We start from the raw sequence: 55,234 nt of genomic DNA on the forward strand, positions 1-55,234 counted from the left end.
GTCCACGTACCAGATGGCGGGCCTCGGCGTCTGGGACCGCACGGCCAACGAGACCGGCTGGACGGCACTGCTGGGCGAGGAGCGCGGCGGCGCGGACGTGCCCTCGTACGCCGCGCCCGCCCGCGCCGAGGACCTGTCCGGTCTGCCCCCGGCCTTCCTGGACGTCGGTTCCGCGGAGACCTTCCGCGACGAAACCGTGGCCTACGCCTCGCGGATCTGGCAGGCCGGCGGGTCGGCCGAGCTGCATGTGTGGCCGGGCGGCTTCCACGGCTTCGACGGCTTCGCCCCGCAGGCGACCCTGTCCCAGGCGGCCCGCGCGGCACAGCTGGACTGGCTGCGGCGACTGCTGGCTCGGTAACGGGCCGGGCGGCGGTCAGGAGAGCGATGCTGTGACTTGCCGTCCCGGCCGCTGCTGACGAGGCCGGCCTCGCGCACCACCGCGACCGTGCCGGCGAGTGCGGTGCTGGAGGCAAGACCTCGCGTGGCGGTCTCGTACGGCAGAGCCGCCCAGGTGGCTCCGAGGAGCCGGGCGAGTTGGCCGGGGGCGACGGGCACGTCCGGGACGACGGTCGTGTCGACCGGGCGGACCAGGACCGGCCACCGGAGTCTCCTCGAACGATGCACGGGCCATCGCCGACGGAGGTACGAGGGCACAGCGGCGCAGTCGGCGCTCCTCATCGCGTGCGCCATGGCGCATGATGGCCCGTATGAAAGAGCTGGCCGGGCGCCTGACCGCGCTGGATCCCGATGCCGGTGCCGCCGTCCGGGTCATCGCCTACTTCGACCGGCTGGCCGAGACCAGGGCCGGTCTGGAGGGGCTGGTGCGCGGGGCGGCCGTGCTGGCCGGATGTCCGGCGCGGCTCGTCGATGCCGGCCGGCACGTGCGGGTGCGGGTCGAGCCCGACGGCACCCGCAGGGACACCGAAGCGCCGCCGGAGCCGGACTGGCCGTGCGCGGCACTGGAGCCCGGCGGCGCCCCGGCCCTGTGGCTGGAGCGGGCGGGAACCGGACCGAGCGTGGTCGACGCGGTGATCCTGGAGCGTGCCGCCGGTGCGATACGGCTGGTGCTGGAGCGCACCCGGGGCCGCGCCCCGGCCTCCCCCGCCGACGACCCGGCTCTGATCGAGACACTGCTCGACGTCACGGTGCCCGAACCGGCCCGGCTGCACGCGGCCCGCCGTCTCGGCATCGACCCCGCCGACCCGGCCGTACGGATCCGCGCCCTCGCCCCCGGCGACGGCCCGCCCCGCATCCTGGCGGTCCGGGCGGGTGCCCGACCCGGCGACGCCGACTTGCCCGCCGGTCGCCTGGGTGTGGGGCCCGCCGTCCCGGTGCTCGATCTGCCGGGCTCATGGGTGGCGGCCCGCACGGCCCTGCGGTTCACGGCCGACGGCACGGCACGGGATCCCGGCCCGCGAGTGGTGTACGCCGACGAGCTGGGCGGCATCGCGCTGCTCGCGGATCTCGTCGTGCCGGGCGCCGAGCCGCCGCCCGATGTGCGGGCCCTGGATGCGGCGGCGCGCGCACTGCCCGGGCTGCTGGCCACGCTGCACGCGGTGGCCGCCACGGCGAGCCAGCGCGCGGCGGCCGCCGAGATCAACGTGCACCACTCCACGCTCCAGGACCGCCTGACCCAGGCCGAGCACCTGCTCGGCTGGCCGCTGCGCACCCCGCAGGGCCGGCTCAGGCTGCAACTGGCGCTGACGATGCGGCACTTGGCGCGGCGGCCTTAGCCCTTCGGCGCGTGCGGTTCACCGGAACTCGTGGACCACCTGGATCTCGCCGTGGATGTGGGCGTTGAACTCGTCGAGCTCCTCGGCGGGCACCCACAGCTCGAGGATGGTCTCGCCTCCGGCCTGCCGCACGGGGTACCGGCTCAGGAACTCCGTGTCGACCTCGAAGCGGGTGACGAAGCCGGCACCGTCGTGCTTGACGTTCCAGTCCCGCGCGATCTTGACGGCGTAGTCCTCGTTCAGCACCGGGTAGAAGATCGGCTGCTCGGGCAGCCGCGGCGGCCAGGCGCGCCACTCCAGCTCACGGACCAGGTCCAGCTCCTTGGGGCCGGTCGGTCGCCACAGGGTCGTCGTCGGTCGTGGGCTGGTCATGGCGTTCGCTTTCCGGAGGGATCGGCCGCCGGTGCGGCGGGCGGAAGTCCGGACGATACCGGCGGGGCCGTTGCGGCGGCCAAGCGGTTTCGGGCGACGACGGCGGGGGTCCGGACGGCTACCGGAGGGCGAAGGACGCCCGGTGCAGCCAGTCGGTGCCGTCGTAGGCCACGAGGTCGACCGTGGGGACGCGGGCCGTGAAGGGGAGGGCGGCGCGCAGACCGGCCTCGATCTCGTCCAACACGGCCTCGTCCTGGCCCTGGGCGACCGTCAGATGCGGGTGGGGCTCGCACTTCCCGCCGTACGGCGGGGCTTCCGGCCAGCGCTCGACAACCGCCTCCGTGAGCCTGCGGAACGGAGCGGCGGGGGTGGGCTCGAGGTGGACCAACCCGGGAAAACGCCCGGATTTCTCGAACCGCACCTCGAAGGAGCGGTGGCGCCCGACGATCTCGTCGAGGGTGGCGCAGGTCCCGGCGCCGACGAGGGAGGCGGGCAGGAAGGGGAAGACCACGGTGACATGGGCCGGGACACCGGCTCGGGCCGCCGGGTCGAAGCGGTCCCGCCAGAGCCGGACCACCGCTTCCGCCTCGGGTACGGGCACGACGAGCGCCGTCTGCCCCGCGGTGAAACGACCGGATTGCTCGTCTGCCATGCCATGGGTGTACCAGGCTGATGCCCGCGGCCGCGACCCGACACCACTTGCATACGCGCCATACCATCCCTCGCCGACAATTTCACAGATGTCCTATCCTGGACCGCAGGCACTCGGGACGGAGGACCCAGCCCATGACCGCGACGGATCCGGCGCTCACCGCGCTCGCCTCGAGCTGGTCCGCCCTGTCGCTGCTGCACGGCAGGATCGAGGCCCACATCGAGCGCGCGCTGCAGGCCGGACACGATCTGAGCGTGCGCGAGTACTCCCTGCTGGACGTGCTGAGCCGCCAGCACGACGGGGAGGGCGGGCACCTGCAGATGAAGCAGGTGGCCGACGCGGTTGTCCTCAGCCAGAGCGCCACGACCCGGCTGGTCACACGCCTGGAGGACCGCGGGCTGCTGACCCGGTACCTGTGCCCCACCGACCGGCGCGGTATCTACACCAACGTCACCGAGGCCGGCCTCGCCCTCCTGGAGGAGGCCCGTCCGACCAACGAGGCGGCCCTGCGCGAGGCCCTGGACGAGGCCGCCCGGAGCCCGGAGCTCGCCCCGCTGGTCGAAGCCGTCGAGACGCTTCGCGTCCCTGCCTGACGCACCGAGACCCCCGCAGTCGTCGCTCCGGGGGTTTTCACTTGCCCGAATACTTGCATACACCCGCTACCCGCCCCAGCCATTCGATGCGGTTGCATTTATAGCGCGTCTGCAACTATTGTCGACGCTCGTAAGCGTTACACGCAATCGCCTGGAAGGTACTTCCCATGCCTCTCGCCCTCCTGGCCCTGGCCATCGGGGCCTTCGGGATCGGCACCACGGAATTCGTGATCATGGGCGTGCTGCCCGAGGTCGCGGGTGACTTCGGCGTCTCCATCCCCACCGCGGGCTGGCTCGTCTCCGGCTACGCCCTGGGCGTGGTCTTCGGCGCACCCCTGCTGACGGTGCTGGGCACCAAGGTCTCCCGCAAGAAGATGCTGATGTTCCTCATGGGTCTGTTCGTGGTGGGCAACACCCTGTCCGCGTTCGCCCCCACCTTCGGCGTCATGCTCGCGGGCCGGGTGATCGCCTCTCTCGCGCACGGCGCGTTCTTCGGCATCGGCTCCGTGGTCGCGGCCGGTCTGGTCGCGCCGGAGAAGAAGGCGTCCGCGATCTCCCTGATGTTCACGGGCCTGACCGTCGCCAACGTGGTGGGGGTCCCGCTGGGCACGTACATCGGCCAGGCCGCCGGATGGCGGGTCACCTTCACCGCTGTCGCCGCGCTCGGCATCGCGGGCCTCGTCGGAGTGGCGAAGCTGGTGCCCGAGCAGGGCCGCCCGCAGTCCGGCACCATTCGTACCGAGTTCGCCGCCTTCCGCAACGTGCAGGTGTGGATCGCGATGGCGATGACGGTCCTCGGCTTCGGCGGGGTGTTCGCCGCGATCACCTACATCACACCGATGATGACCGAGGTCGCCGGTTACTCGGCCGGTGCGGTGACCTGGCTGCTGGTGCTGTTCGGGGCCGGGATGTTCCTGGGGAACCTGGTGGGCGGCCGGTTCGCCGACCGTGCCCTCATGCCCATGCTGTTCACCGCGCTCGGTGCACTGTCCCTGGCGCTGCTGCTGTTCACGGCGACCGCCCACAACAAGGTCCTCGCCGCGCTCACCCTGACGCTGATCGGTGCGCTGGGCTTCGCCTCCGTGCCCCCGCTGCAGAAGTGGGTGCTCGACCAGGCCTCGGCCGCCCCGACGCTGGCCTCCGCCGCCAACATCGGTGCCTTCAACCTCGGCAACGCGCTGTCCGCCTGGCTCGGCGGTCTCGTCATCTCGGCCGGGCTCGGCTACACGGCGCCGAACTGGGTCGGCGCCCTGCTGGCCGGCAGCGCACTGCTCCTGTCCTTCCTGGCGGCCTTCCTCGACCGCCGCACCCGTCCGGCCGGCCGTGTCGTGGCCGCGTCCGCACCCGCGGAGCACGTCCCGGCCGCACGGCACTGATCCCCGCCGGGGTGAGCGCCGCCAACCAGCCCGTCCATCTGCGCCGGCTGTCGGAGGGCAGCGCCCTGGCGCAGACCGTCAACCAGAGCGGACTGCACCCAACGCGCTGATCCCGAAGCCCGTCACGCCTGATCGCCGCCCGGACCCCGGTCTGCGCACCGGTCCCGACGCGGACACCCTCAACCGGCCGCCGGACGCGGCCGGTTCGGGTCGTCACTGGGCCCATTTCGGGGTCCAGGTGCCCGCGTCCCGCCGGGCCGTGCCGAGGTGGGCGCGGAGTGAAGCCAGCGCGGGATGCGGGTTGTCGGCGCGCCAGACCAGCGAGTGCGGGTAGACGGGCGTGGGGTCGCGGACCGGGATGCGGCGCAGGTCGTGGTCGGCCGGCCAGACCATCCGGGTCTGTACGCCGACGAAGGTCGCGAGCAGCGGGGAGTCGGCGATGGTGTCGAGGAGCGGTTCGGTGCCGAAGTCCGGACCGGTGACCTCGATGGTGAAGCCGAAGGCCGCGGCCAGGTCGTCGTAGAAGGCGGCCCATTCGGTGCCGGCGACGTTGCCCGGCATCCAGATCCGGTGCCCGGCCAGCTGCGCCGGGGTGACGGAACGTGCCGAGGCGAGCGCGTGCCGGGGGCCGGTGAGGAGTTCGAGGGGCTCGTCGTGGACGCGCGCTGCCTCGATGCCCTCGGGCAGCTGCCGCGCCGGGAGGGTGAGGGCGCGGAAGGACGCGTCGATGGTGCCGGAGCGCACCGCGGAGATCGCCGCGTCGGCGTCGAAGAGCGTCACGACGTCGAGGGCCGTGTCCGGGTGGGCGCGGTGGAAGTCCCGGACCAGGTCTGCCGGGGCGAGCCTGCGGCCGATCACGTCGACGCGCAGGGCCCGGCGGCCGGGCCGCACGGAGGCAGCGGCGCGCTCCTCGGCCCGCAGGAGTTCACGGGCGTGGGGCAGGAAGACCTGGCCGTCGACGGTGAGCTGGGCGCCGCGCGCAGTGCGGGTGAACAGCCGCGCACCGAGGTCCTTCTCCAGCGCGGCGACCCGCTTGGAGACGGCCTGCTGGGTGACGTCCAGGCCGAGGGCGGCTTCCCGGAACTGTCCGGCGTCCGCGACGGCCACGAAGGTGCGCACTGCGTCGATGTCCACGCGCCCTTTTCTACAACGTCCGGATGACGGCCGGGCCACAACTCCCGGTTGTCGGGCGACCGGCGCGTCGGTTGTTTGCCCCGCGCCGTGCGACCGGCTTTGATGTCGCCGGTCGGGATTCGGGCGAGACGGGGAGGCCGGCATGCGGGGCGGGCAGGCGTTGGGGCGGCAGTTCGGATGGCTGTGGGGGGCGTACACCGTCAGCGCGATCGGGACATGGCTCGCCTTCGACGCGTTCTCGCTGATAGCGGTGATCGTGCTGCATGCCGGGGCGACCGAGGTGGCGGTGCTGTCGGCCGCCGGGCTCGCGGTGGGGGCGGCGGTGGCGGTACCGCTCGGACCCTGGATGGAGTTCCGATGCAAGCGGCCCGTGATGATGTCCATGGACCTGGTCCGGTGTGGGGTGTTGCTGACCGTTCCGGTCGCGTTCGCGCTCGACGCGCTCAGCTTCGTACAACTTCTGGTTGTGTCGGTCGTCGTCGGAGCGGCCGACATCAGCTTCACCGCGGCAAGCGGGGCCTTCGTCAAATCGCTGTTGCCGCCGGAGGACCTGCTCGCCGCGAACGCGCGGTTCGAGGCGACCCAGTGGACCGCGACCATCCTGGGGCCACCCCTGGGCGGGGCCGCGATGGGCGTCTTCGGACCGGTGATGACCGTGGTGGCCAATGCGGTGAGCTTCCTGCTGTCGGCCGTCGGGATCCGCGCGATCGGCGGGACCGAGACGCATCCCGTACGGCCGGAGCCGGGCCCCGGGCAGGCGCCGGGCGGAAGCCTTCTCGAAGGATGGCGCTACATCCTCGCCCATCCGACGCTGCGACCGCTGTTCTTCAACACGGTGCTGTACAACGCCCTGATCATGGTGTCGCTTCCGCTGCTCGCCGTGCTGATGGTCGGCGATCTCGGCTTCGCGGCCTGGCAGTACGGCCTGGCCTTCTCCGTACCCAGCGTCGGCGGCCTGATCGGCTCACGGCTGGCCCGCCGGCTCGTGCCGCGGTTCGGAGAGCGCCGGGTGCTGCTCGTCGCGGGGACGCTGCGCGCGTGCTGGCCGATCGGCCTCGCCTTCGTCGGGCCCGGCACGGCGGGGCTGGTGCTGGTGATGGTCGTGGAGCTGGGGGTGATCGTGTCCTGTGCCGTCTTCAACCCGGTGTACTCCACCATTCGGCTACGGCAGACGGACCCGGGCCGGGTGGCGCGCACGCTCTCCGCCTGGTCGGTCACCAACAAGGCGACGACCGCCGCGATGACCGCGCTGTGGGGCCTGCTGGCCGGCCTGACCGGCCCCCGCGCGGCGATCGCCGTCGCCGGTGTCCTTGTCCTGGCCACCCCGCTGCTGCTGCCCCGCCGTATCGCGGGCCCCTCGGAGACGGCACAGCCGAGCGTCGAGGAAGCAGCCTGACCCGCACGGAGGGCACCCGTTCAAGGTGCCCCGATCCGTCGGGCCCCGTGAGGAGTTGCCGCTCATCGCCGCGGGCAAGGTGATGAAGGACCAACTGCGATGAGGACGGACGGGAGCCGCGATCCGGCTTCCGCCGGCGAAACGGAGACCCCTTCTGATGACGAACCACGCGGCCGGCCTTACGACGGACCCGTCACTCGACCAGCTCGAGCGCCTCGACGACGAGATCATCGCGCTCCTCGCACGCCGCCGCGCGATGGCCCAGGAACTCCCGCCCCCGGCCCGCGCCCGCGCCGCCGACCCGGTCTTCGCCGAGACGGTACGAGGGATAACGGGCCGCTACCGGAAGGAACTCGGCGGCGCGGGCGAACTGGTCGCCCGCGCGGTCATGGTGCTGTGCGATCCGAGCCGGGACATCTGAGTCACGGATCCCGCCGCGCCCTTCCTGAGCTGCACGCATGCACGTGTCGGGAGGGCGCGCCGGCACCCTGCGCGCCGCCTGCCCGCGCTACGGGAGGCGGCCGCCACGCTCGCTGCCCAGGATGTCTGCCATGGGACGCCTCCGGGGGACGGGGGACCCGAGTGGGCCGGGTCGGGCGAGCGGCTGGGCGCCCCTGACGCGGGGAGGCGGAACGGGGCGCACCGATGACGCCATGCCTGTCCGCCCCGGCGATCCGCATTGCTGTGTACAAAGTCCCGCCATGGGACGGATTTCTGCCCCGCCCCGTCAAGAGAGTGCACTGAGACACAGGTCATGGCGTCGAAGGCGGCGTTGACAGGGTCTCGGATTTGGCCGTACAAATCCGAGGAGAGGCAGGTACCCAATCCCCGGGGGGTCCGTTGACCGTCGCCCGCGCCCTTGCCCGGTGGGCCCACGCGTACCGCGCGACGCCGGACGACCTGGCGCTCGCCGAGCGGGCTTTGGCCGACACCGTGGCCGTCGCGCTGGCCGCCCGTGCGCATCCCCTGCGCGGCGTCACCGCTCCGCTGCCGGACGCGGCGCGCTGGGCGGCCATGGCGCACGTGCTCGACTTCGACGATCTGCACACCGACACCACCACCCACATCTCCGTGGTCACCGTCCCGGCGGTGCTCGCAGCCGGCGGTGACGCGCGCGCGTATCTCGCCGGTGCGGGAGTCATGGCGCGGCTCGGGGCGATGCTCGGCTGGGGCCACTACGCGGCGGGCTGGCACGCGACCTGCACCGCGGGGGCCCCGGCCGCCGCGGTCGCGGCCGGGCTCGCCCTCGGCCTGGACGTGAGGGGGCTCGCCACCGCGATGGCGCTCGCGGTGCCCGCCGCCGGCGGCGGGCAGGAGGCCTTCGGGACGCACGGCAAGGCGCTGCAGGTCGGGTTCGCGGCCGAGGCGGGCGTACGGGCGGCACGGCTGGCGCGGGCGGGCGCCACCGCCGATCCACGGGTCCTGGAGGCCTGGCTGGAGCGGGTCGGCGGCAAGCCTGCCGCGGACTTCCCCACGGCCCCGGCCGTCCCCGGAGGCCTGGCCGTCAAGCTCTTCCCCTGCTGCTATGCCATGCAGCGGCCCATCGCCGCCCTGCGCGAGGTGCGCAAGCGGGTGCGCGGTGAGGTCACCGCCGTCACCGTGACCACCCCGGCGGGAACCGTCCACCCGCTCATCCACGACCGCCCGCGGACCGGCCTGGAAGGCAAGTTCTCCCTGCCGTACGCGGTGGCCGCGGCCCTCCTCGACGACTATCCGGGCTTCGACAGCTTCACGGACGACGCGGTGCGGCGTCCGGCGGCGGAGACACTCGTCGACCGCGTCCACGCCGACCTGCGGCCGGGCGGGACCGGCTCCCTCCTCGACGGCCGGGTCTCCCTGCGCATCGGCCTCGCCGACGGCAGCGAGGTGCACACCGAGCTGGCGCTGCCGCCCGGTGCCCCCGGGCTTCCGCCGTCCGAGGCCGACCTGCGGGCCAAGGCCGCCGCGTGCGGTCCGGACGTACCGGCGCTGCTGGACGGGCTGACGTGGACGGGCGCGGCCGACCTGCTGCGCAAGCACTTCCCCTACAACCCCTACGAGGGCCAGGAGACATGACGGTGCACCAGCTTCCCCTGTCGGGCATCACGGTGGTCAGCCTGGAGCAGGCCGTGGCCGCTCCCTATGCCACCCGGCAGCTCGCCGATCTCGGCGCCCGGGTCATCAAGGTGGAGCGACCGGGCGAGGGCGACTTCGCGCGCCGTTACGACACGACGGTGCACGGCCACTCCAGCTATTTCGTCTGGCTCAACCGCTCCAAGGAGTCCCTCACGCTGGACCTGAAGGACCCGCGGGGCATGGAGATCCTGCACCAACTCCTCGACGACGCCGACGTGTTCGTACAGAATCTCGCGCCGGGCGCCGCGGACAGGCTGGGCCTCGGCGTGGATGTGCTCGCGGACCGCTACCCGCGGCTGATCCCGTGCACGATCTCCGGCTACGGCACCAGCGGGCCATGGGCCGACCGCAAGTCGTACGACCTGCTGGTGCAGTGCCAGACCGGCCTGGTCTCACTCACCGGAACCGCGGACGAGACCGCGCGTGTCGGGATCTCCGTCGCCGACATCGCCGCCGGGATGTACGCCTACACGGGCGTCCTCACCGCCCTGTACACCCGGGCCACCACCGGCCGGACGCACCCGGTGGAGGTGTCCCTGTTCGAGGCGCTGGCGGAGTGGATGGGCCAGCCCGCGAACTACACGCGCTACGGCGGCAGTCAGCCCGCCCGGCTCGGCACCCAGCACGCCACCATCGCACCGTACGGCGCCTTCACGACGGCCGACGGCAAGCAGGTGCTGTTCTCCATCCAGAACGAGCGCGAGTGGGTCGCCCTGTGCGCGGACTTCCTCGGACAGCCCGCCTTGACGGATGATCCCCGCTTCGCGACGGGCTCCGACCGCGTCGCGCACCGCGACCAGGTCAACGCGATCGTCGCCGAGCGCTGCGCCCGCTCCGACGCCGAGGAGATCCTCAAGGACCTGGAGGAGATCGGCATCGCCTGCGCCGGGGTCAACGACGTCGCCGCGTTCCTGGACCATCCGGTGCTGGCCGCCCGCGGGCGCTGGCGCGAGGTGGCCGTGCCCGGCGCGACGGTGCAGGCGCTGCTCCCGCCGGCCGACCTCGCGGGCATCCCGGCACGTATGGATCCCGTGCCGGCCGTGGGCGAGCACACGGACACGATCCTCACCGGCCTCGGCCTCACCCCCGACGACATCCGGGCGCTGCGCGCCGACGCCGTCATCTGACCCCCGACGATGTGGAGTTGCGCCCCATGAGCGTCCTGGACATCCTCTCCGACGACGAACGCCTCGTCGTCCGGACCGTGCGGGAGTTCGTCGACAAGGACGTCAGGCCCGTCGTCCAGCAGCTGGAGCACGCCGACACCTATCCCGAGCACCTGATCGAGCGGATGAAGGAACTCGGCATCTACGGCCTGGCCGTCCCGGAGGAGTACGGCGGCAACCCGGTCTCCACACCGTGCTTCGTACTCGTCACCGAGGAACTCGCGCGCGGCTGGATGAGCCTGGCCGGAGCGATGGGCGGGCACACCGTCGTCTCCAGACTCCTGGTGCTGTACGGCACGCAGGAGCAGAAGCAGCGGTATCTGCCGAGGCTGGCGACCGGGGCGGTGCGCGCCACGATGGCGCTCACCGAGCCGGGCGGCGGCTCGGACCTCCAGGCGATGACGACCGTCGCCCGACGCGAGGGCGGGGAGTACGTCGTCAACGGGGCGAAGACCTGGATCACCAACTCCCGCCGCGCCGGCCTGATCGCGCTGCTGTGCAAGACCGACCCGGCCGCCGCCCCCCGCCATACGGGCATCTCGGTCCTGCTCGCCGAGCACGGACCGGGCCTCGTCGTCTCCCGCGATCTGCCCAAGCTGGGCTACAAGGGCGTAGAGAGCTGCGAGTTGTCCTTCGAGGACTACCGCGTTCCGGCCGACGCCCTGCTGGGCGGCGAGGAGGGCCACGGCTTCGCCCAGATGATGAAGGGGCTGGAGACCGGGCGGCTCCAGGTCGCCGCCCGTGCCCTCGGCGTGGGGCGGGCGGCCCTGGAGGACTCGCTGCGCTACGCCCAGGAACGGGAGTCGTTCGGCAAACCCATCTGGCGCCACCAGTCCATCGGCAACTACCTCGCCGACATGGCGACCAAGCTCACGGCAGCCCGCCAACTGACGCTGCATGCGGCCCGGGAGGCCGACGCCGGGCGCCGGGTCGACATGGAGGCGGGCATGGCCAAGCTGTTCGCGTCGGAGACCGCGATGGAGATCGCGCTCAACGCCGTGCGGATCCACGGCGGTTACGGCTACTCGACGGAGTTCGACGTGGAGCGGTACTTCCGCGACGCACCCCTGATGATCGTCGGCGAGGGCACGAACGAGATCCAACGGAACGTGATCGCCGCGCAGCTGGTGGCGAGGGGCGGTCTCGATGGCTGAGCAAGCGCAGAGGGAGAGCACGTACTCGCGGCTCGGGAAAGAGTTGCGGGCGGCGATCCTGCGGCACGACTACCCGGACGGTGTCCGGCTGCCCACCGAGGCGGAGCTGGCCGAGACCTACGGTGTGAGCCGGCAGACCGTACGCCGGGCGTTCCAGGACCTCGTGGCCGAGGGACTGGTCTACCGGGTGCCGGGGCGCGGCACGTTCGCCACTCCCCGCGAGGAGCAGTATCTGCGGCAGTTCGGCTCGGTGGACGACCTGATGGGCCTGTCCCTCGACACCCGTATGGACGTCGTCACGCCCCTGCACCGACGCGTCGACGTCGACGCGGCCGGGCGACTGGGCCTGAACACGGACCGGGTGCACAAGCTGGCTTTTCTACGGCTGCACGAGGACGTCGCGTTCTGCCACACGTCGGTCTGGCTGCCGCCCGCCGTCGGCCGACTGCTGGAGACCGTCGACGAGTTGACGCTGCCGGGCACACCGAACGCCTTCACCGTCATCGGCCTGCTCGACCAGCGGCTGCCCGAACCGATCGCCGAGGCCGAGCAGAGCATCACCGTCGCCGAGGCCTCCCCGGAGATCGCCGAGCATTTGGGCTGCGAGCCCGGCCGCGCCCTGCTGCGCGTCGACCGCGTCTACCAGACGGTCGCCGGTCGGCTCGTCGAACTGGCCATCAGCCACTTCCTGCCGGAGCACTACTCGTACCGCGTGCGGCTGCGACGCAGCGGTCAGTGAGGGGCCGGCATACAGACCTCGAGGACGACCGTGGCGGTCGACTCACCCAGGTGCCGGGGCGGTCGCCCCGGCACCCTCCTACGACGGTTCAGACCGCCGCCGGCACGGTGGGCTCCTCCGCGTCCTCCAGCAGGTCCATCAGGCTCGCCCGGGCGCGGGCCACGCGGGAGCGGACCGTGCCGATCGGGCAGTCGCTGACCTCGGCGGCCTCCGCGTACGGGAGACCGACCAGCTGGGTGAGGACGAACGCCTCCCGGCGCTCGTCGGGCAGGGCCGCCAGCAGGTCCAGCAGGGCGATGCCGTCGTCGAAGCCGGGCAGGTCGCGCGGCTGGGACAGTTCGACGGCCAGTTGCCAGTCCGCCACGTCGGACAGGCGGGGACGGACGGCGGCGTGGCGGTAGCTGTCCATGACCGCTCGGCGGGCGATGGACAGCAGCCACGCCCGCGCCGAGGAGCGGCCCTCGAAACGGTGCAGGCTGCCGAGTGCGCGCAGGAACGTGTCCTGCGCGAGGTCGTCGACCGCCTGCGGGTCGGCGCACAAGTGGGCGACGTAGCGCTGGACGTCGCGCTGCAGGGCGCGTACGAACTGCTCGACGGCGTCCGTATCGCCGCTCCGGGCAGCGAGAGCACAGGCCGTGATCGACTCGTCGAGCGCCGCTGCTTTGTCCGTGGCGCGCGAGGTCGGCAGGGCAGAGGTAATCACCTGGTGTCCTTCTCAGGTCGACCTTGATCCGGACCGGGGCGCACGAGGGCGCGGGCGGTCCGGTGAGTGGGGGACGGCCTACGGCACAAGGGCGCTACGGCGCCGGTGCGGTCGTACGGCCGTGGCCCGAGGCGCGCACGGGCAGCCTCGGGAAGCCGGCTGTCGTCAGGCGACAGCCGTCCCCACGGGAGGCCCCCGAGAGGCGATCGCGTGGACGAGAAGGAGAAGACGGGGCTCGCGGTCCGAGCGGCGACGCCGCAGGTGCGGGCGAGGGCGCTCCGGGGTGTCCGGCAGGGCGAGCAGCAGCCGTAGCGGCGCGGCAAGCCGTCCGGCGACGGCCCGGAGAATACGGAAGGCGGCCTTCTCTCCGTACGCCAGCCACAGCCCGCACAGCAGCGCGGCCGAAAGGTGGGCGAGGAGCATGCCCGCAGACGCCGAAGCGCCGCCCGCCGTATGACCCATGTGATCCATGTGGGCCATGTCCATGGTGTCCATGTGCATCGCGCCCATGCCACTCATGTCCATGGCGGCCGCCGAGCCGGACGCCTCGGTCACCGACTGGGCGAGCGAGAACGCCTCATGCAGCACCGTCTGGACGGCGACCACGACCGCCACGATCAACGGCAGCCCGCGCTCCCGCCCCGCCAGGCACCAGCCGACGCCCCCGGTGGCGCCCGCTCCGGCGCCCAACGCCCAGGCGGGCACCTCGCTGCCGGACATCAGGATGTGGCCCAGGGCGGCGAGCAGCACGCAGACGGCCGCGAACACCGCGGCCCGTATCGTGCGAGAACACCACCCTGCTGTCATGGCGCCTCATCCTTGCATCCGGGCGTCGCTCGTCATGCAGGGGTACGGAAACCCACAGGTGCCCCCACTCACTTCACAGCGTGTGATCCAGACCACGGAAACCGGCGGGAACTCGGCGGGAGTTCGGTCCGACATCTGTGGTCGCGCGGGGTCGCAGCGTCAGGGCGAACAGCAGCAGTGGAGGGCCGGTGCCCGGGTCGGTGGCGTGGCCGGTGAGGAGTCCGCCTCCTGGCCCTCGCCGACAACCGCGATCGCGGCCGGCTCATCCTCGCCGGAGTCGGAGAGCTGGGCGGCGGGCACACGGGCGGCGGGCTCCAACCCCAGTGCCGCCGTCCCGAGCCACACCATGAGCCACGCCCAGCGGGCCGCCACACCGCCCAGCACCCCGCCAACGGCGATCTGCCGGTCGTCGACGTTCATGAGCCGGCACCTCCGCTCGCTGGTCGTGCCCATGAGTACGAGCGGAGAGCGCCGAATTTTCACCTAAGCCCGTTTTGTCGATCCCCGAGCCGCCGGCGCCTGTCGGTTGGGAGACGTCACCACGGCAGCGGGCCGTTGACGTCGAAGAAGCCGCCGGTCGGGCCGTCGGGCGCGACCTGCGCCATGCGCACGATGATCCGGGCGGCCTCCTCGACGGTCTGCGTGCCGGTGTTGCCGTTGAGGTCCGTCTTGGTGAAGCCGGGCTCGACGGAGTTGATCCGCATGTTCGGGAACGCCTTCGCGAACTGCACGGTGAGCATGTTGACCGCGGTCTTCGACGTCGGGTAGGCGACGCCCGGGTAGAAGTGCGCGGGGTGGTCGGGGTCGGAGAGGTGGGTCAGCGAGGCCAGGCCGCTGCTGACGTTGACCACGACCGGTGCGGCCGAGCGCTGCAGCAGCGGGAGGAAGGCGTGGGTGACGCGGACGACGCCGAAGACGTTGGTCTCGAAGGTGTTGCGCATCTGGTCGGCGGTCACGGTCTCGGCGGTGGGCACGGTGTTGCCCTCGCCCCTGGTCTCGATGCCCGCGTTGTTGATCAGTACGTCGAGTCCGCCGTCGGCCTCGATGGTCTTGGCCGCGGCCTCGACCGTGGCGTCGTCGGTGACGTCGAGGAGGACGAAGCGTGCGCCCAGCCGTTCGGCGGCCCGGCGTCCGCGCTCGGCATCGCGAGCCCCTACGTACACGGTGTGGCCTGCGGCGATGAGCTGGCGGGCGGTCTCGTGGCCGATGCCCTTGTTGGCTCCGGTGATCAGTGTTGTCGTCATGCGTCCAGACTGCGGCGCCCCACCCCCATCAGCCAGGAGATCCTTCTTCCTGGGACTCGGAGTACCAGGCACATGCGGGGAGCGCGGTGTTCACTGGGGGCATGACGGCGACGGAACTCGGACGGGCGCTGCGGCGCTGGCGCGACCGGGTCGCCCCGGAGGCGGCGGGGCTGCCCTCCGGCGGCCACCGGCGGGCGGCCGGTCTGCGGCGCGAGGAGCTGGCCCTGCTGGCCGGGATCTCGGTCGACTACATCACGCGCCTCGAGCAAGGACGGGCGGCCAACCCCTCGGGACAGGTCGTCGAGGCGCTGGCCCGGGCGCTGCGGCTGTCCGGGGACGAGCGCGCGTATCTGTACGGTCTGGCGGAGTTGGTGCCGCCGGGCCCGGACGTGGTGCCGGGGTTCATCACGCCCAGCGTCCAGCGACTCCTTGACCGGCTGGTGGACACGCCCGTCGCGGTCTCCGACGCGGCCATGACGCTGCTGCTGGCCAACCCGATGTACGCGGCGCTGATGGGCGACCCGTCCGGCCTGCGCGGGTTCGAACGCAACGGCGTGTGGCGCAACTTCCTCGGCTTTCCCAGCCGGGTGCGGCACACCCCGGAGGAATGGAGCGCCTTCCAGGTCGGCATGGTGTCGGAGCTGCGGACGACCACCGCCCGTTATCCGGCCGACCGCCAACTGCGGCGCCTGATAACGGAGTTGCGCGCGAAGAGCGAGCGGTTCGCCCAGCTGTGGGACGCGGGCGTGGTCGGCCGCCTGACGGCCTCGCGCAAGACGGTCGAGCATCCGCAGGTGGGTGTGCTCACGCTGGACTGCGACCTGCTCCGGGTGGAGGAGAACGACCTGCACATCCTCGTGTACTCGGCCGAACCGGGCACCGAGGCCGCCGAGAAGCTGGATCTCATCTCCGTGATCGGCACGCAGAACCTGGCCGGGAAGGCCTAGCGGAGCTTCTCCTCGGCCAGTACCGGCGGAAGCGGAGCGGGCGGGCGGGACCCACCCGCTCACCGCGGACGAGGTCCGGGACTACTGCGCGAACGGACGCCGCGGTGCACCCTGAGCGCCGGGCGCGAGGGCCCGGCGTATCGCCCGGGTGACGATCGGGGGCAGCAGGTCCACGCCGATGCGGCGGACCCGGGAGCGGGGACGGCGGCGCACGGAAGGCGCGGGGGCGGCGGAAGTGGGGGCGGGGGCGGGCGTCGGGGATGTGGGCGGCTCGGGCGCCGTGTAGTACCGGGAGCGCGGGAAGGGCGGCGGCTGCATTCCCTTCTGTGCGCGGGTGCGGACCAGGCAGTGCCCCGCGGCCTCCTGCACGCTCAGGCCGACGTCCGTGCGGTCCCTGAGCATCGCCAGCAGCTCCTCCTGCACCGGCTGCGGATCACCCCAGGTGCCGTACAGCTTCTGGGTGCTGAGACAGATGGGGCGCAGTCCGCGGTTGAGCACGGCCTCCCAGGTGGCGACCGAGACGCCGGGGGTGTGCTCGGAGCGGAAGTCGTCGAGGACGACGATGCCCTCGGGCACCAGGAGGTCACGGGCCGCGCCGATGTCGTCGTGGACGTGCTCGTACAGGTGCGAGGCGTCGATGTGGACGAAGCGGCAGCTGCGCGGGGCCACTTCCTTCGAGATCACGGAGGTGGGGGCCTCGATCACCCTGGGCAGGGTGTCGTGGAAGGAGAGGTAGTTGCGCTCGAAGGCCTGTCGGGTGAGCGAGGAGTACGACTTCGCCGTCTCGGCCTGGTTGGCTCCGTCCGGGGCGTCACCGCCGAAGAGGTCGCAGACGGTGAACTCCTCGCCGTCCTGGCGGTGTTGGCCGAGCAGGATCGCACTCTTGCCCATGTAGGCGCCGAGTTCCAGCAAGTCGCCCCTGAAGCCACGCGTCTCCTGACGCTCGAGGAACCAGGTGAACAGGACCTGGTCCAGCGGCGGAAACCAGCCCGGGACGTCTTTCAGCTCGCCGGGATTGTTGTCAGTTGCTTGTGCAGTCGCCATGAAAGGGAACCTACTCACTGGGGACCGAACAAATTGTCGCCTGCCTGAACGTCCGGTGAACAGCTCGTCCCACCCGTCACCGGGCAGAAGGAAAGCCGTCCCCTGCACCGGCCGGACGCCCCGATTCCCACACGCGTTCGAATTCAGCCTGGAAGTGCTCGTACCAGTGGCCGTCGCGCCCCGGCTGCACCGTGAAGACGGCATCGCCGCTGGCGGAGCTGTGGGAATACACGTCGACGTGGATGATGCCGTGGGACCGTCCGGGATCCAGCAGCATCAGCCCGTGGGCGGGCACGAAGGGCAGGAATCTGACCTCGACCCTGCCGTCCACTCCCGGCCTCTCCACGAGCTCCTTGAGCAGGTCGATCGAGGGGCGCAACCGGTTCTCGTAGACCTCGGGCCGGTCGGCGATGGTGCTGCGCCGGGCGGCCTCCGCGGGTGCCGTGGACGTGGGGTCGATGAGTGCGACCTTGACGACCGCACCGGCCGCGGCGCGGTGCTCCAGTTCGTCGACGAGGTTGCGCAGGGTGCGGGCGAGGGTGATGCCGACGATCCTGATGTCCCGCGCGGCGCGCACCTGTTCGACGGCCTCGGGCTTGTCACGGCGGAAGAAGTCCGCCGCGGAGACCTCACCAAAGCGGCCGGCCCGGACCTCGGCTGCCAGGTCGGCGATCTGTCGCCTGCCGCCCAGCAGGCTCCCGGCCAGCAGGGCGAGCGTCGCCAGGGTGGCGGCGGCCAGGACCTTTCCGCCGGCCACGTCGAACACGCCGAGTACGGCGAGGGTCAGGGAGAGGAGAGCCGTGACGTAGAGCTCCAGGTTCTCTCCCGCGGAGAGGTCGCCGCGCAGTCGCCGTAGGAAACGCATGCCGATCATCGTCGGGAGCCCGGCGGGTATCCGTCAACGCCGCGGCGGGGGCGGTCAGGTCGACTCGCGCACCACCAGCCGGCACGGCACCGTGTGCACCCCCGGCACGGCCTCGGAGTCGATGGCCTCCAGCAGTTTCAGGGCGGCGATGCGGCCGATCTCGGTGAGGTCCATGTCGATCGTGGTCAGCGGCGGGCGGCAGGCCAAGGCCATCGTGTCCCAGTTGTCGTACCCGACGACGGCGATCCGGCCGGGTACGTCCACCCCGCGCTCGCGCAGGGCGTCGGCGACGCCTCGGGCGATCAGGTCGTTGCCGCAGAAGACGGCGTCCGTGTCGGGGGCCGTGCGCAGGACGGCGTCGGCGGCCCGGCGGCCCCAGGCCTCGCTCCACTCCCCGAAGTGCACGCGGCCGGTGGCGAGTCGCAGGGAGGAGCGTTCCAGCAGGTCGACGGCGTGGCGGGCGCGGTCGCGGGCGGCCGCGTGGTGTTCGGGGCCGGTGACATGGGCGATTTTCGTGCGGCCGGTGGCGAGCAGGTGCTCGACGGCGAGGTGGGCGCCGCCGCGGTCGTCCGAGACCACCGAGGTGTCGGCGGGGTCGGTGGACGGCGAGAGCGCGTAGACGACGGGGATGCCGTCGAGGCCCTTCAGGGGCGGGCGCGGATCCGTGCGCCGGCCGGTGACGATGATGCCGTCGACCCGGCGGTCCATGAGGTTGCGCAGGTGGTGCTGCTCGCGGATGGTGTCACCCCGGGTGTCGCAGAGCAGCACCGAGATCTTTCCGGCGCCGAGCGCGTCCTCGGCGCCCAGCAGGACGGGCGTGCTGAAGCGGCCTATGCCGTCCGTGGTCATCAGGCCGACCGTCCAGCTGCGCCCGGTGTGCAGGCTCTGCGCATGCTGGTTGGGGCGGAAGCCGAGCGTCTCCACGGCGTCCAGCACCCGCTGCCGGGTCTCCGGGCGCATCCGGCCACTGCCGCTCAGCGCTTTGGAGGCCGTGCCGACGCTCACCCCGGCGAGGGCGGCGACGTCTGACAGCTTCGCCCGGGCGGTGGTGGATCGCGGAGCGGCTTCGGTCACGGGCAATCCTTTGCTCAGTCGTCGTCCCTGGCGGGCTCGGCGCGGTCCATGGTCGCAGGCGGTCCGGCGGAGTGCCAACCCTTGAGCAACAAGAGAAATCTTATGCAGAGCCCTTGACCGCGATCCCTTGCCTCCCCTCTACTCATCGGCGAGGCAAACGGTTGCGCAGATCGTTGCCCACTACCGGTCGCTCCCCCGCCTCCCACCTCTCGGAGAGCCATGCCCCGCACCGACGCCACCCCGCCCTCCCCCACCGGTCCGGTCCGTCCGGGCCCCGGCTCCCACGCCGTCCTGCGTCCCGGCAGCGCCGAAGTGACCGACGGTTTCTGGCAGTCGCGCCGCGAGGTCAACGCGCGTACCTCCATCCCGCAGGGCCCGGAGCTGCTCGAGTCCGCGGGCAACCTGCACAATCTGCGGCTGGCGGCCGGCTTGGTCGAGGGCACTTTCCAGGGTGCGTACCCGTTCGTCGACACGGATGTCTACAAGTGGCTGGAGGCGGCGGCCTGGCAGCTGGCCCAGGGCCCGTCCGCCGAGCTGGAGGCGGACGTCGACCGGATCGTCTCCCTGGTCGCCGCCGCCCAGCAGCCGGACGGTTACCTCAACACCTGGTTCCAGCTGGTCAAGGGCGGTGAGCGCTACCAGGACCTGCGCTGGGGCCACGAGCTGTACTGCGCGGGCCATCTCATCCAGGCGGCGGTCGCCCACCACCGGGCCACCGGACGCAGGGCACTCCTCGACGTGGCCCGCAGGTTCGCCGACCACATCGACTCCGTCTTCGGTCCGCCCGGCAGCGGCAAGGAGATCGACGGCATCGACGGCCACCCCGAGGTCGAGACGGCCCTGGTGGAGCTGTACCGGGAGACCGGCGAGCGCCGCTATCTGGACCTGGCCGGCTACTTCGTCGACCGGCACGGCCACGGACTGCTGGGCGGCGAGGCCTACTGCCAGGACCGGGTGCCGCTGCGGGAGGCGACGAACGTCGAGGGCCACGCCGTACGGCAGTTGTACCTGCTGGCCGCCGCCACCGACCTCGCCACCGAGACCGGGGACGGCGAACTCCGCGCCGCCGCCGAGCGGTTGTGGCACGCCATGACCACCACCAAGACCCATCTGACCGGCGGCCTCGGCGCCCACCACGACTGGGAGGACTTCGGCGACCCGTACGAGCTGCCCAACGAGCGCGCCTACTGCGAGACCTGCGCCGCCATCGCCTCCGTGCAGTGGAGCTGGCGCATGGCCCTGCTCACCGGCGAGGCCCGCTACTGCGACCTGATCGAGCGCACCCTGTTCAACGGTTTCCTCGCCGGGGTGTCGCTGGACGGCGAGCGCTGGCTGTACGTCAACCCGCTCCAGGTCCGCGACGGACACACCGACCCCGGCGGCGACCAGTCGGCGCGCCGCACCCGCTGGTTCCGCTGCGCCTGCTGCCCGCCGAACGTGATGCGGCTGCTGGCCGGCCTGGAGCACTACCTCGCCACCGGCGACGAGGACGGCCTGCAGATCCACCAGTACGTCACCGGCCGCTACAGCGCCGGGCCGATCGCCGTGCGTGCCGAGACCGACTACCCGTGGCACGGCACCATCGCCCTCACCGTCGAGGACACCCCGGCCGGGCGGCCCTGGACGCTGTCCCTGCGCATCCCGCAGTGGTGCCGCGAGTTCCGGGTGCGGTGCGGCGAGGTCACCTACGACCAGACCGATGCCCCGGTCACCGAGGGCTGGCTGCGCATCGAACGCGCCTGGGAGCCGGGCGACCAGGTCGTCCTCGAGCTCGGTCTCGAGCCGCGGCTGACGGCGGGCGACCCGCGCGTGGACGCCGTGCGAGGCTGCGCGGCGATCGAACGCGGCCCGCTCGTGTACTGCCTGGAGCAGGTCGACCACCCGGGCGGCGGCCTCGACGACATCGTCCTCGACCCGTCCCGCCCGCTCGCCGTCAAGCACCGCCCGGACCTGCTCGGCGGGGTCACCACGGTCGTGGCGGCCGGGCGGCGGCGCGACATCCCCGACGCGGGCTGGTGGCCGTACCGGCCCGCCCACCCCGATGAAGCCCCCACGGACGGCGAATCCGTCGAGCTCACGGCGATCCCCTACTACGCCTGGGCCAACCGGCAGGACGGCGCCATGCGCGTCTGGCTGCCCACCTCCTGACGCACGCTCAACTTCGGTCTACGACAACGAGGTCACCCGTGATACCCACCCGCCGCACTCTCCTCGCCGCGCTCGCCGCCGTCGGCACCCTCGCCTCCCTGACCGCCTGCGGAGGAAGCTCCGGCTCCTCGGACTCCTCTGCCGGCAAGGCCGGCGGGACGTATACCTTCTGGGACCCCTACCCGCAGTTCGACGCCTCCTCGGCCTGGGGCAAGCTGGTGACCGGGTGCGGGACGAAGGCCGGGGTGAAGCTCAAGCGCACCGCGTACGACACCACGGACCTCGGCAACAAGGCCCTGCTGGCCGCCCAGCAGGGCAACGCGCCCGATGTGATGCTGGTGGACAACCCGGTCGTCTCCACGCTGGTGGAGGCCGGGATCCTCAACAAGACCAGTGACCTCGGTCTGGACACCAAGTCGATCCAGAAGAACATCATCGGCGCGGGCACCATCGACAACGCCCCCTACGGGGTGCCGATCGGTGCCAACACCCTCGCGCTCTACTACAACAAGAAGGTCCTTTCCGCCGCCGGTGTCGACGCGGCCTCCATCAAGGACTGGAACTCCCTCACGGCCGCCCTGAAGAAGGTCAAGTCGGCCGGGAAGAAGGGCATCACGTTCTCCGCGATCAACACGGAGGAGGGCAGCTTCCAGTTCCTGCCGTGGTTCTGGGGCGCGGGCGGCGACCTGACCAAGCTCGACTCCGCCAAGGGAGTCGCGGCGCTCTCCCTGTGGAAGCAGTGGGTGGACGCGGGGTACGCCCCCAAGGATGTCCTGCAGAACACCCAGACGACCAGCTGGCAGGAGTTCGCCACCGGCGACTACGCCTTCGGTGAGAACGGCACCTGGCAGCTGGGCAACGCGGCCAAGGCCGGCTTCGACTACGGGATCATCAACATCCCCGGGCAGAACGGCGGTTCGGCTCCGGTGCCGACCGGCGGCGAGTTCGTGACCGTGCCCGTGCAGAAGGACACCGGGCGCTACGACGTCAGCAAGAAGATCGTCACCTGTCTGACCAGCGACGCGAACCTGCTGCCCACCGACACGACACTGCAGTACGTCGCGCCGACGGCCGCGGTCCAGGCCGAGCAGGTGAAGCAGAACCCGAAGCTGAAGCCCTGGGTGGACGCGGTGGCCGCGGCCCGCGGCCGTACCAGCGGCGGTCTGGGCACCAAGTACCCGACCATCTCCCAGCCGATGTGGACCGCCGTCCAGGCCGCGCTGTCGGGCAGCAAGAGCCCGCAGGACGCTCTGGACACGGCCCAGTCGAGCGCGCAGAAGGGCTAGGGCCGGCATGACCATCGCCCGGGTCGACCGTCCGCGGCGGGCCCCGTCCGCCGCGGTGGGGGCGAGCGGCACCGACGCCGAGTCCCTGCGCCGCCGGCACCGGCGCAGGAGCCGGCTGACCGCGCTCGCCTTCGTCACCCCCCTCCTCGCCTATCTCGCCGCCTTCTACCTCTATCCGCTCTACCGCAACCTCGACCTGAGCCTGCGCGACTACACCGTGCGGTCGTTCGTGGCGGGGGACGCGCCGTTCTCCGGCTGGGACAACTTCCAGAAGGTCCTGGACGATCCGACGTTCGGCCCGGCGATACGGCACACGATGATCTTCACTTTCGTGTCGATCGCCTTCCAGTACGTCATCGGGCTCGCCCTCGCGGTCTTCTTCAACCGGCACTTCCGGCTCGCGCCCACCCTGCGCGCCCTGTTCCTGATCCCATGGCTGCTGCCGCTGATCGTGTCGGCGTCTACGTGGTCGTGGATGTTCAACAGCGAGTCGGGGGTGGTGAACTACTTCCTGCACTTCTTCGGCGTGGACCCGGTCGGCTGGCTCACCTCGCCGGACTGGGCGCTGACCTCGGTGATCGTCGCGAACATCTGGATCGGCATCCCGTTCAACCTGGTCATCCTCTACAGCGGCCTGCAGAACATCCCCGCCGACCTGTACGAGGCGGCGGCACTGGACGGGGCGAGCGCCTGGCAGCAGTTCCGGCGCATCACCTTCCCGCTGCTGCGCCCGGTCTCCGCGATCACCCTGCTGCTGGGGCTCGTCTACACCCTCAAGGTGTTCGACCTGATCTGGATCATGACCAAGGGCGGCCCGGGCGACGCCTCGTCCACCCTGGCGACCTGGTCCTACCAACTGGGCTTCGGCACGCTGCTGCCCAAGTTCGGCCCCGGTGCGGCGGTCGGCAACATCCTCATCCTCATCGCGCTCGTCTTCGGGCTGCTGTACATCCGCGTCCAGAGGAGGCAGGAAGCGTGAAGTCCCGTACCCGCACCCGCCGTTACACGGTCATCGGGCTCGTCCTGACCGCGCTGATGCTGTTCCCGGTGTACTGGATGCTGAACGTGTCCCTCACCCCGCAGCAGGACATGCGCAAGGACCCACCCGACCTGCTGCCCCTGCACCCCACCTTCGAGGGCTACAAGGCCGTCCTGGACGACCAGATGCCGTATCTGGGCACGAGCCTGCTGATCGGTCTGGGTACGGTCGCCCTCACCCTGCTGCTCGCCGCCCCGGCCGGCTACTCGCTGGCGAAACTCCGTCCGCGCGGCGGCGGCGCGCTGGGCCTCGGGCTGCTGATCGCGCAGATGATCCCCGGGATCGTCATGGCGATGGGATTTTACGGCATCTTTCTGGACTTCGGCCTGCTCAACTCCTGGTGGGGCCTGATCATCGCGGACTCCACCATCGCCGTGCCCTTCGGCGTCATGATCTTCACGGCGTTCATGTCGGGGATCCCCGGCGAGCTGATCGCCGCCTCCCGCATCGACGGCGCGGGCACCTTCCGCACCTTCTGGTCCGTGGTGCTGCCGGTGAGCCGCAACGCCCTGGTCACCGTCTCGCTGTTCAGCTTCCTGTGGGCCTGGTCCGACTTCGTCTTCGCCAACACCCTCGACGGCGGCGGCGATCTGAGGCCGATCACCCTCGGCATCTACAAGTACATCGGCAACAACAACCAGGAGTGGAACGCGATCATGGCCACCGCCGTCGTCGCGTCCGTCCCCGCGGCCGTCCTGCTGGTGCTCGCGCAGCGGTATGTGGCTGCGGGGGTGACGGCGGGCGCCGTCAAGGACTGACGGCGCCCGCCGCCAGGAAGTGCCGCGATGTGTCGTGGATCGTCTGCCGCGCCGTCGTGGCTGGTCGCGCCCACGCGGCGGAGCCGCAGATCGACACAGCCCCGCGCCCCTTCGGGGCGCCGCCGAACCGCAGGCCGATTTGTCCTGCCTGCCCATCCCCTCCATGAGGAGAACCGTGTCATGAGCCGCACAAGACCCCCCGTCCCCGCACGCCTGACCGCCGCCATCGGTGCGATCGCCCTCACCGGCGCCGCCCTCGCCGTCGCAACGCCCGCACAGGCGGCCCCCACCACGTCCACCACCCTGGTCGTCAACGCCGACCAGACCCTGCGGCCCGTCACCCATGTGGCGACCGGCAGCCTGTACGGCCTCGCCGACGCGAGCACCCCGTCCGACAGCCTGGTCACCGCGCTCAAGCCGAACACCTTCGTGCAGATGGCGCCGGGCGGCTCGCAGCTGCCCAACGGCGAGCCCAACCCCGCGGGCGACGCGCTCGTCGTGGCGCCCAAGGCGGCGCGGGCCGGTGCCAAGGTCGTCGTACGGATGCCGGACTGGTATCCGAACTTTCCCTACAAGTGGGTGAGTTGGAGCGACTGGCTGTCCGCGGTGGACAAGCAGGTCGCGTCCGTGAAGTCCTCGGGCGCCACCAACATCAGTGCGTACGAGCTGTGGAACGAGCCCGAGGGCACCTGGAACACCTCGGCGGCGGGCGCCTTCGACGACGGCTGGGCCAGGACCTACAAGGAGGTCCGGTCCAAGGACGCCGGCACCCCCATTCAGGGGCCCAGCTTCGCGACGTACACCGACAGCAAGATGAAGTCGTTCCTCCAGGACGCCATCGCGAACAACGCGGTGCCCGACATCATCGCCTGGCACGAGCTCCAGACCAGCGCGAACATCGCCGCGCACGTGGCCGACTACCGGGCGCTGGAGACGAGCCTCGGCCTCAGCCACCGCCCGATCGCCATCGAGGAGTACGGCGCCCCCGGCGAGGTCGGCGTCCCGGGGCCGATGGTCAGCTATGCGGCCAAGTTCGAGCGGGCGGGTGTCCATGACGCCGAGATGGCCTTCTGGAACCACTACGGCACCCTCGGCGACACCCTGACCGACACCGGCGCCTCGCCGAACGGCGCGTACTGGCTCTACAAGTGGTACGGCGACATGTCCGGGAACATGCTGGTCACCACTCCCCCGGCGCAGACGGGCATCGACGGCGCGGCCTCGCTCAACGGCGCAGGCAACCAGATCGGCGTGATCTTCGGGGGTGGTGCCGGTTCAAGTGCCGTGCAGATCAAGGGACTCGGCTCGCTGTCGGCGTTCGGGTCGACCGTGCACGTGAAGCTGGAGTACACGCCGTCCAAGGGCCGCACGACGGCGGTCTCCGGTCCGGTCACCATCTCCGACGCCGACTACACCGTCTCGAACGGCTCGATCACCGTGCCCGTGACGACGAATGCGAGCGACGGCTACCACCTGGTGATCACCCCGAGCGGCACCTCGACCTCGCTGGCCGGGACGTACCAGATCACCAACAAGAACAGCGCTCTCGCCCTCGACACCTCGGGTGCGGGCACCGCGCAGGGCACCTCGGTCGTCCAGGCGACGTCGAGCACGGGCAGCAGCCAGTCGTGGACGCTGACGGCCGCGGGCTCCGGCCTCTACAAGATCGCCAACAAGGCGAGCGGGCTGCTGCTGGGCATCGACTCCATGAGCACCTCGGACGGCGGCAAGGCCCTGATCTGGGGTGACAACGGGACCGCCGACCACCTCTGGCAGCTCATCCCGTCCGGCGACGGCTACTACAAGATCGCCAACTACAACAGCGGGCTGCTGCTGGGCGTGACCGGCATGAGTACCTCGTCCGGGGCGCAGGTCCTGCAGTGGGACGACAACGGCACGGCAGATCACCTGTGGAAGCTGACGTCCCGGTGAGGTGAGCGCGGGCGTTCCCGTGGCTGCGGGAACGCCCGGGCTCAGGATGACGCAAGGAATAGCCGGTATGTGACGTCAGGCGGCGCCGCGGTCGAGCAGTTGCCTGACCCCCTCAGCCGTCAGAGCCACCTCCTCCGGGGTACCGGCGTCGATGACGAGAGCCAGCGTCTCGGACGGCCAGCGGTGGGCGAGCGTGCCGAGCGGCATCCGTCGATGCCCGCCGACCTGCGGGAGGGCCTGCTGCAGGCGTGCCTGGGTGGTGAACACCGGCACGAGTTCGGTTCCGTCCTCCTGCGCGTACACGGGCAGGGTCACCTCTCCGGGATCCTGCTCCGGGGCGGTGGCGGTACCGGCCGGCACCAGTACCTCGCTGCCGGCCAAGGTGTTCAGCTCCCTCTCGTTCGCATCACCCTGGACCACGGCGCGCAGGGCGAGGTGTACCGCGGGGGCGGCGCCGTCGGGAGAGTGGTCGGTCATGGTGGATCCAATCAGCAGGTCGAACGATCGGGCACCCCGTTGTGCCCTGCGGTCCGCCGGGGCGGCTACCCGAAGTCGCCCGGGGTCATGTGTTCCGGGAACCCGCCGACTGGAGCTCAGCCCAGCGTCTTGAGCAGCTCCGCGGCGAGCGGGGCGGAGGAGGCCGGGTTCTGGCCGGTGAGGAGGTTGCGGTCGACGACGATGTGCGGCGCCCACGGCTCACCGACCTGGACCTGCACGCCGGCCTCGGTCAGCCGGTCCTGCAGCAGCCACTTGGCCTTGTCGGCGAAGCCGGACTGGGTCTCCTCGTCATTGGTGAACGCGGCCACCCGGTATCCCGCGAAGGCGTTGACGCCGTCCTGCTCGGCGGCGAGCAGCGCGGCCGGGCCGTGGCAGACGACACCGAGCGGCTTGCCGGACTCCAGGGCGAGGGTGAGCAGCTTGCCGGAGTCGGCGTCGACGGCCAGGTCCTCCATCGGGCCGTGGCCGCCGGGGTAGTACACGGCGGCGTAGTCGTCGAGGTTCACGTCCTTCAGGCTGATGGGGTGCTGCAGCTCGGTGGCCGCGGCGAGCACACCGGCGACACGGTCGGCGTTCTCCTGCCCGCCGTTGTACTCGGCGGCGAGGCTGCCCTTGTCCACGGTCGGTACGACACCGCCCGGCGTGGCGACGACGATCTCGTGACCGGCGGCCTTGAACGCCACGTAGGGGGCGACGGCCTCCTCCGCCCAGAAACCGGTGGGGTGGCGGGTGCCGTCGGCCAGCGTCCAGTAGTCGACGCCGGTCATCACGAAAAGGATCTTCGACATGCTCTGTCTCCGAGGGGTCGTCAGCTTGGTGGTGATCCAACCGTAAGCCGCGCCAGCCATCGGAATCCAATAGGCTCATCGATATGAGGGATAGGGAAACCAATGGACGACAGGAGAGAGCACAGGTCGGCGGCTCGGCGGCACTCGATCTGAATCTGCTGCGCACCTTCCTCGCCGTCTACCGCACCGGCTCCTTCACGGCCGCGGCGCGTCTGCTCGGGCTGTCGCAGCCGACGGTCACGACGCAGGTGCGCGCGCTGGAGCGGCAGCTGGACCGGGAGCTGTTCCAGCGCCAGGCCCGCGGGGTCTCCCCTGCGCCGTACGCGGACGAGCTCGCCGCCAGGATCGTGCAGCCGCTGGATTCCCTCGCCATGCTCACGGCCCGGGGCGGCCCGGCCGACGACCAGCCGCCGGAGCCGGTGCACCTGGCGGGACCGCACGAGTTCCTGACCCGCTCCGTCCTTCCCGGCCTGACGCCTCTGGTGGAGCGAGGCGTACGGCTGCGCATCACGCCCGGGCTGACCGAGCCGCTCCTGGACGACCTGAAGGCGGGCCGCCACGACCTGGTGATCGCGACCTTCCGGCCACGCGGCCGTGCCCTGGCCGCCGTGCCCCTCGCGGACGAGGAGTTCGTGCTGGTCGCCGCCCCCGTCTGGGCCGAGCGCATCGGCGGACCGGCCGGGATCGCCGCCGTCGGGCCCGCCGCCCTCCACGGCGTGCCCCTGGTCGCCTACGCCGAGGACCTGCCGATCGTGCGCCGCTACTGGCGTCATGTCTTCGGCAGGCGCCTGGCCTGTCAGCCGGCGGTCACCATGCCCGACCTGAACGCACTCAAGGCGGCGGTGGTAGGCGGTACGGGCTTCACGGTCCTCCCCCGCTACCTGTGCACCGCCGAACTGGCCTCGGGCGCCCTGGTGTTGCTGCACGACCCGGACGACCCGCCCATCAACACCGCCTTCCTCGTCCAACGCCCCGGCGCCTCCACCAACCCACACGTGGCCCTGGTCCGCGACCACCTGCTCCAGGCAGTACGCGACAACTGAGCAGCGCGCAGGCGTCCGTGCTCAGTACTTCTTCGCACCCGCCACGATCGCCTCCCGGATGCGGTGGTACGTGCCGCAGCGGCAGACGTTGCGGATCTCGTCGAGGTCGGCCTCCGTGATGTCGCGGCCCTCCTCGCGGGCCTGGCGGACCTTGGCGACGGCGGTCATGATCTGGCCGGGCTGGCAGTAGCCGCACTGTGCGACGTCGTACTCCAGCCAGGCCTCCTGCATCGGGTGGAGTTCCCTGCCGACGGTCGCGGGCAGGCCTTCGATGGTCGTCACCTCGTCGGTGGGGCCGAGGTCCTTGACGGGGACGCTGCAGGGGTTGAAGGCCTTGCCGTTGATGTGGCTCGTACAGGCCTGGCACACGCCGAGCCCGCAGCCGTACTTCGGTCCGGTGACGCCCAGGACGTCCCGCAGCACCCACAGCAGCCGTACGTCGTCCTCGATGTCCACGGTCACCGGTGTGCCGTTGAGGATGAAGGTGTGTTCGGGCACGAAGGGCCTCCTGGGCTCCTAGTAGGCGCGGCTCAGGCCGTCGGTGGGGGACGCCGGGATCGGCGGGGTGGTGGGCAGCGGCTCGAAGCCGAGGGGACCCGCGTGGTTGATCGGGAACGTGGTCGGCATGGTGCCGGTCGCGCGCCCGTACGCGCAGGCCACGGCCGCCATCGCGCCCGCGACGGCCAGCTCGCCGGCGCCGCCGGGCCTGCCGGTGGTCGGCGGCATGACGACGATCTCCAGTTCCGGCGGGGTGTTCCACTGACGGGTGTAGAAGTAGTTGTCCCAACTGCCTTCGAGGAAGTGCCCGTCCACGAGGTGCAGTCCGGAGCTGAGGGTGATCGCGATGCCGTCCATGATGCCGCCCATCATCTGGGCCTCGAGGCCGCGCGGGTTGACGGCGAGCCCGGCGTCGACCGCGCAGACGACCTTGGTGACCCGTGGCCCGGTGCAGGCGTCGGGGACCTTGCGGCCGGTGGTCTGAGGGCGGCAGTCGATCTCGGCGAGGACGGCCACGTAGGCGTGGTACTCGGGGTGCAGGGCGATGCCCTGGGCCGTGCCGGCCGGCATGCTGCGTCCCCAACCGCCCACCTCGGCGGCCTTGTCGAGGACGGCCCGCGCCCGCTCGTCCTTCAGGAAGGCGCGGCGGAACCGATAGGGGTCCTTGCCCATCCGCTTGGCGAGCTCGTCCACGATCAGCTCCTGCGCGCACCGCACGTTGGGCGAGTAGATGTTGCGCATGGAGCCGGTGTGGAAGCCCTTGTCGGTCTCGCTGAGCAGCTGGGTGACGACACCGAAGTCGTACGGGGTCTGCTGGGTGAGCGTGAAGATCGTCTCGGAGAAGGTGAGGTCGCCGACGGGCAGCCGGGCCGCCTCGGAGGTGATGATCTCGCCGACGCCGTGGCCGAATTCGGTGGCCACGGAGGTGTGGCGCTGGTCGTAGGTGAGGACCTGGCCCAGCGCGTAGGTGGCGCGCACCCGTGAGGTGGACATGGGGTGGGTGCGGCCGTGGCGGAAGTCGTCGGTGCGGTGCCACATCAGCCGGACCGGTTTGCCCGTCGCCTTGGAGATCTCGGCGGCCTCGGCGGCTCCGTCGTGGAAGAGCTTGCGCCCGAAGGAGCCGCCGCCCTGGGTGACATGCACCTTGACCGCGCTCGCCGGCAGTCCGAGGCTGAGCGCGATCTGTTCCTGGGCGGTGATCGGGGACTTCAGACTGGCCCAGATCTCGGCCGAGTCCTCGCGTACGTCGGCTACGGCGCAGTTGGTCTCCAGGGCGCTGTTGCTCGCGAAGTGGAAGGTGAAGCGGGCGTCGACCGACTTGGTGAGCAGGTCGAGGGCGGGCAGCGGGAGTTCGGCCTGGCGCAGTTCTTCGCGGATGGTGTCGTCGGTGGCGTCGTCCTCGGTGCCGGGGCCCCAGGTGACCTTCAGGGCGCGCACGGCGTCGATGCACTGCCCGAAGGTGCGGCCGCGCACGGCGACGCCGGTGGAGATCCGTACGACGTCGGTGATGCCGGGCATGGCCCGCACCTCGTCGAGGTTGTCGACCGAGCGGACCGTGCCGTTGATCGTGGGCGGGCGGCACACCATGGCCGGCAGCGCGCCCGGCACATGCAGGTCCATGGCGAACTTCTTGCGCCCGGTGACCGCCTCCAGGGCGTCGACGCGGTGCTGCGGGGTCCCGATGACCTTGAACTCGGACGACTTCCTCAGGGTGACCGACACCTGACTGGTCGTCACTGCGGCGGCTTTCTCGGCGAGTTCGCCGTAGGTGAGGCTCCTTCCGGTCACGGACGAGGTGATGACGCCCAGCTTCGCGGTGAGAGTGCCGACGGCCTCGCCCAGTTCGAGGGCCGCGGCTTGCAGGAGCCGGCCGCGGGCGACGGCGGCCGCCACCCGGATCGGGGTGAAGGTGGAGATGGTGGTGTTGGATCCGCCGGTGAGCTGGTTGAACAACAGCTCGGGACGGGCGTCGGCGAGGGTGATGCGGACCTTGTCCAGCGGCAGGTCCAGTTCCTCGGCGACCAGCATCGCGCTGGAGGTGGTGATGCCCTGTCCGACCTCGGCCCGGGGCAGGGCGAAGGAGGCGGTGCCGTCGGTGTCGACCCGGATGGTGATCAGGTTCGCGGTGGGCAGGGTGGCATGGGTGAGCATGTCGTTGAGGTCGTAGATCTCGGCCGGTCCGGGCGCGGAGGGGACCACCGCCGCGGCCCGGGCGGGCGCGAGGACGGCCTCGCCGAGCTCGGCGGCGACGGTGAGCGTCGAGGCGGCCAGGACGTACCCCAGGAAGCGTCTGCGCCCGATTCCGTCCGGAGCCGGATCGGCGTCCTGCGGCTGCGGGTGGTCGTGGGCTCCCATCAGCGGTCCTCCAAGCGCGCGGCACTCGCCTCGACGGCGGATCCCGACTGTGCACGTCAGGCGCGTTCCGCGAAAGATCCCCGAGCCGCTTCCACACGGAAACGCCATAAGTCGTGGGAGGTGTGAAGCGGACGGGTCGGGGCCGGGCGGAAAACCCGCATGCATGGGCAGGCACGGTTCTGCGATCACTCCGGAATGTCCCAGATGTCGTGCACCTGCTCACGCTGCGCAGGGCGCTGTATCTGGCGGTTGCCGGCAGCGGTACTCCGCAGGGCGGGGACGGCCTGGGCGACCTGGGAGTGCTCGCCGGGCACTGCGTGACGGGCCGCAGCCCGAGGCGATTCCGGTCCGGGAGAACCTTGCGGTCGTCAACGCGGCCTGCGGCTGGTCTGCGCGGTGACGGGCGCGTCTCGTCACGCGAGGGCCCTTCGCGCTGCCGCGAGGGCCTGTTCGGCGTATCCGCGGCCGAACAGCACGGCGTGCACCAGCAGCGGGAAGAGCTGATGCAGAGCTACCCGGTCCGCCCATCCGTCGGCCAACGGGGCCGCCTGCCGATAGCCGTCGAGTACGTCCTCCAGGTGCGGGCAGCCGAACAGCTGGAGCATGGCCAGGTCGGTCTCGCGGTGGCCGCCGTGTGCGGCCGGGTCGATCAGCCAGGCCTGCCCGTCGGCTCCCCACAGCACGTTGCCGTTCCACAGGTCGCCGTGCAGCCGGGCGGGCGGCTCGGCTGGCCCAGCCAGCTCGGGCAGCCGTTCGCAGACGCGCTCGATCACGGCCGTCTCGGCGGGGCGGACGGTGCCCCGGTCGACGGCCTCGCGCAGGTAGGGCAGTACCCGGTGCTCGGCGTACCAGAGGGGCCAATCGGTGCCGGGGACGTTGCGCATCGGGGCGAGCCCGATATACGCGTCCACCGGCCCGCCGGGTGGTGGCGCGCCGAACGCGGGGGCGCCCGTGGCGTGCAGGGCGGCCAGCCCGCGCCCGAACCGCACCGCCGCCCGGGCCGTCGGCGGGCCCTGCGCGACCACGTCGGTCACGAGCCAGCGCCGGTCGTGCCCATGGACCGTCGGAACGCGGACCGCGCCGGCGCCGGCCAGCCAGCGCAGCCCGGCCGCCTCGGCCTGCACCGCGCCCGGACCGTCACCGCGCTTGACCATCACCGACTGCCCGTCGTCGAGGCCGACTTCGGCGAGGGCCGCGGACAACCGCCGCTCGCCGCGCACCGTACGCCCGGTGATCCTGGCCGCAGCCACGCCCGGCCCGTCGCTGTCCGAGCCGTCGGAGGGGATGCCGATGTGCACGGACACCACAGTAGAACCGCCTCGAGCCGGCCGGAGTCAGTCCAGCGGCTCCTCGTCGTCGCCGTCGCCGTTCGCGGCGTAGGGATGGACGTACCGCTCGTCACCGAAGGGGATGAACCAGTCCTGCACGGTGCCCTTGGTGATGCCGTCCGCGGCCGGGGCGTACAGCCACTCGTGGTCCGTGTCCTCGAACACCCCGTCGGCGAAGACCTGCAGGGCGGTTTCGACCTCGTCGCTCAGCAGCTCGTAGAGGTCGGCCGTCACCTCGGCCTGGGCGAGCAGGAACTTCAGCAGCAGCTCCTCGGCGACACAGCTTGGCCGGCCGAAGTCCGGCTGGGTGAGGCGGCCGGTCATGGTCACGGCGGTGACGGTGAGACGGCGGACGAACAGGACCGTGTACTGCAGGGCGAACTGCGGGGGCAGATCGTCCAGGACCATGAACGGCGCGTCGGTCTCCGCGACGGTGGGCCCGTCCTCCTCCAGACCGGCCAGGTCCGTGAAGAGCTCGTCGACCAGCAGATCGATGGCGTACACGACGGCACCGGCCGCGATCTCCGCCGCCTCGCGGCTGACGATCCGCTCCTCCTCGTCCTCGTGGTGGCCGAAGGCCTCGAGCGGGAAGGCCCGCAGGGTCGGTGCGAGAGCACGGAGGGTGTGACGCATGGCGTCGACCTCGGCACGCTCGAGACGGCCCGATCCGGCGGGGGGTTCGGCCGCCGCGTGCCGGCGCGCGCGTTCGGCGGGATCCGCGGGCGGTGCGTCCGGGCCGTCGGCCGCGTCCAGGCTCTCCTGCAGCAGGTCGGGGTGCAGCTCCACCCCGCAGCGGGTGATCTCCCAGTCGGCAAGGGGTTCGCTGCGCTCCAGCAGCTCTGCGACGACCTCACGGGCGGCGTCCTCGGCGAACTCCAGTGCCGGTGCGTCGATGGAGAGCTTCAGCAGGACCCCGGCGGGATGGACGGCGATGACGTCGTCCACCAGGTCCACTTCCATTCCGTCGGGCCCCTCGATGGCCGCGATCGAATCGAGCCCCTTGCGCAGCAGGAAGCCGACGCCCTCTCGCTGAAGAACGTCGAGCTCCGGGGCGCCCTTGGGGAGGTCCACGTCCACAGTCACCGCGTATGTCACACGATCATGGTGCCTGAGCGGCGGCTTCCCGTGGGCAGGAACCCCCAGGAATCGGGGGTGCGGGGAGTGCTCCGTCGGCATCCTTCGGACCCGGGCTTTGCATGATCATGCGAGATCATGCATACTCTTCCTATGTCCAAGGTCCTCACCTCCCTGCCCGCCGGCGAGCGCGTCGGCATCGCCTTCTCGGGCGGCCTCGACACCTCCGTCGCGGTCGCGTGGATGCGCGACAAGGGCGCCGTCCCGTGCACCTACACCGCCGACATCGGCCAGTACGACGAGCCCGACATCGCCTCGGTGCCCGGCCGTGCGAAGACGTACGGTGCCGAGATCGCGCGTCTCGTCGACTGCCGTGCGGCGCTGGTCGAGGAGGGTCTGGCCGCGCTGACCTGCGGTGCGTTCCACATCCGCTCGGGCGGGCGTGCCTATTTCAACACCACCCCGCTGGGCCGCGCCGTCACCGGCACCCTCCTGGTGCGGGCGATGCTCGAGGACAACGTCCAGATCTGGGGCGACGGCTCGACCTTCAAGGGCAACGACATCGAGCGGTTCTACCGCTACGGCCTGCTCGCCAACCCGCACCTGCGGATCTACAAGCCCTGGCTCGACGCCAACTTCGTGACCGAGCTCGGCGGCCGCAAGGAGATGTCGGAGTGGCTGGTCGCCCACGGCCTGCCCTACCGGGACAGCACCGAGAAGGCGTACTCCACCGACGCCAACATCTGGGGCGCCACCCACGAGGCCAAGACGCTGGAGCACCTGGACACGGGCGTCGAGACGGTCGAGCCGATCATGGGCGTGCGGTTCTGGGACCCCGAGGTGGAGATCGTCACCGAGGACGTGACGATCGGCTTCGACCAGGGCCGCCCGGTGACGATCAACGGCAAGGAGTTCGCCTGCCCCGTCGACCTGGTGATGGAGGCCAACGCCATCGGCGGCCGGCACGGCCTGGGCATGTCCGACCAGATCGAGAACCGGATCATCGAGGCCAAGAGCCGCGGCATCTACGAGGCGCCCGGCATGGCCCTGCTGCACGCCGCCTACGAGCGCCTGGTCAACGCCATCCACAACGAGGACACCCTCGCCCAGTACCACAACGAGGGCCGTCGCCTCGGCCGCCTCATGTACGAGGGCCGCTGGCTGGACCCGCAGGCGCTGATGATCCGCGAGTCGCTGCAGCGCTGGGTCGGCGCGGCCATCACCGGCGAGGTGACCCTGCGGCTGCGCCGCGGTGAGGACTACTCGATCCTCGACACCACGGGCCCGGCCTTCAGCTACCACCCGGACAAGCTGTCGATGGAGCGCACCGAGGACTCGGCGTTCGGCCCGGTGGACCGGATCGGCCAGCTCACCATGCGCAACCTGGACATCGCCGACTCCCGCGCCAAGCTGGAGCAGTACGTCGGCCTCGGCCTGATCGGCACCGGCAGTCCCACCATCGGCGCCTCCCAGGCGGCCGCGACCGGCCTGATCGGCACCATGCCGGAGCTGCCGGAGGGCGGCGCGGAGGCCATCGCCTCCCGCGGCGAGGTCTCGGAGGAGGACGCGCTGCTGGACCGCGCCGCGATGGAGTCCGGCACGGACTGACGTCCGCGAACGGAAAGGGGCGGCCCGACACCATTGGTGTCGGGCCGCCCTTTCCGTCGGTGCATCAACGCCCCCGTAGCGAGCGGGTTCAGCCGGCCGCCGTGTGCAGGGCACGCAGCACGTCCTCGTCCGTCAGCTGCTCGAACCTCTCGTAGCAAAGGCCCACGGCCATGAAGGACGCCGGCCGTTGCAGACACAGCACCTCGTCGGCCTCCGCGCGCATCTGCTGCGCCGCCTGCTGCGAGCCGACCGGCACGGCCAGCACGACCCGCTCGGGGGCCTGACGCCGTACGTGTCTTAGTGCGGCACGGGCCGTCGATCCGGTGGCGAGCCCGTCGTCGACGACGATGGCGGTGCGGTCCGCCAGATCGGGCGCGGGGCGGCCCTGGCGGTAGAGGCGTTCGCGCCGGCGGAGTTCCTTGCGTTCGCGCTCCACCACCGGGGCCAGCATGGCCTCGGTCAGGCCCAGTTGGACGAGGGCGTCCTCGTCGAAGAGGGGATCGTCGTCGCCGACGATCGCGCCGACGCCGAGCTCCTCCTGGAACGGTGCGCCGATCTTCCGTACGACCAGGACGTCGAGCGGGGCATCCAGCGCCCGTGCCACCTCCCGGGCCACGGCGACTCCGCCGCGCGGGAGGGCCAGGACGATCGGGTGCGGCAGGACGCCCTTCTCCTGCTCGATCCGCAGTCGCTCGGCCAGTTCCCGCCCGGCCTCCGTGCGGTCATGGAACTGCATCGCGGTCGCCACTCCTTCCCGCCCGCGGACGGCCCCCTCGGTCCGATTCCCCGCGTACCCCGCACACGCCGGACGAAGCACGCGCCCCGGTCGTCCCTCCGTCCCCCCCGGGGTGGAGTCGGCCCGTCACTGCTCCGACGCGGCCTCGTCTGCGATCTTGAGGCGGTCCTCGCACCAGTTCCGTGCCATCTCCGCGACCTGTTCCAGCGCTCCGGGCTCCTCGAACAGGTGCGTGGCGCCGGGCACGATGCGCAGCGAGTGCGGACCGCTCAGCTCCCGTGCGGCCGCCTGGTTCAGCCGGAGCACTTCCGGGTCGCGGCCGCCGACGATCAGGAGTACCGGGGCCCGTACGCCCGGCAGTACGTCGGCGGCCAGGTCGGGGCGCCCGCCCCGCGAGACGACGGTCAGGGTCCGCCGTGGCCGCTCGGCGGCGGCCACCAGGGCCGCTGCCGCACCGGTGCTGGCACCGAACAGGACGACCGGCAGCGTACGGGTGTCGGGCTGGGTTTCGAGCCAGTCGACGACGGCGACCACGCGTCGGCCCAGCAGGGGGATGTCGAAGCGGTACTCCGCCGTCGAGGCGTCCCTGCGGTCCTCCTCCTCGGTGAGCAGGTCCATCAGGGCGGTGCCCAGTCCGGCACCGCGCAGTTCGGCGGCGACCGCGCGGTTGCGGGGGCTGTGCCGTGAGCTGCCGCTGCCGTGCGCGAACACCACGACCGCGCGGGCCTCATCGGGCAGGACCAGATCGCCCGGAAGGGCCACGCCGTCGGCGGGAACCGAGATCAGCTGGGAGATCATCGCCATCATCTTCTTCCTCGTGGCCGGCCCGGCAGGGCCTCGTATGGCCTGCTGGGTCACGGGTACCCGTAGCGGTGGAACACCTCTTGCGAGGAGATGAATCGGATGCTGCTCATCGGACTGCTTCTCCTCGGGGCGACAGGCGCCTTCACCGCCCTGGCGATCGCCGGCAACCTGTCCGGGGGCCCCGACTACACCGTCTCGGTGCTCGATCACCAGATCGCCACCATGAACACACTGGCCGTCTTCAGCTCGGGCCTCGCGCTGGCGCTCATCTTCTGCCTGGCGCTGGCCACCGCGGTCAGCGGCGCCTCGCACCGCCCGACGCATCGCCGCCACCGCAGGGTGCGCACGCGCCACTCCGGTGACACGACCCGTGTCGACGACATGACGGGACCGGACCAGCGGGCCTGAACCGCCTCACCGGTCCCGCAGCCGCACGAGGTGATACAGCACCGGCATCACGGTCGTGCGGTTCTGCTTCAGCGTGGGCTGCAGGAAACGGTAGAAGCTCGGCTTGGTGAACTGGCGCAGGGCGACGGCCGCCAGCCCCAGGTCCCAGTGGGCGTGGCCGACGAAGCAGTAGTCGGAGGTCGTGCCGTCGAGGGGCTGCAGCAGCAGCGAGTTGTCGAGACCGGTTTCGACGGCGTACCAGCCCGCGAGGTGCTCCCAGAGGTCCGCGATGAGCTCGGGATCGTCACCGACGAAATAGCTGAACTGGAAGAGGCCTTCCTGACTGCGGCCCACGTCGGCGACGCATTTGCCGCAGCGGGCCGCCATCACATGGACGTCGCCGGCGGCCTGCTCCAGCCGCCGGCACAGGTGACGGTAGGCAGCGCTTTCCCGCACCTGGTCGATGTCCTGCGGTGTCCTGGTCTCGACGAGGACGACGACGTCGTAGCGGGCCGGGTGCACGGTGTCGGAGGGGTGCAGGCCGACGGTCGGTGCCACGGCGGCGGCCCGGTAGACGCTCGCTCGTTTCACCTCGCCCAGGCTGGCCAGGTCCTCCGCCTCGGCCCGCAGCAGATCGAGCAGATGCGTCTTGCCGCGGCTGTGACCGGGCCTGCCGATACCGCCCGGAGGTTCCACCGCCGCTGCGATGTGGAGGTAGCCGGAGGGCGGCGGCTCGGTGAGGCGCGCCGGAGCGAACTTGGGGCGAGGGTGAACGAGGGTGACGCTCATGGGGTTCTCCCGCGGTGCGGTGCGTTCCCTGGTCGTCGTTGCACCTACCCGAAGCGCACCGGCTCACGCTCGCCCCGTCCTAGCGGCCGCCGCTACCGTGGGGGCATGGGCGGCGGCGCGGTGACGCTGTTCCTGTGCGGTGATGTGATGCTCGGGCGCGGCGTCGATCAGATCCTGGCGCATCCCGGTGGGCCGGAACTGCGGGAGGGGTACGTCGAGGACGCCCGCTCCTATGTCCGGTTGGCGGAGTCGGTGAACGGTCCGATCCCCGCCCCCGTCGCCCTTTCCTGGCCATGGGGCCAGGCGCTGCGCATGCTGGAACGGGCCGCCCCGGACGTCCGGATCGTGAATCTGGAGACGTCCGTGACGTGCAGCGACGCCTTCGCACCCGACAAGCTGATCCACTACCGCATGCATCCGGCCAACCTGCCCGCCCTCACCGTGGCCGCCCCGGACGTCTGCGTCCTGGCCAACAATCACGTGCTGGACTTCGGACGCGAGGGCCTGGCGGAGACGTTGGACGCACTCGCCGGCGCGGGCTTGCGGGCGGTGGGAGCGGGACGCAGCGCCGAGGAGGCCTACGCGCCTGCCGCGGTGCCGGTCCCTGGAGGCGGCCGGGTGCTGGTGTTCGCCCTCGGGGCGCACTCCAGCGGTGTTCCGCCGGGCTGGGCGGCCACCTCCGACCGGCCCGGGGTCGCCTGGCTGCCCGAGGTGTCGGCGGCCGCGGCCGCGGAGGTGGTGCGGCGGGTGCGGCAGGGGAGGCGTGCGGGCGACCTCGTGGTCGTGTCCGTGCACTGGGGCTCGAACTGGGGCCACCGGGTGCCCCGGGAGCACGTCCGCTTCGCCCGCGCCCTGGTGGACGGCGGTGTCGACGTCGTCCACGGCCACTCCTCGCACCACCCCCGCCGGATCGAGGTGTACCGCGACCGGCTGATCCTGTACGGCTGCGGCGACTTCATCGACGACTACGAGGGCATCGGGGGCTACGAGGAGTACCGCGACGACCTGCGGATCGCCTACCTCGTCACGGTCGCCGCGGACACGGGGCGCCTGACCGGCCTGCGCATGGTGCCCCTGCAGGCCCGGCGCATGCGGCTCGAGCCCGCATCGGACGCGGACCGCGACTGGCTGCGCGCCACACTGAACAGCCTCAGCGAGGCCGTACACATGACCCTGGATGCCGACGGAACCCTCACGCTGACGCACCGCTCCCGGACCGGATCGTGAACCGATGGCTGCGGCTGACGCTGCTGGGCGTGGGCGCGATGAACTCACCCCGCTTCGCGCCCGCCGGGCTGCTGCTGCGCTGGAGTGGCCATCGCGTCGTCCTCGACGGCGGTCCCGGCGCCGAACCACCGCCGGGACCGCTGGATGCCTGGCTGGTCACCGACGAGCAGGCGGAACTCCGCTCGGCACTGCGGCGCGGCGCGAGCGTCCACGGTGTGCGGATCCAGGCCGGTGACCTGCGACTGGGCGAGCTGCGGTTGCGGTGCGTGCCGGTGGTGCACACTTCACATCCCGCATACGGCTACCGCATCGAGACGGCCGGGCCGGTGGTCGTCCGGGCGCCGGAGTTCTGGGAGTTCCCGGCCTGGGCGGCGGGCGCGGACCTGATGTTCGCCGAGGCGGCCGCCTGGGGCCGCCCGATCCGGTTCCGCGGTGGCGTCGGCGGCCATGCCACCGTGCAGGCCGTGGCCGAACAGTCCGTACGACATGGCGTACGACGGCTGGTCCACGCCCACATCGGCCGGCCGAGCATCCGGGCCCTCGACGCCGGGCGAAGGCCCCCGGTGGGCGAGTGGGGTGTCGAGGGGCGCACGTACTCCCTCAGGCTCGGCGAGAAGGATTGAGGTCAGCGGTTCGGGGCCGCCCTGCTGATGTCCGTCAGGGCGGTGTGCGGGTCCTCGGTGCCGGCGAGGTCGCCGATGCTGACGATCCCGACCGGGCAGCCGCCGCGCTCGACGACCGGGAGGCGGCGGACGGCGTGGGTGCGCATCAGCTCCATGGCGCGGTCGGTCGTGTCGTCCGGTGTCAGGGTCACCACGGGCGGTGGCGTGCACACCGAGCCCACGGTCGTGACGGCGGGGTCACGTCCCGCGGCGAGGGCCCGGACCACGATGTCCCGGTCGGTGAGCACACCGAACAGGTCGCAGTCGTAGGCCACCAGTACGTCGCCGACGTCCTGCTCCCGCATCAGACGGGCCGCTCGCGCCACCGTGGTCATGGGCTCGACGGCGGCCGCGCCGGGTGACATCACGTCGCGTATCTTCCGGGTCATGGCAGCTCCAGGTCCAGCATCGGCGGGGTGGTGCACTCGCCCGCGTAGCCCGCAGCGCAGGCGGTAAACCGACCGTCGGCCTGCGCTGGGCGGGCGTCACCGCAATCCGGGCAGGCTGCGCAGCTCTGCGATCTTCAGGAGACGGGCCAGGGCGAGAAACGTCGGCGCCAGTACGAGTGTTCCCACGGCGAGGGCACCCGCGGTGGCCCAGGTGCCGCTGCCCAGGAAGCCGGCGCAGGCGTGTGCGGCGCCCCAGCCGGCGGCCGCTGCGAGGGCTGCGGCGACCAGCAGTCTGAGATAGGTGCGGCGCAGGGCGCCGTCGTCCAGCGGGCCGCCGGTCCTGCGGCGCAGCAGCCGCGCCGTGAGCGCGAGGCCGACGAGGTAGGACAGGGCGTAGGCGCCGGCCATGCCGGTCACGGACCAGCGGGCGGGCAACAGCACATGGCAGGCGGTGGCCAGGGCGATGTTCACCGCTGAGATCCACACGGCCATGAAGAACGGGGTGCGGGTGTCCTCGAAGGCGTAGAAGCCGCGCAGCAGCAGGTACTGGGCGGAGAACGGGATCAGGCCGAGGGCGAAGGCCTGCAGCATCTGGCCGCCCGGCTGTGCGGTGGTGGCGTTGGACGCGCCGTGGGCGAACATCAGCGTGGCGATCTGTGGGCCCAGCGCGAGGAGGAGGAAGGCGGCGGGCACGATGACGACACCGCTGACACGCAGGGCCCGCGACAGGTCGGCGCGCAGGTCCGCGACACGGCCCTCGGCGGCGGCTCTGCTCATCCGCGGCAGCAGCACGGTCACCAGGGACACCGTGACGATGGACTGGGGCAGAATCCAGATGGTCTGCGCGTACATGTAGTTCGCGTAGCCCACGCCGGCCTTCGGCATCTGCGCGTCGGCGGCGTTGGCATAGTTGGTGACCACCGCCAGGGAGACCTGGTTGGCGAGGACGAACAGCAGCGTCCACTTCGCCGCGTGGACACCGGCGCCCAGGCCGGTGCCGCGCCAGTCGAACCGGGGGCGCAGGCGGAATCCGGCGGCCCGTGCGAACGGGATCAGCGCCAGGGCCTGTACGGCGATGCCGGCGGTGGTCCCGATGCCCAGGTACCGCACCTGGGTCGCGGTGATGTCCTCGACCCGCCCCGGGACGGTCATCAGGCCCAGGTAGGCGCCGAACATGCCGATCAGAACGACGTTGTTGAGGACCGGGGTCCACATCATCGCGCCGAACTTCTCGCGGGCGTTGAGGACTTGGCCGTAGATGCCGAACAGGCCGTAGAAGAAGATCTGCGGCAGCAGGAACCGGCCGAAGGTCACCGTGAGCTGGAAGGCCTCGTGCCGGTCCGGGGTGTCCTGGATGTAGACGCCGACGATCTGCGGTGTGGCCCACACCGCCAGCGCGGTGCCCGCGCCGAGCACGCACACCACGAGGGTCACCAGGCGCTGCTCGTAGGCCCGGCCGCCGTCCGGATGGGTGGCGCGTGCCCGCACCAGCTGGGGCACCAGGACTGCGTTCAGCGCGCCGCCGATCAGTAGCGTGTACAGGCTGGTCGGCACCGTGTTCGCGGTGTTGTACGTGCCCGCCAGCTGGCCCACGCCCAGCGCCGCGGCCTGCAGCACCTGCCGTATCAGCCCCGTGGCGCGGGACACGACAGTGGCCACGGCCATCAGCATCGACGACCGGGCCGGTCCCCCTGTCGCCGCCGTCCTCCGCCGGGCGGCACGCCGCCCTCGTATTGTGTCGCCCGACGACGTGGTCGGCGTCGCGGGCTGCTCCCCCTGCTTCATGCGGCCAACCTATGCCATCAAGATCCCCACACCCGCCGGCCGCCGCCGAGCCACTGCGCGCACCGCTTCATCCACCACCGGTCCTCGGGAAACCAGCCCTGCCTTCCGGGGTGCGTGGCTCGATGCGGTGGTGTGTCATCTGCCGGAGCGTACGAGAAGCCACTGACATCGGTGCCCGTCCTCCGTACTCGTCAGGCGGCGGCCGGTTCCCCCTGCCCCCGCCACGGCCGGGCCAGCGTCAGCAGGGCGACTCCCGCCGCCGCCACCACGATCAGCATGATCAGTGCCATCGGCAGGGAGCTGTTCTCCCCGAACAGGCCCACCAGGGGCGAGGCGAGGGCGCCGAAGAGGAACTGCAGGCCGCCGAGGAGTGCGGAGGCGGCACCCGGGGTGTGCCGGCCGAGCGTCTGCCCGATGCTCATCGAGGCGGGGAAGATCATGCCGATGCCGCCGAGGGTCACGAACAGCGTGAGCCAGGTGCCGAGGAGGGTCTCGCCGGCGAGCACCACCAGCAGCACCTGGGCCAGGGCGCCGGCCGCGGCCACGCACACACCGGCCGTGAGCAGTGTGTTCAGTCGTACGCCCCGTCCGACCAGCCGGGAGAAGACCGCACCAGCCATCAGCATGCCGGCGGCGTTGCTCGCGAAGATGAGGGAGTACGTCGTCGACGAGACGCCGTGCAGGTTCTCGAAGACGAAGCTGGAGCCGCTGATGTAGGTGAACAGCGCGGCGGAGACGAGCGCGAGCACGAGGACGTACCCCATGAACGTGCGGCGGGCGGCCAGTGCGCCCATCGCACGGAAAGTGCCGGCGAGCCCGTCGCCGTGCCGCCGCTCGGGCGGCAGGGACTCCGGCACGGTCCGCAGCACGGCGAGCACGAGCAGGACACCCATCGCGGCCAGTGCGGCGAACACCGCGCGCCAGGTGGACACGCTGAGGATGGCTCCGCCGAGGACTGGTGCGGCGACCGGCGCCACACCCATGATCTGGGACAACACGGCGAAGTGGCGCGGCAGTTCGGGTCCGTGGAAGCGGTCGGTGAGGACGGCCCGGGCCAGCACCGTCCCCGCCGCGCCGGTCACGCCTTGCAGGAAGCGGGCGCCGGTCAGCACGCCGATGTTCGGGGCGGCGGCGCACACGAGGGAGAGCACGGCGAAACCGGCCAGCCCCGACATCAGCAGCCGGCGCCGCCCGAGTCCGTCGCTGAGCGGCCCGATCAGCAGCTGTCCGACGACGAACCCGGCCAGGAACGCGGTCATGGTCAGCTGCACGGCCGAGCTGCTCGCGCCGAGCGCGTCCCCCATGGCGGGAAACCCGGGTACGTACATGTCGATGGCGAGCGGGGCGACCGCCGTCAGTGAGCCGAGGACCGCGACCAGGGCAGCGGTGCCGCGCAGGGAAGCCGACCGGCGATCGGTTGCGTGCGGGGCTGCGGAACGGAACGAAGACCGGGATATCATGAGCATAACGGTAACCAATAGTTCACTGGTTAACGAATTCCGTCCGAGCAGTGAGACCCCGAACAGCGAGAAGGCGAGCCGCATGCCCTCCTCCCCCGCCTCCCCGGCAGAGACCCGCCTGCAGTGGGCCGCGCACAATCCAGGGCTCGACACCTCGCCCATGGAGCTGGTCGGCCTGCTCAAGCACGCCACCGGTCTGCTCGGCCGCGCCGTGGAGCCCCTCTACGCGGGCGCTCCGCTCACCGCCCCGGAGGTCGACATGCTCATCCCGCTGCGGCACACCACCGAGCCGGTGATCGCCCGGAGTCTGGCCGAGCGCATGGGCCTGTCCCGGGCGGGCGTGAGCAAGACGCTGGGCAAGCTGGAGCGGCGCGGCTTCATCGCCCGCACCCCCAACCCCGCGGACCGCCGCGCCGCCCTGGTCACCATCACCCCTGACGGCGCCCAGGCCGTCGACGAGCTGTTCCCCCGCCAACTCGCCGCCGAGGTGGAGCTGTTGGCGGGTCTGGGCGAGGACCGGGAGTGGGTTCTGAAGGCGCTGGGCCGGCTCGTGGAGGCCATGGAGGCCGGGGCGGGCCGCGGCTGAACGGGCCCCCGTCCTCGTACATCGCGGGGCAGGCGTATGTCACCGGGCTGTTGGCGACGGGGACGGACTGCACACTGAACCCGTTCGCCACGGTGCGCGGCACGGTCTTTCTGGGCGGCGGCGTGCGGATCCGCGCCGATACGTCGTTGCTCGGCTTCAACCACCTGAGTCCTACCTGCGCCGCCACGGCAGGACCGCCGGATCGGTCTCGGCGCTCTCCACCCGGTGCAGGGCGTCGCTGATGGCCTCGCCGATCTCGGCGAACTGCCGTACCTGCTCCGGGGTGAGGGCGTCGAACACGGCCCGGCGCACGGCGTCGACATGGCCCGGCGCGGCCCGGTCCAGCAGGGCTCGACCCTCGTCGGTGAGGACGGCGAGCTGGCCGCGGCCGTCATCGGGGTCCTCGCGACGGTCGACTAGGCCGACCTCCCGCAGCCGGTTCACCGCATGGGTGAGCCGACTGCGGGTGATCTTGAGCCGCTGGGCCAGCTCGGACATGCCGAGGACGCCGTCGGGCGTCGAGGAGAGATAGGCGAGCAGGCTGTAGTCGGCATGCGTCATGCCCGCGTCGCGCCGCAGTTGGCGGTTGAGATAGTCGGCGAGCAGCGTGGAGAAGTCGACGTAGGCCAGCCAGGCCCGTCGTTCCTCGGCGTTGAGCCAGCGCGGCGAAGTGGACATGCGGCCACTCTATCGCGTTTGAATTTTCAATCACACCTTGTTCGTCTTTTCCGGCGTTCCTCGCCCAGGCGAGCGTATCCCGCCGACCGGGCTGGTCTGCGCGACCCCGTGGGCGAAGGCCTCGTTTATGGGTTGCACCGGCCTCCGGTGGAGCAGTACCAGCACGGCGCCCAGAGCCAGACCCAGTGCGGGCAGCGCGGGGAAGCGGCCGTCGTCGGTGAACCCGCGCGGGGCGAAGCGGCTGAGGGCGCCGGCGCATGCGGCCAGGCACGGCCAGAGCAGCCATGGGCGGTAGTGGCCGACGTCCGGGCGGGTTCGCTCGTAACGCTGCACCAGGGCGCCCTCCAGCGGCCGCAGCGCCGACACCACAGCGACCAGGACGAGGCCGAGCACGAACGGCCAGGGCGCTCGCAGGTCTCGGCTCATGCCTCGTCATGCTGCCGCAGCCGCACCACGTGTACGGCGGGACGTCCGGGCCGCAACCAATCCGTGCCCGGTACGAGATCACCCGGATCCGCGGCTCACCCGTCCGCGGCCGGCGCCTCTCGGGGCACGGTCGCCGCGACCTCCTCGACCACCGCGCCCGCCCGCTTCTCCGGCACGCCGGCCGCGATCAGCGCGGCGACGGCCGTACGGGTCCCGTCGTCCTCCAGCGCCCCGGTGTTGACCTCCTCCAGCAGCGCGACCGTCATCGCCTCGAGTCCGGCGCTCAGCACGGCGGGCGGCAGATGGGAGTGGAAGACGCCGTCCCGCTGTCCGCGCTCCAGGATGGCCGTGCCCAGCTCGCGGGCCGGGGCCAGCACCTCGGTCACCCGCTCGGCACCCAGGTCCCGCCGGGCCAGGCCCAGCAGCATGCGGTAGCGGTCGCCCACCGGCCAGATGCGCAGCACGAAGTACGCGAACGCCCGGTCGGCCGGCTCGTCGGGCCGTACCCCGCACCTCCCTGAACGTCTCCGACGCCTCTTCGGCGAGCGCCTCCAGCAGAGCCGAGCGGCCGGGGAAGTGCCCGAAGAGCGTGCGCCGTACGACGCCTGCGGCGCGTGCGAGTTCCTCGAGGGTGATGTCGGGGTTGCGGCCGAGCTCCCGGCGGGCCGTGGCCAGGATGCGCGCCCGGTTGGACCGCGAGTTGCGGCGCAGCGGCACACGGGCGGCGGGCTTGGTCACGGATCAACCTCTGCGTGCGGGCGGGAGGGCTGAGCAGCGGGAATGGCGTCCATTTTGGCACGGCGCCCGTCTGACCAGACCGGCTACGCACCGGGCAGTAGGCGTCCCTCGGCCAGATATGGCCAGATTCGGCCGCCCCTCGTGTGCGCAGTGACATTCATCTGTCACTGTGCGCTTATTCGAGTATCGAGATCTTTTCCATGTCATTCGGGAGGGATGCGTGTGCTGAGACGTGAGGCGTTCCGGCTTCCCCGTCATCCGGCTTCGGTCGGCTTCGCCCGGTACCGGGTCCGGCAGCATCTGGCCAGCTGGGGGCACGCGTCGAACGACGAGATGACGGAGAGGGTCGTCCTGCTGGCCTCGGAGCTGGCGGCGAACGTGGTGCGTCACGGCCCCATCCTGGAGCGCGAGTTCGAGATGGCGGTGACGGCACGGGCGGACGGCTCCTGTTTCATAGCCGTCTCCGACGAGAGCCCGGCGCCGCCGGTCCTGCACGACGTGCCCACCGGCGACGAGGAGAAGGGGCGCGGCCTGCACCTCGTCGACCAGCTCGCCCAGACCTGGGGTGTCCGGCCGCGCGGACGCCACGGCAAGACGGTGTGGGCCCTGGTGCGCCATCCCCGCCCGCACACCGTCGCAGGACTGCAGAAGCCGCGCAGGTAGCGCATCGGCCGCGTCAGTCGCCGGACGGTCCGGCAAGTGCCGCGGCGCGCTGTTCGAGCCTTTTCAGGGCCGTCTCGCTCCACTGCAGGTTCGCCCGCTCGAGGGCGATCCCGCCCAGCAGGGTGAGATAGGGGCCGATGCGCTCGGCGGTGGCGAGGTACTCGTCCTCGGTGCGCCCGTCGAGCATGCGGTCCTGCATGCGCCGGTAGCGGGCCAGCTTGGCGGTGGCCCGTTCGAACCGCTCGGCGACCGAGGCCCGTACGGCCTCGAACTCCCCGACGTCACCGATGTCGACGCACTGGACCTTGACCATCAGCTCGTCCCGCAGGGCCGGCGGCTTGGCCGGGGCCTCGCCCACGTAGTCGCGCAGGACCTCCAGGCCCGCCTCGGTGAGCGAGAAGAGCCGCTTGTTGGGCCGGCGCTCCTGCTGGACGACCCGCGCGGAGACGAGTCCCTCGCCCTCCATGCGCTCCAGCTCGCGGTAGAGCTGCTGCGGGGTGGCCATCCAGAAGTTGGCGACGGAAGCCTCGAAGCCCTTCGCGAGGTCGTATCCGGACGCCTCACCCTCCAGAAGCGCGGCCATCACCGCGTTGCGCAGAGCCATTGCCCCAATTTAACACCTTGTTGATTAGTCAATGGGACGACTACCACGGCGGGGGCGGGCGCCTGACGGCGCGACTTGGGGCTCAGTCCTGCTACGGCTCAGGAGGGGCCGTCGGCGAATGCGGTCACCGGGAGCAGCGCGGGGCGCTTGGCCTGGCGGCCGTCGCCGGAGGAGCGGCCCCGTACCCGCCGTACGATCCAGGGCCCCAGGAAGGCGCCGGCCCAGCGCAGTTCGGCCCCCACGGCCCGCAGGCCCGTGCGGGCCATCGCTTCGGGGAGCAGCGGTCGCGTCCAGCTGTCGTCGCTGCCCGGCAGGTCGAAGGCGTGGGCGACGGCGGCCGCGATGAGGGCGTGGCCGCGCGGGCTGGCGTGCAGCCGGTCCGGGCTCCACATCCGGGGATCGGTCACGGCCGGGTGGGGCCATGAGTCGGCCACGGCGACGCCGTGCCGTCGGGCCGCCTCCCGGATGCGGGCGTTGAGGGCGAGGACGCGGGGTGCGAGCGGCCGGGCCGCGGGGACGAGCCGGCCCGGGTCGGGGAAGGTGACCGTGGCGACGCGGGCGCCCTGTCCGGTGAGCGCGGCGAACATGGCCTCCAGATGGCCGGCGGCCTCGTCCGCGTCGAACCGGGGCCGCAGCACGTCGTTGAGGCCCGCGACGACCGTGGCGAGGTCGGGCCGCAACTCCAGGGCGGGCGCCAGCTGTTCGGCACGCACCTGTCCGACCAGCCGCCCGCGCACGGCGAGGTTGGCGTACAGCAGGCCGGGGCTCTCCCGCGCGATCTGCTCGGCGAGCCGGTCCGCCCACCCGCGCAGGCCCCGGACGTCGTCGCCGTCTCCGACGCCTTCCGTCTGGCTGTCACCGACAGCGACGTACCGCAGATATCCACTGCCGGCCACGGACCTGCCGCCCTCCGTTGACACCGCACGACTGCCGATCGGCATAGGTGATTAATCTCCTACTCGCATTGTTGACTATATCAGCCCTCCGAAGATCACGAAGAACGTAGGCTCGTGGCCATGGTTGAGCATCGGATGGTCGACGTGAACGGCATTCGGCTGCACGTCGCGGAGGAAGGCGAAGGCCCCCTGGTCGTGCTGCTGCACGGCTTCCCCGAGTCCTGGCACTCCTGGCATCACCAGTTCGGTCCGCTGGCCGACGCGGGCTTTCGCGTGGTCGCCCCCGACCAGCGCGGATACGGGCGCAGCGACCGGCCCGCCGAGGTGAGCGCCTACAGCATCCTCCACCTGGTCGGCGATGTCGTCGGGCTGATCCATGCACTCGGCGAGGAGCAGGCGTTCGTCGTCGGGCACGACTGGGGCGCCCCGGTCGCCTGGCACACCGCGCTGCTGCGGCCGGACGTCGTGCGCGGCGTGGCCGGTCTGAGCGTGCCGCCGCCGTTCCGTGGCTCCCGGCCGCCACTGGTCGTCATGGACGAGCGGTTCGACGGCCGCTTCTACTGGAACTACTTCAGCCAACCCGGTGTCGCCGACGCGGAGTTGGCGCAGGACACCCGCACGGCCCTGAGGAAGATCTTCTACACGGCCTCCGGCGACGCGCCCGGCGTCGGCTCGGGCGAACAGCCGCTGATCGAACCCGGCCAGGGCTGGCTGGCGACCATGAAGGACCCCGAGACCCTGCCGGACTGGTTCACCGAGGAGGATCTCGACGCCCTCACGGAGAGCTTCTCCCAGGGCTTCACCGGGGCGCTCAACTGGTACCGCAACCTCGATCGCAACTGGGAACTGACCGCCCCCTGGCACGGCGCCGTCGTCGGCTCGCCCGCCCTGTACGTGTACGGCGACCGCGACCTGGTCCCGGCCTTCCCCGGCACGCCCGAACTCATCGCCGCCCTCCCGGACCTGATGCCCGATCTGCGCCGCGAACCCGTCAAGTTGGCCGGCTGCGGCCACTGGACGCAGCAGGAGCGTCCCCGCGAGGTGAACGAGGCGCTCATCGGCTTCCTCACCGAACTCGTGTGAACCGTGGCCTGATCAGTGGACGGACAGTCCGCCGTCGACGAAGAGGGCCTGCCCGGTGACATAGGCGGAGGCGCGGCTCGCCAGGAACACCGCCGCACCCGCGAAGTCGTCGGCCAGACCGTTGCGTCCGACCATGGTGCGCGCGGCCAGCGCCGCCACCTTCTCGGGGTCGGAGGACAGCCGCTCGTTGAGCGGGGTCATCACGAAACCCGGTACGAGCGTGTTGCAGGTGACGCCGTAGGGCGACCACGCCTCGGCCTGGGAACGGGCCAGGGACTCCAGCGCCCCCTTGGACACCCCGTAGGCCCCGCTCTGCACGAACGCGCGGTGGGCCTGCTGGGAGGTGATGTGGATGATCCGTCCGAAGCCCCGTTCGGCCATGCCGGGGCCGAACCGCTGGCCCAGCAGGAAGGGCGCCTCCAGGTTCACCTTCATCGTGGTGTCCCAGACGTCCTCGCCCAACTCCCCCATCGGCGGCCGCAGATTGATCCCGGCACTGTTGACGAGGATGTCGGGCTCCCCGAACACCCCGGCCGCCTGCTCGGCGGCCGCCCGCACGCCGTCTCTGCTGCCCAGGTCGGCGCCGACCCAGGCCGCCCGGCAGCCGTCGGCCGTCAGCTCGTCGACCGTGGCGGCCAGCTCCGTCTCCCCGCGCGCCACGACCACCACGCTCGCCCCGGCCCGTGCGAGGGCCCCGGCGATGGCCCGGCCGATGCCGGAACTGCCGCCGGTCACCACGGCGACGCGGCCGCTGAGCGAGAACAGTTCGGAGAGGTACGTCTGCGAGGTCATGCCCGCACCCTAGACACACCCCTGACCGCGCCCTGGACGCGGGAGGGCCGAGCCTGTATCTCAGGCTGCCGTGTAGCCGAGTTGGCGCCTCATGTACGGCGTCATGAGGGTCTTCGCCTTGGCCAGCACCGAGGTGCGGCCGCCGAGGACCGCGCTCTCGCCGCCCGGCACGGGCAGCAGGGTCAGCCCGTCGGCCGGGCCGAAGGGCACGATGAGCGGGGGGCGGTGGATCGCCCGGTACAGGCGCGGTTGCTTGCGGTGCTTGCCGGAACTGTTCAGGTAGGTGCGGATGTTCCAGGCGGCGAGGTCGGCCTGGGCCAGCGCGGCAGGGGTGATCTTGAGTTCGGTGGCGTCGTTCACGTCGCCGACGGCGAAGACGTCCAGCAGTCCCTCGACCCGCAGGGTGCGGTCGACCTTGACGTGCCCGGCCGGGTTCAGCCAGTCGCCGTGTCCGCACAGGCGCAGCCAGAGCGTGTTGGGCGTGGTGCCGGTCGCCCAGAAGGAGAGGTCGGCCTCGATGACGGTGCCGTGCGCGTCGCGATAGGTGCCGAAGTCGTTGCCGGGCGCCATGAACGAGTCGAGGCGTACTTCGACGTCGTGGGACTCCAGCCAGGCCCGCGCCCTGCGCCCGGCCCGCTCGACACCCGTGGAGTGCAGCAGCGCCGGCCCGGAGTGGGCGAGGGTGACCCGGGCGTCCGGCCGGGCCAGGCGTACCTCCGCGGCGAGTTCGACACCGGAGGGGCCGCCGCCGACGACGAGGACATGCCCGGCCGCCGCCACCTTCTGCTGGTGCCCGGCGAAGGACTTGACCGCCTCCTCGGTGGTGGTGCCGGTGAAGCGGGCCGGTTCGGGGTAGTCGGCGCCGGTGGCGATCACCACCACGTCGTACGGCAGCCTCTCCCCCGTCGCCAGCACGACCTGGCGCTCGGTGGTGTCGATACGGACCGCCTTGCCCACGACCACCCGTCCGTTGCGCAGCAGCCGGTCGTACGGGATGAAGGGGGTCACCGACCACTCCGGGCGAACTCCGGCCCGCAGCGAGGCGATACGGTGGAAGAAGACCTCCTTGCGGTCCACCAGTGTGACCCGCGCCACCGAGTCCAGCCGCTTCGCCAGCCGCACTCCCGCGTAGCCGCCGCCGATCACCACTACGTCGCCGTCGCGCACCACGCGTCTCCTGTGCCTGTGGGGGGGATGCGAGCGCCGCGATGTGGGCTTCCTCGGCCACTCGAACTGCGAACGAGCGTACCGCTTGAAACTTAAAGCTCTCATGGGGCTTTGTGGGAATTCTGTGAAGCGAACGCGACGGCACGGCTGTCGCTCACGTCCCCCGGGGCGAGGGGCGTACCAGGCGGTGCCTTTTGCGGGTTTCCCTCGCTACTTGTCGACGGAGTAATAGAGATGGGTGACTCCGGCGCTCTCGACGACTCGCGGTGTACCGAGCGTGATCGGAGCCTTGGTGAGGTCTCCGACGAGTCGGGTGCCGGCGCCCAGGAGCACGGGGACGAGGTCGACGTGGATCTCGTCCACCAGCCCGGCGTCCAGGGCCTGGCGGGCCAGGTCGCCCGCGGCCACGCCCACGTCACGCGCACCGGCGGCGGCCTTCGCCTGCTCGATCGCGCTGTGCAGGCCGTCGGTGACGAACGTGAAGGGGGCCTCCGGGTGCGCCCAGTCGGCGGGCGCCCGGTGGGTGACGACGTAGACCGGCACGCCGAAGGGGTGCCTACCGCCCCAGCCCTGGGTGACGTCGAACAGCCGGCGGCCGACCACGAGTGCCCCGAAGGCGGCCATCTGGTGCCGCAGATGATCCGCGCTGGCCGGTGACAGCCGGAAGGACCAGCGCGGGTCGGCGGACGGCACCTCGATGTCGCCGTTGCGGTGCCAGGCGAAGAGATGCTCGAAACCCGTCTCGGCCGGCCCGGCGATGAACCCGTCGAGGGACATCGACGCCGAGGTGGTGACCTTCCCCATGAGGATCTCTCCCGTTCTGTGTCTCGCTGCAGCCCGCCTGCACTTGATGGGGAGACCCTCGGTCGCCGGCAAACTCATCGGTCCCGGCTAGTCGGGCAGCCGTTCCAGCGCGGCCGCCACGCCCGCCTGACCGACGGCGTCGATCAGTGCCTGTCCGATCACCGAGACGGGCTCCCGCGCCGGGAGGACCAGGCCGATGCGCTCGGTGCGGACCGGGCGGACCAGGGGAACGGCCTGCATGCCCGCGGGCACGCCGAAGACATGGAGCCAGGCGTGCGGTACGACGCTCGCCCAGTACCCGGCTCTGACCTGCGCGAACAGCGACGCGATGGAGTCCGTCTCCACGCGCGGGGTCACGGAGACGCCCGCCGCCTCGAAGGCCGCCTCCAGGACCTGACGCCCCTGCATCCCGGGATGCAACAGGCACAGCGGGTACTGGGACGCCTCCTCCCAGGAGATCTCGGCCGGGCCCGAGGTGCGGCCGGAGCGCTGGATCAGCAGGACGTAGCGCTCCAGGTACAGCGGGACGAACTTGAAGCCGTGTTCGACGACGGTGCTGTGGTAGGTCACGGCTGCGTCGAGTTCGTACGACTGGAGCCGGTTCACGATGTCCACGGACTGCAGATCCGCGAAGACCTGTACGGTCGCCAGCGGATTGGCGGCGCAGAACGGCTGGGTCAGGAGCGCGACCGCCGTGGCGGCGGTGGGGACGGTGCCGATGCGCAGCCGCCCGGTCAGACCGGCCCTCAGTGCCTGGATCTCGCCCTGCATCGCGTCCCGGTCGGCGAGGATGCGCTGCGCCCACAGCACGACACGTTCACCCTCCGGTGTCAGGCCGTCGAACCTGCGGCCCCGCTGGACCAGGGGGATGCCGAGCTCGTCCTCCAGTTTCCGGATGCCCTCGGACAGGGTCGGCTGGGAGACGAAGCAGGCCTGCGCCGCCTTGGCGAAGTGGCGGGCGCGCGAGAGGGCGACGAGGTATTCGAGTTGACGCAGGAGCACCTTCCCATGATCCCTCGCCCGCGGCCGTAACGCGCCGGGGCCGGACACGCTGCATTGATCGGTGCCGCCTGTCACGCGATAGGAACTTCCGCTTTGACCTGGTCCGACGCGCTGACCAAGAGTGTCGTTCGGATGAGAGGGCGTGGTGTGCGATGCGGGACTTCGAAGAGGACGGGGCGGACGAGGCCGGGCTGTCGGTCTCGGCGCCCAAGACCTGGGCCACCGGCGCTCCCGCCGTCGTGCACGCGCTCACGTACGCGCTGGGCCAGACCTCACCGAAGCGCACCGCGCTGACCCTGCTCAACATCAACCAGGCGAAGGGCTTCGACTGCCCGGGCTGCGCCTGGCCGGAGCCCGCACCGGGCGAGCGGCACCGCAACGAGTACTGCGAGAACGGTGCCAAGCACATCAGCGACGAGGCCACCTCCCGGCGGGTGACCGCGGACTTCTTCCGGCAGTACTCGGTGGACGAGCTGAGCCGGAAGTCGGACTACTGGCTCAACCAGCAGGGCCGGCTGACCGAGCCGATGGTGCTGCGCGAAGGCGCGACCCACTACGAGCCGGTGGGCTGGGACGAGGCGCTGGACCTGCTCGCGCGGGAGCTGCGCGCCCTGGACCACCCGGACGAGGCGCTGTTCTACACCTCAGGGCGGCTGGCCAACGAGCCGGCCTTCCTGCTCCAGCTGTTCGCGCGGGCCTTCGGCACCAACAACCTGCCGGACTGCTCCAACATGTGCCACGAGTCCAGCGGTTCGGCCCTGAACGAGACCCTGGGCATCGGCAAGGGCAGCGTCAGCCTCGACGACCTCTACAACGCCGATCTGGTCTTCGTCGTGGGGCAGAACCCCGGCACCAACCACCCGCGGATGCTGTCCGCGCTGGAGGAGACCAAGCGGCGCGGCGGCAGCGTCGTCGCGGTCAACCCGCTGCCCGAGGCGGGGCTGCTGCGCTTCAAGCATCCGCAGAAGGCACGCGGAGTCATCGGCCGCGGCACGGACATCGCCGACCAGTTCCTGCAGATCCGCCCCGGCGGCGACCTGGCCCTGTTCCAGGCGCTGAACCTGCTGCTCCTTGAGGCGGAGGACAAGGAGCCGGGCACCGTCCTGGACAGGGCGTTCATCGACGAGCACACCACCGGCTACGACGCCTTCGCCGAACGGATCCGCGCCACGTCCTGGGATGCCGTCCTGGACGCCACCGGGCTGACCCGCGACGAGATCGAGCAGGTCCACGCGCGCGTGCTGAACAGCCGCAGTGTCATCGTCTGCTGGGCCATGGGCCTGACCCAGCACAAGCACGGCGTGCCCACCATCCGGGAGGTCGTCAACTTCCTGCTGCTGCGCGGCAACATCGGCCGGCCGGGCGCGGGGGTGTGTCCGGTGCGCGGGCACAGCAACGTCCAGGGCGACCGCACGATGGGGATCTGGGAGCGGATGCCGCAGGCGTTCCTGGACCGGCTGGGGCAGGAGTTCGGCTTCACCGCGCCGACCGCGCACGGCCTGGACTCGGTGGACTCCATCCGGGCCATGCGAGACGGCCGGGCCAAGCTCTTCCTCGGTGTCGCGGGCAACTTCGTGCGGGCCACGCCCGACAGCGAGGCCACCGAGCGCGGCATGCGCAACTGCCGTCTGACGGCGCACATTTCGACCAAGCTGAACCGGTCGCACGCGGTGTGCGGACGCACCGCGCTGATCCTGCCGACGCTCGGCCGCAGCGACCGTGACGTCCAGGCGGGCGGCGAGCAGTTCATGACGGTCGAGGACTCCATGAGCGAGGTCCACGCCACCCGCGGCCGGCTCGCCCCCGCGTCCTCGCACCTGCTGAGCGAGGTGTCCATCATCAGCCGCCTGGCCCGCCGGGTGCTGGGCCGCGAACCGGACATACCCTGGGAGGACTTCGAGGCCGACTACGACCTCGTCCGCGACCGCATCGCCCAAGTCGTCGACGGATTCCACGACTTCAACGAGCGAGTACGGCACCCCGGCGGCTTCCGCCTGCCCAACCCGGTCAACTCCCGCGTGTTCCGCACCCCCAGCGGCAAGGCCGCCTTCACCGTCAACGACTTCACGATGCTCCAGGCACCCAAG

55 protein-coding genes and 1 pseudogene (2 of these 56 only partly in view) are annotated in these 55,234 nt (G+C 71.4%); 25 read left to right on the plus strand and 31 right to left on the minus strand.

Features of this window, described 5'->3' with window-relative positions; translation table 11 throughout:
- Window positions 1-358 carry the final stretch of an alpha/beta hydrolase gene (locus ABT254_RS06155; RefSeq protein WP_351464255.1) on the plus strand. 617 nt of this gene lie to the left of the window's left edge, so only the last 358 of its 975 coding nucleotides appear in the window; its start codon lies off the left edge, out of view; it ends in the stop codon at window positions 356-358.
- Between the two features lie 349 nt (window positions 359-707).
- Window positions 708-1,733, plus strand: coding sequence for a helix-turn-helix domain-containing protein (locus tag ABT254_RS06160; protein WP_351464258.1), 1,026 nt, complete (start codon window positions 708-710; stop codon window positions 1,731-1,733).
- Window positions 1,734-1,751: 18 nt separating this feature from the next.
- Here the strand turns inward: ABT254_RS06160 and ABT254_RS06165 are convergent, their stop codons facing one another.
- Together ABT254_RS06165 and ABT254_RS06170 are read right to left on the minus strand one after the other, a co-directional pair.
- Complete coding sequence (locus ABT254_RS06165; protein WP_351464260.1) at window positions 1,752-2,105, minus strand: hypothetical protein; 354 nt, start codon at window positions 2,103-2,105, stop codon at window positions 1,752-1,754.
- A 118-nt stretch (window positions 2,106-2,223) separates the two neighbouring features.
- On the minus strand, window positions 2,224-2,757 hold the full coding sequence (locus ABT254_RS06170) for a 2'-5' RNA ligase family protein (RefSeq protein ID WP_351464263.1): 534 nt from the start codon (window positions 2,755-2,757) through the stop codon (window positions 2,224-2,226).
- Window positions 2,758-2,891: 134 nt separating this feature from the next.
- On the opposite strand from ABT254_RS06170, the gene ABT254_RS06175 reads away from it, so the two are divergent.
- Both ABT254_RS06175 and ABT254_RS06180 read left to right on the plus strand, forming a co-directional pair.
- On the plus strand, window positions 2,892-3,350 hold the full coding sequence (locus ABT254_RS06175; RefSeq protein ID WP_351464266.1) for a MarR family winged helix-turn-helix transcriptional regulator: 459 nt from the start codon (window positions 2,892-2,894) through the stop codon (window positions 3,348-3,350).
- A 167-nt stretch (window positions 3,351-3,517) separates the two neighbouring features.
- Window positions 3,518-4,726: an MFS transporter gene (locus tag ABT254_RS06180; protein WP_351464269.1), complete on the plus strand. Its 1,209-nt coding sequence runs from the start codon at window positions 3,518-3,520 to the stop codon at window positions 4,724-4,726.
- A gap of 213 nt (window positions 4,727-4,939) precedes the next feature.
- On the opposite strand, the gene ABT254_RS06185 is transcribed toward ABT254_RS06180, so the two are convergent.
- Complete coding sequence (locus ABT254_RS06185; protein ID WP_351464272.1) at window positions 4,940-5,860, minus strand: LysR family transcriptional regulator; 921 nt, start codon at window positions 5,858-5,860, stop codon at window positions 4,940-4,942.
- Window positions 5,861-6,002: 142 nt separating this feature from the next.
- On the opposite strand from ABT254_RS06185, the gene ABT254_RS06190 reads away from it, so the two are divergent.
- The 6 genes from ABT254_RS06190 to ABT254_RS06215 all read left to right on the plus strand — a co-directional run bounded on the left by ABT254_RS06190 (window position 6,003) and on the right by ABT254_RS06215 (window position 12,430).
- Entirely contained in the window at window positions 6,003-7,256 is a 1,254-nt protein-coding gene (locus ABT254_RS06190) for an MFS transporter (RefSeq protein ID WP_351464275.1), read from the plus strand.
- Between the two features lie 157 nt (window positions 7,257-7,413).
- Window positions 7,414-7,677: a hypothetical protein gene (locus tag ABT254_RS06195; RefSeq protein ID WP_351464278.1), complete on the plus strand. Its 264-nt coding sequence runs from the start codon at window positions 7,414-7,416 to the stop codon at window positions 7,675-7,677.
- A 419-nt stretch (window positions 7,678-8,096) separates the two neighbouring features.
- The gene (locus ABT254_RS06200) at window positions 8,097-9,311 is read left to right on the plus strand and encodes an MmgE/PrpD family protein (RefSeq protein ID WP_351464281.1); all 1,215 of its coding nucleotides are present in this window, start codon (window positions 8,097-8,099) and stop codon (window positions 9,309-9,311) included.
- Window positions 9,308-10,498 carry a CaiB/BaiF CoA transferase family protein gene (locus ABT254_RS06205; RefSeq protein WP_351464284.1) on the plus strand — a complete coding sequence of 397 codons (1,191 nt, stop codon included), beginning with the start codon at window positions 9,308-9,310 and terminating at the stop codon, window positions 10,496-10,498. Before ABT254_RS06200 ends, ABT254_RS06205 begins: the two co-directional genes overlap by 4 nt.
- Window positions 10,499-10,524: 26 nt before the next feature.
- Window positions 10,525-11,691 carry an acyl-CoA dehydrogenase family protein gene (locus ABT254_RS06210; protein ID WP_351464287.1) on the plus strand — a complete coding sequence of 389 codons (1,167 nt, stop codon included), beginning with the start codon at window positions 10,525-10,527 and terminating at the stop codon, window positions 11,689-11,691.
- Complete coding sequence (locus tag ABT254_RS06215) at window positions 11,684-12,430, plus strand: GntR family transcriptional regulator (protein ID WP_351464290.1); 747 nt, start codon at window positions 11,684-11,686, stop codon at window positions 12,428-12,430. The genes ABT254_RS06210 and ABT254_RS06215 overlap by 8 nt, the downstream gene beginning before the upstream one ends.
- An 88-nt stretch (window positions 12,431-12,518) precedes the next feature.
- Here the strand turns inward: ABT254_RS06215 and ABT254_RS06220 are convergent, their stop codons facing one another.
- From ABT254_RS06220 to ABT254_RS06235, 4 genes are all read right to left on the minus strand, one after another.
- Window positions 12,519-13,133, minus strand: a complete 615-nt coding sequence (locus tag ABT254_RS06220; protein WP_351464293.1) for a sigma-70 family RNA polymerase sigma factor — start codon at window positions 13,131-13,133, stop codon at window positions 12,519-12,521.
- Window positions 13,134-13,298: 165 nt separating this feature from the next.
- The gene (locus ABT254_RS06225) at window positions 13,299-13,940 is read right to left on the minus strand and encodes a hypothetical protein (protein WP_351464296.1); all 642 of its coding nucleotides are present in this window, start codon (window positions 13,938-13,940) and stop codon (window positions 13,299-13,301) included.
- Between the two features lie 159 nt (window positions 13,941-14,099).
- Entirely contained in the window at window positions 14,100-14,360 is a 261-nt protein-coding gene (locus ABT254_RS06230) for a hypothetical protein (protein WP_351464299.1), read from the minus strand.
- 116 nt (window positions 14,361-14,476) lie between these two features.
- Window positions 14,477-15,184 (minus strand): SDR family oxidoreductase, encoded by a 708-nt coding sequence (locus ABT254_RS06235; protein WP_351464302.1) that lies wholly within the window; start codon window positions 15,182-15,184, stop codon window positions 14,477-14,479.
- Between the two features lie 101 nt (window positions 15,185-15,285).
- Between ABT254_RS06235 and ABT254_RS06240 the strand changes: the two genes are divergently transcribed.
- On the plus strand, window positions 15,286-16,131 hold the full coding sequence (locus ABT254_RS06240) for a helix-turn-helix transcriptional regulator (RefSeq protein ID WP_351464305.1): 846 nt from the start codon (window positions 15,286-15,288) through the stop codon (window positions 16,129-16,131).
- A gap of 81 nt (window positions 16,132-16,212) precedes the next feature.
- On the opposite strand, the gene ABT254_RS06245 is transcribed toward ABT254_RS06240, so the two are convergent.
- From ABT254_RS06245 to ABT254_RS06255, 3 genes are all read right to left on the minus strand, one after another.
- Entirely contained in the window at window positions 16,213-17,175 is a 963-nt protein-coding gene (locus ABT254_RS06245) for a class I SAM-dependent methyltransferase (protein ID WP_351464308.1), read from the minus strand.
- A 76-nt stretch (window positions 17,176-17,251) separates the two neighbouring features.
- Complete coding sequence (locus tag ABT254_RS06250; RefSeq protein WP_351464311.1) at window positions 17,252-18,040, minus strand: hypothetical protein; 789 nt, start codon at window positions 18,038-18,040, stop codon at window positions 17,252-17,254.
- 54 nt (window positions 18,041-18,094) lie between these two features.
- On the minus strand, window positions 18,095-19,114 hold the full coding sequence (locus tag ABT254_RS06255; RefSeq protein WP_351464314.1) for a LacI family DNA-binding transcriptional regulator: 1,020 nt from the start codon (window positions 19,112-19,114) through the stop codon (window positions 18,095-18,097).
- Window positions 19,115-19,333: 219 nt separating this feature from the next.
- On the opposite strand from ABT254_RS06255, the gene ABT254_RS06260 reads away from it, so the two are divergent.
- The 5 genes from ABT254_RS06260 to ABT254_RS06280 all read left to right on the plus strand — a co-directional run bounded on the left by ABT254_RS06260 (window position 19,334) and on the right by ABT254_RS06280 (window position 26,277).
- Window positions 19,334-21,262, plus strand: coding sequence for a glycoside hydrolase family 127 protein (locus ABT254_RS06260; protein ID WP_351464317.1), 1,929 nt, complete (start codon window positions 19,334-19,336; stop codon window positions 21,260-21,262).
- Between the two features lie 38 nt (window positions 21,263-21,300).
- Window positions 21,301-22,548, plus strand: a complete 1,248-nt coding sequence (locus tag ABT254_RS06265) for a sugar ABC transporter substrate-binding protein (protein ID WP_351464320.1) — start codon at window positions 21,301-21,303, stop codon at window positions 22,546-22,548.
- A 7-nt stretch (window positions 22,549-22,555) separates the two neighbouring features.
- On the plus strand, window positions 22,556-23,527 hold the full coding sequence (locus ABT254_RS06270) for a carbohydrate ABC transporter permease (protein ID WP_351464323.1): 972 nt from the start codon (window positions 22,556-22,558) through the stop codon (window positions 23,525-23,527).
- Window positions 23,524-24,345, plus strand: a complete 822-nt coding sequence (locus ABT254_RS06275; RefSeq protein WP_351464326.1) for a carbohydrate ABC transporter permease — start codon at window positions 23,524-23,526, stop codon at window positions 24,343-24,345. The genes ABT254_RS06270 and ABT254_RS06275 overlap by 4 nt, the downstream gene beginning before the upstream one ends.
- 180 nt (window positions 24,346-24,525) lie before the next feature.
- Window positions 24,526-26,277, plus strand: coding sequence for an RICIN domain-containing protein (locus tag ABT254_RS06280; RefSeq protein WP_351464329.1), 1,752 nt, complete (start codon window positions 24,526-24,528; stop codon window positions 26,275-26,277).
- Window positions 26,278-26,352: 75 nt separating this feature from the next.
- On the opposite strand, the gene ABT254_RS06285 is transcribed toward ABT254_RS06280, so the two are convergent.
- Together ABT254_RS06285 and ABT254_RS06290 are read right to left on the minus strand one after the other, a co-directional pair.
- Window positions 26,353-26,754: an SseB family protein gene (locus ABT254_RS06285; RefSeq protein ID WP_351464332.1), complete on the minus strand. Its 402-nt coding sequence runs from the start codon at window positions 26,752-26,754 to the stop codon at window positions 26,353-26,355.
- A gap of 116 nt (window positions 26,755-26,870) precedes the next feature.
- Window positions 26,871-27,563 (minus strand): type 1 glutamine amidotransferase domain-containing protein, encoded by a 693-nt coding sequence (locus ABT254_RS06290; protein WP_351464335.1) that lies wholly within the window; start codon window positions 27,561-27,563, stop codon window positions 26,871-26,873.
- An 83-nt stretch (window positions 27,564-27,646) separates the two neighbouring features.
- Between ABT254_RS06290 and ABT254_RS06295 the strand changes: the two genes are divergently transcribed.
- Entirely contained in the window at window positions 27,647-28,606 is a 960-nt protein-coding gene (locus ABT254_RS06295) for a LysR family transcriptional regulator (protein WP_351464337.1), read from the plus strand.
- A gap of 21 nt (window positions 28,607-28,627) precedes the next feature.
- On the opposite strand, the gene ABT254_RS06300 is transcribed toward ABT254_RS06295, so the two are convergent.
- From ABT254_RS06300 to ABT254_RS06315, 4 genes are all read right to left on the minus strand, one after another.
- Window positions 28,628-29,104, minus strand: coding sequence for a (2Fe-2S)-binding protein (locus tag ABT254_RS06300; RefSeq protein WP_351464340.1), 477 nt, complete (start codon window positions 29,102-29,104; stop codon window positions 28,628-28,630).
- A gap of 18 nt (window positions 29,105-29,122) precedes the next feature.
- The gene (locus ABT254_RS06305) at window positions 29,123-31,459 is read right to left on the minus strand and encodes a molybdopterin cofactor-binding domain-containing protein (RefSeq protein WP_351464343.1); all 2,337 of its coding nucleotides are present in this window, start codon (window positions 31,457-31,459) and stop codon (window positions 29,123-29,125) included.
- Between the two features lie 413 nt (window positions 31,460-31,872).
- Window positions 31,873-32,757, minus strand: a complete 885-nt coding sequence (locus tag ABT254_RS06310; RefSeq protein WP_351464346.1) for a fructosamine kinase family protein — start codon at window positions 32,755-32,757, stop codon at window positions 31,873-31,875.
- Window positions 32,758-32,793: 36 nt separating this feature from the next.
- Window positions 32,794-33,882, minus strand: coding sequence for a hypothetical protein (locus tag ABT254_RS06315; RefSeq protein ID WP_351464349.1), 1,089 nt, complete (start codon window positions 33,880-33,882; stop codon window positions 32,794-32,796).
- Between the two features lie 132 nt (window positions 33,883-34,014).
- Here ABT254_RS06315 and argG point away from each other — a divergent pair, with 132 nt between their 5' ends.
- Complete coding sequence (gene argG / locus ABT254_RS06320; protein ID WP_351465562.1) at window positions 34,015-35,469, plus strand: argininosuccinate synthase; 1,455 nt, start codon at window positions 34,015-34,017, stop codon at window positions 35,467-35,469.
- Window positions 35,470-35,557: 88 nt separating this feature from the next.
- Here argG and ABT254_RS06325 read toward each other — a convergent pair whose 3' ends face one another.
- Both ABT254_RS06325 and ABT254_RS06330 read right to left on the minus strand, forming a co-directional pair.
- Window positions 35,558-36,205 carry a phosphoribosyltransferase gene (locus ABT254_RS06325; protein WP_351464351.1) on the minus strand — a complete coding sequence of 216 codons (648 nt, stop codon included), beginning with the start codon at window positions 36,203-36,205 and terminating at the stop codon, window positions 35,558-35,560.
- A gap of 126 nt (window positions 36,206-36,331) precedes the next feature.
- Window positions 36,332-37,003 carry a dienelactone hydrolase family protein gene (locus tag ABT254_RS06330; RefSeq protein ID WP_351464354.1) on the minus strand — a complete coding sequence of 224 codons (672 nt, stop codon included), beginning with the start codon at window positions 37,001-37,003 and terminating at the stop codon, window positions 36,332-36,334.
- A 105-nt stretch (window positions 37,004-37,108) separates the two neighbouring features.
- On the opposite strand from ABT254_RS06330, the gene ABT254_RS06335 reads away from it, so the two are divergent.
- Window positions 37,109-37,417, plus strand: coding sequence for a hypothetical protein (locus ABT254_RS06335; RefSeq protein WP_351464357.1), 309 nt, complete (start codon window positions 37,109-37,111; stop codon window positions 37,415-37,417).
- A 6-nt stretch (window positions 37,418-37,423) separates the two neighbouring features.
- Here the strand turns inward: ABT254_RS06335 and ABT254_RS06340 are convergent, their stop codons facing one another.
- Window positions 37,424-38,185 carry a hypothetical protein gene (locus tag ABT254_RS06340; RefSeq protein WP_351464360.1) on the minus strand — a complete coding sequence of 254 codons (762 nt, stop codon included), beginning with the start codon at window positions 38,183-38,185 and terminating at the stop codon, window positions 37,424-37,426.
- A gap of 105 nt (window positions 38,186-38,290) precedes the next feature.
- Between ABT254_RS06340 and ABT254_RS06345 the strand changes: the two genes are divergently transcribed.
- Together ABT254_RS06345 and ABT254_RS06350 are read left to right on the plus strand one after the other, a co-directional pair.
- On the plus strand, window positions 38,291-39,412 hold the full coding sequence (locus ABT254_RS06345; RefSeq protein ID WP_351464363.1) for a CapA family protein: 1,122 nt from the start codon (window positions 38,291-38,293) through the stop codon (window positions 39,410-39,412).
- On the plus strand, window positions 39,409-40,035 hold the full coding sequence (locus tag ABT254_RS06350; RefSeq protein WP_351464366.1) for an MBL fold metallo-hydrolase: 627 nt from the start codon (window positions 39,409-39,411) through the stop codon (window positions 40,033-40,035). Before ABT254_RS06345 ends, ABT254_RS06350 begins: the two co-directional genes overlap by 4 nt.
- A 2-nt stretch (window positions 40,036-40,037) precedes the next feature.
- Here the strand turns inward: ABT254_RS06350 and ABT254_RS06355 are convergent, their stop codons facing one another.
- From ABT254_RS06355 to ABT254_RS06365, 3 genes are all read right to left on the minus strand, one after another.
- Complete coding sequence (locus tag ABT254_RS06355; protein ID WP_351464369.1) at window positions 40,038-40,463, minus strand: CBS domain-containing protein; 426 nt, start codon at window positions 40,461-40,463, stop codon at window positions 40,038-40,040.
- A 96-nt stretch (window positions 40,464-40,559) separates the two neighbouring features.
- Window positions 40,560-42,248 (minus strand): murein biosynthesis integral membrane protein MurJ, encoded by a 1,689-nt coding sequence (gene murJ, locus ABT254_RS06360; protein WP_351464372.1) that lies wholly within the window; start codon window positions 42,246-42,248, stop codon window positions 40,560-40,562.
- Between the two features lie 191 nt (window positions 42,249-42,439).
- Window positions 42,440-43,708 carry a multidrug effflux MFS transporter gene (locus ABT254_RS06365; RefSeq protein ID WP_351464375.1) on the minus strand — a complete coding sequence of 423 codons (1,269 nt, stop codon included), beginning with the start codon at window positions 43,706-43,708 and terminating at the stop codon, window positions 42,440-42,442.
- 82 nt (window positions 43,709-43,790) lie between these two features.
- Between ABT254_RS06365 and ABT254_RS06370 the strand changes: the two genes are divergently transcribed.
- A complete protein-coding gene (locus ABT254_RS06370) occupies window positions 43,791-44,294 on the plus strand; it encodes a MarR family winged helix-turn-helix transcriptional regulator (RefSeq protein ID WP_351464377.1) in 504 nt (167 codons plus the stop codon).
- Between the two features lie 171 nt (window positions 44,295-44,465).
- Here ABT254_RS06370 and ABT254_RS06375 read toward each other — a convergent pair whose 3' ends face one another.
- From ABT254_RS06375 to ABT254_RS06385, 3 genes and pseudogenes are all read right to left on the minus strand, one after another.
- On the minus strand, window positions 44,466-44,972 hold the full coding sequence (locus ABT254_RS06375) for a MarR family winged helix-turn-helix transcriptional regulator (protein ID WP_351464380.1): 507 nt from the start codon (window positions 44,970-44,972) through the stop codon (window positions 44,466-44,468).
- A 30-nt stretch (window positions 44,973-45,002) separates the two neighbouring features.
- Entirely contained in the window at window positions 45,003-45,398 is a 396-nt protein-coding gene (locus ABT254_RS06380; RefSeq protein ID WP_351464383.1) for a hypothetical protein, read from the minus strand.
- Window positions 45,399-45,493: 95 nt separating this feature from the next.
- Window positions 45,494-46,136, minus strand: a pseudogene (locus ABT254_RS06385) (TetR family transcriptional regulator).
- A 222-nt stretch (window positions 46,137-46,358) separates the two neighbouring features.
- On the opposite strand from ABT254_RS06385, the gene ABT254_RS06390 reads away from it, so the two are divergent.
- Entirely contained in the window at window positions 46,359-46,799 is a 441-nt protein-coding gene (locus tag ABT254_RS06390) for an ATP-binding protein (protein WP_351464386.1), read from the plus strand.
- Window positions 46,800-46,812: 13 nt separating this feature from the next.
- On the opposite strand, the gene ABT254_RS06395 is transcribed toward ABT254_RS06390, so the two are convergent.
- Window positions 46,813-47,403, minus strand: coding sequence for a PadR family transcriptional regulator (locus ABT254_RS06395; protein ID WP_351464389.1), 591 nt, complete (start codon window positions 47,401-47,403; stop codon window positions 46,813-46,815).
- 98 nt (window positions 47,404-47,501) lie between these two features.
- Window positions 47,502-48,299 (minus strand): SGNH/GDSL hydrolase family protein, encoded by a 798-nt coding sequence (locus ABT254_RS06400; RefSeq protein ID WP_351464392.1) that lies wholly within the window; start codon window positions 48,297-48,299, stop codon window positions 47,502-47,504.
- Between the two features lie 120 nt (window positions 48,300-48,419).
- On the opposite strand from ABT254_RS06400, the gene ABT254_RS06405 reads away from it, so the two are divergent.
- Window positions 48,420-49,382: an alpha/beta fold hydrolase gene (locus ABT254_RS06405; RefSeq protein ID WP_351464395.1), complete on the plus strand. Its 963-nt coding sequence runs from the start codon at window positions 48,420-48,422 to the stop codon at window positions 49,380-49,382.
- Window positions 49,383-49,394: 12 nt separating this feature from the next.
- Here ABT254_RS06405 and ABT254_RS06410 read toward each other — a convergent pair whose 3' ends face one another.
- The 4 genes from ABT254_RS06410 to ABT254_RS06425 all read right to left on the minus strand — a co-directional run bounded on the left by ABT254_RS06410 (window position 49,395) and on the right by ABT254_RS06425 (window position 53,147).
- Window positions 49,395-50,174: an SDR family NAD(P)-dependent oxidoreductase gene (locus tag ABT254_RS06410; protein WP_351464398.1), complete on the minus strand. Its 780-nt coding sequence runs from the start codon at window positions 50,172-50,174 to the stop codon at window positions 49,395-49,397.
- A 60-nt stretch (window positions 50,175-50,234) separates the two neighbouring features.
- Window positions 50,235-51,341 (minus strand): NAD(P)/FAD-dependent oxidoreductase, encoded by a 1,107-nt coding sequence (locus ABT254_RS06415; protein WP_351464401.1) that lies wholly within the window; start codon window positions 51,339-51,341, stop codon window positions 50,235-50,237.
- Window positions 51,342-51,551: 210 nt separating this feature from the next.
- Window positions 51,552-52,145, minus strand: a complete 594-nt coding sequence (locus ABT254_RS06420) for a dihydrofolate reductase family protein (RefSeq protein WP_351464404.1) — start codon at window positions 52,143-52,145, stop codon at window positions 51,552-51,554.
- 87 nt (window positions 52,146-52,232) lie between these two features.
- Window positions 52,233-53,147: a LysR family transcriptional regulator gene (locus ABT254_RS06425; RefSeq protein ID WP_351464407.1), complete on the minus strand. Its 915-nt coding sequence runs from the start codon at window positions 53,145-53,147 to the stop codon at window positions 52,233-52,235.
- 152 nt (window positions 53,148-53,299) lie between these two features.
- On the opposite strand from ABT254_RS06425, the gene ABT254_RS06430 reads away from it, so the two are divergent.
- On the plus strand, window positions 53,300-55,234 hold the 5' portion of the coding sequence (locus tag ABT254_RS06430) for an FdhF/YdeP family oxidoreductase (protein WP_351464410.1). 372 nt of this gene lie beyond the right edge of the window; the window shows 1,935 of its 2,307 coding nt (coding positions 1-1,935); the start codon lies at window positions 53,300-53,302; the stop codon falls past the right edge of the window.

Origin of the sequence: Streptomyces sp. NPDC001137 (assembly GCF_040298885.1) — a bacterium.
Lineage (GTDB): Bacteria > Actinomycetota > Actinomycetes > Streptomycetales > Streptomycetaceae > Streptomyces.

What these genes read in the sequence shown, in the direction of transcription:
- ABT254_RS06410 (WP_351464398.1), bottom strand. Translation starts at nt 50,174, where the DNA reads ATGACCTCGCAGACGTACCTCTCCGAACTGTTCTCGCTCAGCGGCCGC.
- ABT254_RS06245 (WP_351464308.1), bottom strand. Translation starts at nt 17,175, where the DNA reads ATGGCGACTGCACAAGCAACTGACAACAATCCCGGCGAGCTGAAAGAC.
- ABT254_RS06305 (WP_351464343.1), bottom strand. Translation starts at nt 31,459, where the DNA reads ATGGGAGCCCACGACCACCCGCAGCCGCAGGACGCCGATCCGGCTCCG.
- ABT254_RS06160 (WP_351464258.1), top strand. Translation starts at nt 708, where the DNA reads ATGAAAGAGCTGGCCGGGCGCCTGACCGCGCTGGATCCCGATGCCGGT.
- ABT254_RS06280 (WP_351464329.1), top strand. Translation starts at nt 24,526, where the DNA reads ATGAGCCGCACAAGACCCCCCGTCCCCGCACGCCTGACCGCCGCCATC.
- ABT254_RS06370 (WP_351464377.1), top strand. Translation starts at nt 43,791, where the DNA reads ATGCCCTCCTCCCCCGCCTCCCCGGCAGAGACCCGCCTGCAGTGGGCC.
- ABT254_RS06335 (WP_351464357.1), top strand. Translation starts at nt 37,109, where the DNA reads ATGCTGCTCATCGGACTGCTTCTCCTCGGGGCGACAGGCGCCTTCACC.
- ABT254_RS06290 (WP_351464335.1), bottom strand. Translation starts at nt 27,563, where the DNA reads ATGTCGAAGATCCTTTTCGTGATGACCGGCGTCGACTACTGGACGCTG.
- ABT254_RS06250 (WP_351464311.1), bottom strand. Translation starts at nt 18,040, where the DNA reads ATGCGTTTCCTACGGCGACTGCGCGGCGACCTCTCCGCGGGAGAGAAC.
- ABT254_RS06405 (WP_351464395.1), top strand. Translation starts at nt 48,420, where the DNA reads ATGGTTGAGCATCGGATGGTCGACGTGAACGGCATTCGGCTGCACGTC.
- ABT254_RS06230 (WP_351464299.1), bottom strand. Translation starts at nt 14,360, where the DNA reads ATGAACGTCGACGACCGGCAGATCGCCGTTGGCGGGGTGCTGGGCGGT.
- ABT254_RS06375 (WP_351464380.1), bottom strand. Translation starts at nt 44,972, where the DNA reads ATGTCCACTTCGCCGCGCTGGCTCAACGCCGAGGAACGACGGGCCTGG.
- ABT254_RS06210 (WP_351464287.1), top strand. Translation starts at nt 10,525, where the DNA reads ATGAGCGTCCTGGACATCCTCTCCGACGACGAACGCCTCGTCGTCCGG.
- ABT254_RS06180 (WP_351464269.1), top strand. Translation starts at nt 3,518, where the DNA reads ATGCCTCTCGCCCTCCTGGCCCTGGCCATCGGGGCCTTCGGGATCGGC.
- ABT254_RS06190 (WP_351464275.1), top strand. Translation starts at nt 6,003, where the DNA reads ATGCGGGGCGGGCAGGCGTTGGGGCGGCAGTTCGGATGGCTGTGGGGG.
- ABT254_RS06175 (WP_351464266.1), top strand. Translation starts at nt 2,892, where the DNA reads ATGACCGCGACGGATCCGGCGCTCACCGCGCTCGCCTCGAGCTGGTCC.
- ABT254_RS06355 (WP_351464369.1), bottom strand. Translation starts at nt 40,463, where the DNA reads ATGACCCGGAAGATACGCGACGTGATGTCACCCGGCGCGGCCGCCGTC.
- ABT254_RS06270 (WP_351464323.1), top strand. Translation starts at nt 22,556, where the DNA reads ATGACCATCGCCCGGGTCGACCGTCCGCGGCGGGCCCCGTCCGCCGCG.
- ABT254_RS06325 (WP_351464351.1), bottom strand. Translation starts at nt 36,205, where the DNA reads ATGCAGTTCCATGACCGCACGGAGGCCGGGCGGGAACTGGCCGAGCGA.
- ABT254_RS06170 (WP_351464263.1), bottom strand. Translation starts at nt 2,757, where the DNA reads ATGGCAGACGAGCAATCCGGTCGTTTCACCGCGGGGCAGACGGCGCTC.
- ABT254_RS06165 (WP_351464260.1), bottom strand. Translation starts at nt 2,105, where the DNA reads ATGACCAGCCCACGACCGACGACGACCCTGTGGCGACCGACCGGCCCC.
- ABT254_RS06345 (WP_351464363.1), top strand. Translation starts at nt 38,291, where the DNA reads ATGGGCGGCGGCGCGGTGACGCTGTTCCTGTGCGGTGATGTGATGCTC.
- ABT254_RS06420 (WP_351464404.1), bottom strand. Translation starts at nt 52,145, where the DNA reads ATGGGGAAGGTCACCACCTCGGCGTCGATGTCCCTCGACGGGTTCATC.
- ABT254_RS06330 (WP_351464354.1), bottom strand. Translation starts at nt 37,003, where the DNA reads ATGATCTCCCAGCTGATCTCGGTTCCCGCCGACGGCGTGGCCCTTCCG.
- ABT254_RS06380 (WP_351464383.1), bottom strand. Translation starts at nt 45,398, where the DNA reads ATGAGCCGAGACCTGCGAGCGCCCTGGCCGTTCGTGCTCGGCCTCGTC.
- ABT254_RS06195 (WP_351464278.1), top strand. Translation starts at nt 7,414, where the DNA reads ATGACGAACCACGCGGCCGGCCTTACGACGGACCCGTCACTCGACCAG.
- ABT254_RS06225 (WP_351464296.1), bottom strand. Translation starts at nt 13,940, where the DNA reads ATGACAGCAGGGTGGTGTTCTCGCACGATACGGGCCGCGGTGTTCGCG.
- ABT254_RS06205 (WP_351464284.1), top strand. Translation starts at nt 9,308, where the DNA reads ATGACGGTGCACCAGCTTCCCCTGTCGGGCATCACGGTGGTCAGCCTG.
- ABT254_RS06285 (WP_351464332.1), bottom strand. Translation starts at nt 26,754, where the DNA reads ATGACCGACCACTCTCCCGACGGCGCCGCCCCCGCGGTACACCTCGCC.
- ABT254_RS06240 (WP_351464305.1), top strand. Translation starts at nt 15,286, where the DNA reads ATGACGGCGACGGAACTCGGACGGGCGCTGCGGCGCTGGCGCGACCGG.
- ABT254_RS06235 (WP_351464302.1), bottom strand. Translation starts at nt 15,184, where the DNA reads ATGACGACAACACTGATCACCGGAGCCAACAAGGGCATCGGCCACGAG.
- ABT254_RS06260 (WP_351464317.1), top strand. Translation starts at nt 19,334, where the DNA reads ATGCCCCGCACCGACGCCACCCCGCCCTCCCCCACCGGTCCGGTCCGT.
- ABT254_RS06340 (WP_351464360.1), bottom strand. Translation starts at nt 38,185, where the DNA reads ATGAGCGTCACCCTCGTTCACCCTCGCCCCAAGTTCGCTCCGGCGCGC.
- ABT254_RS06295 (WP_351464337.1), top strand. Translation starts at nt 27,647, where the DNA reads ATGAGGGATAGGGAAACCAATGGACGACAGGAGAGAGCACAGGTCGGC.
- ABT254_RS06365 (WP_351464375.1), bottom strand. Translation starts at nt 43,708, where the DNA reads ATGATATCCCGGTCTTCGTTCCGTTCCGCAGCCCCGCACGCAACCGAT.
- murJ (WP_351464372.1), bottom strand. Translation starts at nt 42,248, where the DNA reads ATGAAGCAGGGGGAGCAGCCCGCGACGCCGACCACGTCGTCGGGCGAC.
- argG (WP_351465562.1), top strand. Translation starts at nt 34,015, where the DNA reads ATGTCCAAGGTCCTCACCTCCCTGCCCGCCGGCGAGCGCGTCGGCATC.
- ABT254_RS06215 (WP_351464290.1), top strand. Translation starts at nt 11,684, where the DNA reads ATGGCTGAGCAAGCGCAGAGGGAGAGCACGTACTCGCGGCTCGGGAAA.
- ABT254_RS06395 (WP_351464389.1), bottom strand. Translation starts at nt 47,403, where the DNA reads ATGGCTCTGCGCAACGCGGTGATGGCCGCGCTTCTGGAGGGTGAGGCG.